At 66.7% G+C, this 57671-nt stretch carries 48 protein-coding genes and 1 tRNA gene; 33 read left to right on the forward strand and 16 right to left on the reverse strand.

Translation table 11 applies throughout. The features are described from left to right. Window positions 1-49 precede the first annotated feature (49 nt). Window positions 50-2485: a TonB-dependent receptor gene (locus V3B25_RS15945; RefSeq protein ID WP_329810983.1), complete on the reverse strand. Its 2436-nt coding sequence runs from the start codon at window positions 2483-2485 to the stop codon at window positions 50-52. Window positions 2486-2699: 214 nt separating this feature from the next. On the opposite strand from V3B25_RS15945, the gene V3B25_RS15950 reads away from it, so the two are divergent. From V3B25_RS15950 to V3B25_RS15965, 4 genes are all read left to right on the forward strand, one after another. Beyond that, window positions 2700-3182 carry a DUF3574 domain-containing protein gene (locus tag V3B25_RS15950; protein ID WP_071229653.1) on the forward strand — a complete coding sequence of 161 codons (483 nt, stop codon included), beginning with the start codon at window positions 2700-2702 and terminating at the stop codon, window positions 3180-3182. A gap of 36 nt (window positions 3183-3218) precedes the next feature. After that, the gene (locus V3B25_RS15955) at window positions 3219-4076 is read left to right on the forward strand and encodes an SH3 domain-containing protein (RefSeq protein ID WP_329810984.1); all 858 of its coding nucleotides are present in this window, start codon (window positions 3219-3221) and stop codon (window positions 4074-4076) included. 132 nt (window positions 4077-4208) lie between these two features. Continuing rightward, complete coding sequence (locus V3B25_RS15960; RefSeq protein ID WP_329810985.1) at window positions 4209-5927, forward strand: thiamine pyrophosphate-dependent enzyme; 1719 nt, start codon at window positions 4209-4211, stop codon at window positions 5925-5927. 674 nt (window positions 5928-6601) lie between these two features. Next, window positions 6602-8206 (forward strand): membrane protein, encoded by a 1605-nt coding sequence (locus V3B25_RS15965; protein WP_049422959.1) that lies wholly within the window; start codon window positions 6602-6604, stop codon window positions 8204-8206. A gap of 79 nt (window positions 8207-8285) precedes the next feature. Here the strand turns inward: V3B25_RS15965 and V3B25_RS15970 are convergent, their stop codons facing one another. Both V3B25_RS15970 and V3B25_RS15975 read right to left on the reverse strand, forming a co-directional pair. Next, window positions 8286-8996, reverse strand: a complete 711-nt coding sequence (locus V3B25_RS15970) for a glutathione S-transferase (RefSeq protein WP_049422958.1) — start codon at window positions 8994-8996, stop codon at window positions 8286-8288. Between the two features lie 95 nt (window positions 8997-9091). Next, complete coding sequence (locus V3B25_RS15975; RefSeq protein WP_049422957.1) at window positions 9092-9583, reverse strand: hypothetical protein; 492 nt, start codon at window positions 9581-9583, stop codon at window positions 9092-9094. A 154-nt stretch (window positions 9584-9737) separates the two neighbouring features. On the opposite strand from V3B25_RS15975, the gene V3B25_RS15980 reads away from it, so the two are divergent. Together V3B25_RS15980 and V3B25_RS15985 are read left to right on the forward strand one after the other, a co-directional pair. Then, a complete protein-coding gene (locus V3B25_RS15980) occupies window positions 9738-10562 on the forward strand; it encodes a DUF3014 domain-containing protein (protein WP_329810986.1) in 825 nt (274 codons plus the stop codon). A 67-nt stretch (window positions 10563-10629) separates the two neighbouring features. Then, window positions 10630-11982, forward strand: coding sequence for a retropepsin-like aspartic protease (locus V3B25_RS15985; protein ID WP_329810987.1), 1353 nt, complete (start codon window positions 10630-10632; stop codon window positions 11980-11982). Window positions 11983-11988: 6 nt separating this feature from the next. On the opposite strand, the gene V3B25_RS15990 is transcribed toward V3B25_RS15985, so the two are convergent. From V3B25_RS15990 to V3B25_RS16005, 4 genes are read right to left on the reverse strand one after another with little or no spacing between them, the layout of a single operon-like run. Beyond that, on the reverse strand, window positions 11989-13086 hold the full coding sequence (locus V3B25_RS15990; RefSeq protein WP_329810988.1) for a cytochrome c peroxidase: 1098 nt from the start codon (window positions 13084-13086) through the stop codon (window positions 11989-11991). Between the two features lie 35 nt (window positions 13087-13121). Further along, window positions 13122-15911 carry a secretin and TonB N-terminal domain-containing protein gene (locus V3B25_RS15995; protein WP_329810989.1) on the reverse strand — a complete coding sequence of 930 codons (2790 nt, stop codon included), beginning with the start codon at window positions 15909-15911 and terminating at the stop codon, window positions 13122-13124. 53 nt (window positions 15912-15964) lie between these two features. Continuing rightward, window positions 15965-16933, reverse strand: a complete 969-nt coding sequence (locus tag V3B25_RS16000) for a FecR domain-containing protein (protein ID WP_329810990.1) — start codon at window positions 16931-16933, stop codon at window positions 15965-15967. Further along, window positions 16923-17417 (reverse strand): sigma-70 family RNA polymerase sigma factor, encoded by a 495-nt coding sequence (locus tag V3B25_RS16005; protein WP_329810991.1) that lies wholly within the window; start codon window positions 17415-17417, stop codon window positions 16923-16925. The genes V3B25_RS16000 and V3B25_RS16005 overlap by 11 nt, the downstream gene beginning before the upstream one ends. Window positions 17418-17670: 253 nt before the next feature. On the opposite strand from V3B25_RS16005, the gene clpB reads away from it, so the two are divergent. Next, a complete protein-coding gene (gene clpB / locus V3B25_RS16010; RefSeq protein WP_329810992.1) occupies window positions 17671-20256 on the forward strand; it encodes an ATP-dependent chaperone ClpB in 2586 nt (861 codons plus the stop codon). Window positions 20257-20328: 72 nt separating this feature from the next. Here clpB and V3B25_RS16015 read toward each other — a convergent pair whose 3' ends face one another. From V3B25_RS16015 to V3B25_RS16025, 3 genes are all read right to left on the reverse strand, one after another. Next, window positions 20329-21129, reverse strand: coding sequence for a MipA/OmpV family protein (locus V3B25_RS16015; protein WP_049422954.1), 801 nt, complete (start codon window positions 21127-21129; stop codon window positions 20329-20331). A gap of 140 nt (window positions 21130-21269) precedes the next feature. Further along, window positions 21270-22565, reverse strand: a complete 1296-nt coding sequence (locus tag V3B25_RS16020) for an ATP-binding protein (RefSeq protein WP_329810993.1) — start codon at window positions 22563-22565, stop codon at window positions 21270-21272. Beyond that, entirely contained in the window at window positions 22562-23299 is a 738-nt protein-coding gene (locus V3B25_RS16025) for a response regulator transcription factor (protein WP_329810994.1), read from the reverse strand. The genes V3B25_RS16020 and V3B25_RS16025 overlap by 4 nt, the downstream gene beginning before the upstream one ends. Before the next feature lie 181 nt (window positions 23300-23480). On the opposite strand from V3B25_RS16025, the gene V3B25_RS16030 reads away from it, so the two are divergent. Continuing rightward, on the forward strand, window positions 23481-24767 hold the full coding sequence (locus V3B25_RS16030; protein WP_329810995.1) for an aminotransferase class V-fold PLP-dependent enzyme: 1287 nt from the start codon (window positions 23481-23483) through the stop codon (window positions 24765-24767). 422 nt (window positions 24768-25189) lie between these two features. Here the strand turns inward: V3B25_RS16030 and ybaL are convergent, their stop codons facing one another. Then, window positions 25190-26887 (reverse strand): YbaL family putative K(+) efflux transporter, encoded by a 1698-nt coding sequence (gene ybaL / locus V3B25_RS16035; protein ID WP_329810996.1) that lies wholly within the window; start codon window positions 26885-26887, stop codon window positions 25190-25192. Between the two features lie 256 nt (window positions 26888-27143). Further along, complete coding sequence (locus tag V3B25_RS16040) at window positions 27144-29531, reverse strand: TonB-dependent receptor (protein ID WP_329810997.1); 2388 nt, start codon at window positions 29529-29531, stop codon at window positions 27144-27146. A 336-nt stretch (window positions 29532-29867) separates the two neighbouring features. On the opposite strand from V3B25_RS16040, the gene V3B25_RS16045 reads away from it, so the two are divergent. Beyond that, window positions 29868-31733, forward strand: a complete 1866-nt coding sequence (locus V3B25_RS16045; RefSeq protein WP_043400521.1) for an ABC-F family ATP-binding cassette domain-containing protein — start codon at window positions 29868-29870, stop codon at window positions 31731-31733. A 73-nt stretch (window positions 31734-31806) separates the two neighbouring features. Here the strand turns inward: V3B25_RS16045 and ampR are convergent, their stop codons facing one another. Beyond that, window positions 31807-32670 (reverse strand): LysR family transcriptional regulator AmpR, encoded by an 864-nt coding sequence (ampR, locus tag V3B25_RS16050; protein ID WP_201117150.1) that lies wholly within the window; start codon window positions 32668-32670, stop codon window positions 31807-31809. 176 nt (window positions 32671-32846) lie between these two features. On the opposite strand from ampR, the gene blaL2 reads away from it, so the two are divergent. The 3 genes from blaL2 (at window position 32847) to V3B25_RS16065 (ending at window position 35759) form a co-directional block, all read left to right on the forward strand. Beyond that, the gene (gene blaL2, locus V3B25_RS16055; protein WP_049422903.1) at window positions 32847-33761 is read left to right on the forward strand and encodes a L2 family extended-spectrum class A beta-lactamase; all 915 of its coding nucleotides are present in this window, start codon (window positions 32847-32849) and stop codon (window positions 33759-33761) included. An 86-nt stretch (window positions 33762-33847) separates the two neighbouring features. After that, window positions 33848-35062, forward strand: coding sequence for a cation:proton antiporter (locus V3B25_RS16060; protein WP_049422904.1), 1215 nt, complete (start codon window positions 33848-33850; stop codon window positions 35060-35062). 55 nt (window positions 35063-35117) lie between these two features. Beyond that, window positions 35118-35759 carry a hypothetical protein gene (locus V3B25_RS16065; RefSeq protein ID WP_049422905.1) on the forward strand — a complete coding sequence of 214 codons (642 nt, stop codon included), beginning with the start codon at window positions 35118-35120 and terminating at the stop codon, window positions 35757-35759. Between the two features lie 133 nt (window positions 35760-35892). On the opposite strand, the gene V3B25_RS16070 is transcribed toward V3B25_RS16065, so the two are convergent. Then, window positions 35893-36636 carry a DUF3011 domain-containing protein gene (locus V3B25_RS16070; RefSeq protein ID WP_049422906.1) on the reverse strand — a complete coding sequence of 248 codons (744 nt, stop codon included), beginning with the start codon at window positions 36634-36636 and terminating at the stop codon, window positions 35893-35895. Between the two features lie 158 nt (window positions 36637-36794). Between V3B25_RS16070 and aspS the strand changes: the two genes are divergently transcribed. From aspS to queC, 18 genes are all read left to right on the forward strand, one after another. Continuing rightward, the gene (gene aspS, locus V3B25_RS16075) at window positions 36795-38546 is read left to right on the forward strand and encodes an aspartate--tRNA ligase (RefSeq protein ID WP_201117145.1); all 1752 of its coding nucleotides are present in this window, start codon (window positions 36795-36797) and stop codon (window positions 38544-38546) included. A 16-nt stretch (window positions 38547-38562) separates the two neighbouring features. Continuing rightward, complete coding sequence (locus V3B25_RS16080; RefSeq protein ID WP_032128534.1) at window positions 38563-38880, forward strand: hypothetical protein; 318 nt, start codon at window positions 38563-38565, stop codon at window positions 38878-38880. Between the two features lie 31 nt (window positions 38881-38911). After that, window positions 38912-39433, forward strand: coding sequence for a GNAT family N-acetyltransferase (locus V3B25_RS16085; protein WP_014038229.1), 522 nt, complete (start codon window positions 38912-38914; stop codon window positions 39431-39433). Window positions 39434-39508: 75 nt separating this feature from the next. Then, on the forward strand, window positions 39509-40141 hold the full coding sequence (locus tag V3B25_RS16090) for an alpha/beta fold hydrolase (protein WP_049422908.1): 633 nt from the start codon (window positions 39509-39511) through the stop codon (window positions 40139-40141). Window positions 40142-40303: 162 nt separating this feature from the next. Continuing rightward, the gene (locus V3B25_RS16095) at window positions 40304-41035 is read left to right on the forward strand and encodes a YebC/PmpR family DNA-binding transcriptional regulator (protein WP_032128531.1); all 732 of its coding nucleotides are present in this window, start codon (window positions 40304-40306) and stop codon (window positions 41033-41035) included. 105 nt (window positions 41036-41140) lie between these two features. After that, window positions 41141-41662 carry a crossover junction endodeoxyribonuclease RuvC gene (gene ruvC / locus V3B25_RS16100; protein ID WP_032128530.1) on the forward strand — a complete coding sequence of 174 codons (522 nt, stop codon included), beginning with the start codon at window positions 41141-41143 and terminating at the stop codon, window positions 41660-41662. A gap of 13 nt (window positions 41663-41675) precedes the next feature. Further along, the gene (gene ruvA / locus V3B25_RS16105; RefSeq protein ID WP_005410756.1) at window positions 41676-42269 is read left to right on the forward strand and encodes a Holliday junction branch migration protein RuvA; all 594 of its coding nucleotides are present in this window, start codon (window positions 41676-41678) and stop codon (window positions 42267-42269) included. Window positions 42270-42318: 49 nt separating this feature from the next. After that, window positions 42319-44238 (forward strand): potassium transporter Kup, encoded by a 1920-nt coding sequence (locus tag V3B25_RS16110; protein ID WP_021203145.1) that lies wholly within the window; start codon window positions 42319-42321, stop codon window positions 44236-44238. 698 nt (window positions 44239-44936) lie between these two features. Then, on the forward strand, window positions 44937-45977 hold the full coding sequence (gene ruvB / locus V3B25_RS16115; RefSeq protein WP_010481595.1) for a Holliday junction branch migration DNA helicase RuvB: 1041 nt from the start codon (window positions 44937-44939) through the stop codon (window positions 45975-45977). Continuing rightward, window positions 45967-46398, forward strand: coding sequence for a tol-pal system-associated acyl-CoA thioesterase (gene ybgC / locus V3B25_RS16120; protein WP_049422909.1), 432 nt, complete (start codon window positions 45967-45969; stop codon window positions 46396-46398). Before ruvB ends, ybgC begins: the two co-directional genes overlap by 11 nt. 10 nt (window positions 46399-46408) lie before the next feature. Continuing rightward, a complete protein-coding gene (tolQ, locus tag V3B25_RS16125; protein WP_006438802.1) occupies window positions 46409-47188 on the forward strand; it encodes a protein TolQ in 780 nt (259 codons plus the stop codon). 24 nt (window positions 47189-47212) lie between these two features. Further along, the gene (gene tolR, locus V3B25_RS16130; protein WP_049422910.1) at window positions 47213-47641 is read left to right on the forward strand and encodes a protein TolR; all 429 of its coding nucleotides are present in this window, start codon (window positions 47213-47215) and stop codon (window positions 47639-47641) included. Then, window positions 47631-48686 (forward strand): cell envelope integrity protein TolA, encoded by a 1056-nt coding sequence (gene tolA, locus V3B25_RS16135; protein ID WP_005410750.1) that lies wholly within the window; start codon window positions 47631-47633, stop codon window positions 48684-48686. The genes tolR and tolA overlap by 11 nt, the downstream gene beginning before the upstream one ends. 284 nt (window positions 48687-48970) lie before the next feature. After that, on the forward strand, window positions 48971-50290 hold the full coding sequence (gene tolB, locus V3B25_RS16140) for a Tol-Pal system beta propeller repeat protein TolB (RefSeq protein ID WP_032128528.1): 1320 nt from the start codon (window positions 48971-48973) through the stop codon (window positions 50288-50290). Between the two features lie 64 nt (window positions 50291-50354). Then, window positions 50355-50873 (forward strand): peptidoglycan-associated lipoprotein Pal, encoded by a 519-nt coding sequence (gene pal, locus V3B25_RS16145; RefSeq protein ID WP_005410748.1) that lies wholly within the window; start codon window positions 50355-50357, stop codon window positions 50871-50873. Between the two features lie 3 nt (window positions 50874-50876). After that, window positions 50877-51695, forward strand: a complete 819-nt coding sequence (gene ybgF, locus V3B25_RS16150; RefSeq protein ID WP_329810998.1) for a tol-pal system protein YbgF — start codon at window positions 50877-50879, stop codon at window positions 51693-51695. A 237-nt stretch (window positions 51696-51932) separates the two neighbouring features. Continuing rightward, on the forward strand, window positions 51933-52634 hold the full coding sequence (queE, locus tag V3B25_RS16155) for a 7-carboxy-7-deazaguanine synthase QueE (protein ID WP_049463254.1): 702 nt from the start codon (window positions 51933-51935) through the stop codon (window positions 52632-52634). A 78-nt stretch (window positions 52635-52712) separates the two neighbouring features. Then, entirely contained in the window at window positions 52713-53378 is a 666-nt protein-coding gene (gene queC, locus V3B25_RS16160; protein WP_201117141.1) for a 7-cyano-7-deazaguanine synthase QueC, read from the forward strand. A 122-nt stretch (window positions 53379-53500) separates the two neighbouring features. Here the strand turns inward: queC and V3B25_RS16165 are convergent, their stop codons facing one another. Continuing rightward, entirely contained in the window at window positions 53501-54457 is a 957-nt protein-coding gene (locus tag V3B25_RS16165; protein WP_201117132.1) for a DUF2268 domain-containing putative Zn-dependent protease, read from the reverse strand. A gap of 179 nt (window positions 54458-54636) precedes the next feature. Between V3B25_RS16165 and V3B25_RS16170 the strand changes: the two genes are divergently transcribed. After that, window positions 54637-54712: transfer RNA gene (locus V3B25_RS16170), tRNA-Lys, on the forward strand. A 75-nt stretch (window positions 54713-54787) separates the two neighbouring features. On the opposite strand, the gene V3B25_RS16175 is transcribed toward V3B25_RS16170, so the two are convergent. Next, the gene (locus tag V3B25_RS16175) at window positions 54788-55105 is read right to left on the reverse strand and encodes a hypothetical protein (RefSeq protein WP_201117130.1); all 318 of its coding nucleotides are present in this window, start codon (window positions 55103-55105) and stop codon (window positions 54788-54790) included. 585 nt (window positions 55106-55690) lie between these two features. Between V3B25_RS16175 and V3B25_RS16180 the strand changes: the two genes are divergently transcribed. After that, on the forward strand, window positions 55691-56542 hold the full coding sequence (locus tag V3B25_RS16180; RefSeq protein WP_049422915.1) for an alpha/beta hydrolase-fold protein: 852 nt from the start codon (window positions 55691-55693) through the stop codon (window positions 56540-56542). Between the two features lie 84 nt (window positions 56543-56626). Continuing rightward, window positions 56627-57565 (forward strand): alpha/beta hydrolase-fold protein, encoded by a 939-nt coding sequence (locus V3B25_RS16185; protein WP_049422916.1) that lies wholly within the window; start codon window positions 56627-56629, stop codon window positions 57563-57565. Window positions 57566-57671 lie beyond the last annotated feature (106 nt).

The following is a 57671-nucleotide window of genomic DNA, read 5'->3' on the forward strand; positions in this document are numbered from 1 at the left end:
CGTGCGGACCAACGGTCCGCACCCACCGGGAGTCATTGGTCCAATGCAATCAGAACGTATAGCGGACGCGGCCGTAGTAATACGCGCCATTGCTGCCGATCGGCGACAGCACGTCATACGGCAGGTTGCCGAAGTAGTGGATATCGCTGTTGGATCGATCCGGGTAGTTGTCGGTCAGGTTCTGGCCGCCGATGGCCACGCTCCATTGCGGGGTGATGCGGTACTCCACTTCCGCATCCAGCTGCCATTCGGCCTGGTAGGTCTGGCGCGGGATGTAGCCATCACCGAAGTTGAACACGCGGGTGGCGCTGCCATAGCGGTTCACGCGGGTGCTCAGCGACCAGTGGTCGTTGCTCCATGCGGCCGAGAAACTGCCACGCGTACGCGGCGTAGCATCGGTGAGCGTGTTGGTTTCTTCGATGCCGAACAGCACGTAGTCCGGGTTCAGTGCACGCAGCTGCGCCGGCGTGGCCAGCACGTTCTTCAGCGTGGTCTTGGTGTACGCATAGGTGCCGGTCAGCAGCAGCTGGCCATCGCCCAGCGACTGGCGCCAGTTGGTGACAAGCTCGGCGCCGCGGGTGCGGGTATCGGCGGCGTTGACGAAGAAGCTGGCGCTCTGCAGGCCGCTGACGCCGTAGTTGGCGGCGACGTAGTCGGTCAGCGCATCACCGGTGATGCTCTCCGACAGCGCGATGCGGTCGTCGATGTCGATCTGGAAGAAGTCCAGCGACAGGTCGAAGTGCTCGCCGATGCGGCTGGTGAAGCCCAGCGAGGTATTGATCGACTTTTCCGGCTTCAGGTTCTGCGCACCCAGGCCACGGGCGATCGGATTGTTGACCGACAACAGGCGGCCCTGTACCAGCTGGCCGCCAGCGTTGTAGCCGGTCGAGGTGGATTCGTAGCCGATCTGCGCCAGCGACGGTGCGCGGAAGTTGTTGGAGATCGCGCCGCGCAGCGCGAACGCCGGGGTGAATTCATAGCGCAGGCCAAGTTTGCCGGTCAGTTCACCGCCGAAATCGTCGTTGTGCTCGTAGCGCGCGGCCAGATCGGAGGAGAACTTCTCGCCGAACTGGCTGGACAGGCTGGCGTAGGCGCTGGCCACGTCGCGCGACAGGCGCGCCGCATCCTGCGGGGTCAGGCCGCCACCGGCCTGCGAGCCGGTAGGGCGATCGGTGTAGGGGCCGGCGGCGTAGCTGGCCGGGTCGCCGGGACGGGTCTGGTAGCGCTCGTGGCGTGCTTCCACGCCCAGGCCCAGGGTGTGGCTGATGCTGTCGCTCTGGGTGAACACACGACTCAGATCGAGGTTTCCCACGGTCTGTGCGTATTCGTAGTCGGCGGTCTTGAAGCGGGTCGGGCTGGTCGGGCCCAGCGACGCGTTGAGCGAATCACGCAGGCGGTAGGTGAAGTCGTTCTGGCCGTAATCCAGGCTGCCGTCGTAGCTCCATTCACCCCACTGGCCGCGCACGCCGGCCACAGCCTGCACGTCGCGGTTCTCGCCTTCGGAGATTGGCCGGTAACCGTTCGGATAGACCTGCTTCCAGTTGGCGTCGCCATCGGGGTAGCGGAAGTAGTTCGCACCTTCGGTATCACGCTGGTTGAAGGTGCCGAACGCATAGAACGTAGACGTCTGGCCCACCGGAATCTCGGTGTTCAGCCACAGGTTGATGTCCTTGCTCTTGCCATCGCCCAGCACGTAGTTGCGCTTGCCCTGCAGCGCCAGGTTGTCCGGCGTCTGGTCCCACGGCGGAATCTGGTCGAAGCCGGCGCGGTTGGTGCCGTTGCGGTGCTTGTACTCCAGGCCGACACGCAGGAAGCCGCCGTCCTCACCCAGCGAGGTGCCGACCTTGGCGCTGATGTTGCCGGTCTGGCCGTCGGTGAGGGTACGGCCGATCGGCTTGAGGTCGGTGTGGTTGGCACCGTAGCTGGCCTCGATCTCGCCGCCGTCACCGCCGTTGTCGAGGATCACGTTGATCACGCCGGCCACCGCATCGGAGCCGTACAGCGCACCGGCGCCGTCGCGCAGCACTTCGATGCGCTTGATCGCGCTGACCGGGATCGAATTGAAGTCGACCGGCGTGGTGCCCTTGCCGATCTTGCTGTCGGTGTTCACCAGCGCGGTGTGGTGGCGGCGCTTGCCATTGACCAGCACCAGCACCTGGTCCGGCGACAGGCCACGCAGCTGTGCGGCGCGCACGTGGTCGGCGCCGCCGGAGTTGGACTGGCGCGGGAAGTTGAACGACGGCAGCAGGGCCTGCAGCGCACTGCCCAGCTCACCATTGACCACGCCGGCCTTGCGGATGTCCTCGGCGGTGAGCACATCCACCGGCGAGGTGGATTCGAGCACGGTGCGGTCGGCGGCACGGGTGCCGGTGACGATCACGGTGTCGAGGTTGGTAGCGTCCTGGGCCAGAGCCGGGACGGCGGTGGAGGAAAGCGCGAGGGCGATGGCGAGGCCGAGCGGCGACGCGGGCAGGCGGATGGACATGGGGGCTCCAGCAACAACGACGACGGGGAAGGGGGAGATGGTTTCACTTACATCCATCCGGATGAAGCGATATATTATCTTCGCGTGATGGCCGGTGCCGATGCAAGTCCCTGCCGGTCCGGCATGAGTTGATGCCCCGTTGGCATCAGCACGCCGGACCGGTGGCGCTGTACGCTGCCGGCTCGCCTTGTCCCCCTTCCCCGGAGCTGTACCGATGAAACACCTTGGCCTCGTCTTCGCCGTGCTGCTGGCCACCAGTGGCTGCGCCAGCCTGTCCTCTCAGGCGCCCAGCGCCTATGCCACGGCCACCACCGCCGAACTGAAGGGTGATGCCGCACGCCCGTCCGCCGGCCACGGTTGGGTGCGCAGCGAGCTGTACTTCGGCGTGGGTGAAGAGCAGGGCGCTGGCAATCGCCCGCAGGCCGACACCATCAGCGATGCGCAGTGGCGCGCTTTCCTGGACAAGGAAGTGACCCCGCGCTTCCCGGATGGACTGACCGTGTTCGATGCGTATGGCCAGTGGCTGTTCCGCGGTGATGCCGCGCCCAACCGCCTGCGCACCAAGGTGCTGGTGGTGCTGCACGAGGACACCCCGCAGCGCCGTGCTGATATCGAAGCGATCCGCCTGGCGTGGAAGCAGCAGACCAAGCATCAATCGGTGCTGTGGTCGCGGCAAGCGGTCGAGGTATCGTTCTGAGTTGAAGGTGCCGCCGCGGTGCCGCAGGGAGCGATGATGAACTACAGGGAATGCCTGCTGGGCCTGGTATTGGCAGGTGTGCTGGCACCGACGGCGCAGGCGCGTGGGGACGATAGCGAAACGCTACGCTTCCAGGTGGCCGCGCATGTGCAGGCGCATGCCGATCCCCAGCAGGACGGCAGCATCGCAGTGCAGCTGTCACCGTCAGGCAAGCGCCAGACGCTGGCGGGTGCGGCGGATGCCGATGGCAATTCGCGCTGGTCGCTGGAAGACGTCGATTTCGATGGATACCCGGAACTGGTCGCGCGTGCATCGGTGGGCATGGTCAACGAAGCGGTGACGGTGTACCACTTCGATCCGTCCAGTGCCGGGTTCCGCGCGCTGCAGGCCGACACCCACGGCAACGACAGCTGCGGTGACCTGATGGGGTTGAGCGTGGATGCTGCCACTCGAACCCTGACCAGCAGCTGCCGCAGTGGCCCGATGTGGTACGCCGACCAGTACCGGTTTGCAGGTGCGAAGCTCTATCTCTACCGCAGCGAGAGCGTGCTGATGCTGGGCGACACGGTGAACGCCGCGTTGCAATGGGAACAGAGCGACGAGCAGGGTCCGCTGGCGGTCTGGCGCACCTATGATCCCGCCGGTCGTGTGCTGGAGACCGCCATCGCCGATGGCCTGGGCGCACCGCCGGATGGGCCACTGCGTGGCGAGCAGGCCACCGTGGTGCCAGCGCGCCTGTTCCTGTTCGACCGGCCCGGTGCATCCAGCACCAAGCGTTATCTGGTGCAGGGCGACCGTGTGGAAATGCTGGATGAACAGGATGGCTGGATGAAGCTGCGCTACCGCAATCCGAAGCTGGGCGCGGTGGAAGGTTGGATCAACGTCAACGATTGAAGAAAAAAGGGGACGGAGGGAATTAAGTCGTTTGTGCCGTTAACGACTTAATTCCCTCCGTCCCCTTTTTTTGCGGTGGCATCACTTCATCGGGTCTAGCCTCGGATGTTCCCCCGTTCGAGGATGTATCCGATGAGCAAGCGCGTGGCAGAAATCGTGGTGGACGCCCTGCAGCAGGCTGGTGTCCGCCGTTGCTACGGCATCGTGGGCGATACGCTCAATCATGTGACCGATGCGATGCATGGCAGTGACATCGCCTGGGTGCACGTACGACATGAGGAAGTGGCCGCATTCGCCGCCGGTGCCGATTCGCTGGTGAGTGGCGAACTGACCGCCTGCGCCGGTTCCTGTGGGCCCGGTGGCCTGCATTTCATCAATGGCATCTTCGAGAGCAACCGCAACCGCGCGCCCATGGTGCTGATCGCCAGCCAGATCGTTACCAGCGAGCTGGGCATGGAGTTCCCGCAGGAAGTGGACTTCAAGGCGGTGTATGGCAGCTGCACGGTGTTCTGCGAGCAGGTGCACAGTGCCGAACAGGCGCGACGCGTGGTGGCGCTGGCCTGCCAGGCCGCGATCAGCCGTCGCGGCGTCGCCGTAGTGATCCTGCCGGCCGACATCAGCGAGGCCGAGGTGAAGCACGATGTGCCGTTCTCGGTGCACTACACCCAGCCGGTGCTGCGTCCCTCCGACGCGGAACTGCAGCGTATCGCCGAGTTATTGGGGCAGGGCAAGCGCATTGGTGTCTACGCTGGTGCCGGTTGCCAGGGCGCGCACGCGCAGTTGTTGGAACTGGCGCGCAGGTTGCAGGCGCCGGTGGCGCACACCTCGCGCGCCAAGGACTTCGTCGAGCCGGACAACCCGTACAACATGGGCATGACCGGCATCTTCGGCATCGAATCCGGCTTCCACACGCTGATGGAGTGCGACACGCTGTTGCTGCTCGGCGCCGACTTCGCCTGGGGCCAGTTCTACCCGGACAAGGCCACGATCATCCAGGTCGACCGCGATGGCAGCCACCTGGGTCGCCGCCATCCGGTGAATCTGGGTGTGGTCGGTGACATCGCACCGACGCTGGATGCATTGCTGCCGATGCTGCCGCCGCGCGAGGACAGCAGTTTCCTGGACGAGTGCATCGAGCGCCGTGACAAGGCACTGAAGAAGCGCGAGAAGGAAGAGCAGCCCGGCGAGGGCGAGCTGATCCATCCGCAGCACCTGACCGCGCTGCTGTCGAAATATGCCACCGATGATGCGCTGTTCACTGCCGACGGTGGCTCGCCGATGGTGTGGGTGTTGCGCCACATCCGCGTCAACGGACGCCGCCGCACGCTGACCAGCCTGCTTCACGGCACGATGGCCAATGCGATGCCACAGGCACTGGGCCTGCAGAAGGCGTTCCCGGGCCGGCAGGTGATCTCGCTGTCCGGCGATGGTGGCCTGGCCATGCTGCTGGGCGACCTGCTGACGGCGGTACAGGAGAATCTGCCGATCAAGGTGGTGGTGTTCAACAACGGTTCGCTGAATTTCGTCGAGCTGGAGCAGAAGGTGGAGGGGCTGCTGGACAACTACACCGACCTGAAGAACCCGGACTTCGGCCGCCTGGCCGAGGTGATCGGCTTCCACGGACGCACGGTGACCCGCAGCGAGGATCTGGAGGAGGCGGTGCAGGACTTCCTGGCGCAGCGCGGCCCGGCGCTGTTGGATGTGCATACCAGCCGCGCTGAACTGGTGATGCCGCCGCAGATCGAGGCCAAGCAGGTGGCCGGTACCGCGCTGTATGCGGCCAAGGCGGTGTTGAACGGACGCTTCGACGACGTGAAGCATCTGCTGGTGGACAACTTCCTGAAGAAGTAGGGGGGTGGTTGATGCAGGGCTGCGCCCTGCACCCGCGGTAGTGCCGGCCGCTGGCCGGCAACACCAACAGCAGGAGCAGGTTTCTGAGGGATGGCGGGGTGGGTCCGGTTGCGGGTGACGCTGCAAGTACATCCATGTAAGCTCGGTCGCGCCATCCATGGCGCTCACGCCCCCGCAACCGGACCCACCCCGCCTTCGACAGATCATCGCTGCTGTTGGTAGGTGTCGACCTTGGTCGACACAGTAGATCCACGCCATGCGTGGATAGCGTGGAAATGATCGAATTGTTCTTGTAGAGCCGAGCCATGCTCGGCTGAGAGGCTTCGCGTACAGCAGCCGAGCATGGGCTCGGCGCAACAACGAGAGCCTGCCTTTGCTTTTGATCTTTTGATTCTCTTCCGTGGCTGGCACGCGCAGGAAACTGTCAGGGGCCGTTCGGGATGGGCTGCGCAGGACCGTTGGCGCCATGGATGGCGCCATCGAGCCCCAGGGATGGGTTTACGGCGTGTCCTGCGCAGCCCATCCTGACCGGCCCAACCCAGAAATCGCTGTCCGCGACCAACCCAGCCACGAGGGGCCCCGCCGTTGGCTGGAACCCATCATTCCACGACGGAATTGGCGCCCGGGCCCCGCTGGGCCTACCATCGGCGGTCCCCACCCCCACCGCCCCTTCCATGTCCGCTCCCGCTTCCGCCGCACCGCGTCGCTGGTTCGTCTCCGGCGACTTCAACGGCTTCTTCGGCCTGGTCGTCGACAACCTCTCCATCCTCGGTTTCATCGCCATGGCCCTGGTCGGGATCTTCCAGTTCCCCGCCGACGTGGTGTTCGGCCGCATGTTCCCCGGCACCGCCTTCGGCGTGCTGGTCGGCAACCTGCTGTACACCCTGATGGCACGCCGGTTGGCCGCGCGTACCGGCCGCGATGATGTCACCGCCATGCCGCTCGGCCTGGATGCACCGACCAGCATCGGCATGGCGTTGCTGGTGCTCGGCCCGGCCTTCATCGCCTTCAAGCAGCAGGGCATGGACCCGCATGCCGCGGGTATCGCGACCTGGCAGCTGGGCATGGCCGCGCTGGTCATCATGGGCGTGCTCAAGTTCGTGCTGTCATTCTTCGGTGAAGCGGTCACCCGCGCGCTGCCGCGTGCTGCGCTGCTGGGTTCCATCGCCGGCATCGCGCTGGTGCTGATGGGCCTGCTGCCGCTGCTGGAAACGCTGCGCTCGCCGCTGGTCGGCTTCACCACGCTGGGCCTGCTGCTGTACGTGCTGATCGCCAAGGGCAAGCTGCCGGTGCGTGGCCCCGGCGTGTTGCTGGCCTTCGTGTTCGGCACCGTGCTGTATTACGGCCTTGGCCTGGCCGGGCTGGGCGCACCGGGCTTCCACGTGCCGGCGTGGGTGCCGCCGCAGGTGGTGCTGCCGCTGCCGACGCTGGGTTTCCTCGATGGCCTGCCTGCCGCGATGACCTACCTGCCGCTCCTGCTGCCGTTCGGCCTGCTGATGGTGGTCGGCGGCATCAATGTGTCTGAAAGCGCGCGCGCGGCCGGTGACGACTACCGCACCCGCGACATCCTGCTGGTGGAAGCGGTGGCCACACTGGTGGCCGGTGTCTGTGGTGGCGTGGCACAGACCACGCCGTACATCGGCCAGCCGGCCTACAAGCACATGGGCGCGCGCAGCGGCTACACGCTGCTGACCGGCCTGTTCGTCGGCATCGGCGGCATGCTTGGCATCATCTCGGGGCTGGTGCAGTGGCTGCCGCTGGCGGTGCTGGCACCGATCATCGTGTACGTGGCCATCGACATCACCACCCAGGCCTTCCAGGCCACGCCGCGCCACCATACCGGTGCGATGGTGTTCGGTTTCCTGCCGTCGGTGGCCTACCTGCTGGCGATCAAGGCGCCGGGTTGGATCGCCCCGGACCAGCTGCCGCAGCTGCTGACCAAGCTCGACGGCCATGGCCTGCCTGAGCTGGCGGTGATCTTCACGCTTGGCAATGGCTTCATCATCACCTCGATGCTGTGGATCTCGGCGGTGGCGGCGATGGTCGATGGTCGCCTGCGCCGCGCCTGCGGTTTCCTGCTGGTGGCGGCGGTGCTGACCCTGTTCGGCCTGATCCATTCGGTGGACCCGCGCGGTGGCATCTACCTGCCGTGGGATCTGGACGGCCTGGCGCGCATGATCAGCTGGCAGTTCGCCGGCGCCTATGTGGCATTGGCGCTGCTGCTGGGCCTGCTGTCACTGCAGAAGCAGGCGGTGAAGCCGCTGGGTGAGAACAGCTGACCCCAGGGTAGTGCCGGCCGCCGGCCGGCATCCTCATGGACCTCGGACGTAGTGTGCAGCTGCCGGCCAGCGGCCGGCACTACCGCTCTCCATCCAGTTCCGGGTAGTGGCGGAAGATGCCGTTGGTGTTGAACGGCAATCGCCGTTCCGAGTCCAGATAGGAGGCAATGTTGGGTCGTTTCGCCACCCGCTCCTGCAGCGCGCGCAGCAGGGGCAGGGTAGGTTCCAGTGCCTGCATGCGGCGTGGGAACATGTAGTTCAGCCCGCTCAGCAGCTGGAACAGCGACAGATCCACATACGAGTGCTCGCGCAGTGCATGGCGGCCACCGTTGGCGGCCAGCACCTGCTCGAAGTAGCCGAGGAACTTCGGCAGCCTCTCGCTGCGCAGTGACGCGGCGCGTGCCTTGGCTTCGGTCTTCTGCTCTTCGTAGTACCTCGATGCAGCGATCGGATGGTGGGTGTCATGCACCTCGGCCACCAGGTCGGCGATGGTCAGCTGCAACTGCAGTGCCTGCGTCCGCCGCGAGGCCGCCTGCGGCACCAGGTCCAGCGTCGGGCCCAGGAAATCCAGGATTGCCGCGACCTGCGCGATGACCTGGCGACCGGCCTTCAGGAACGGCGGCGCGAAGGGCTGCGCACCTTCATTGCTGCCATCGAGAAACGGCTGCATCACTGCATCGCCGTGCGCCCGCGCCATGTCGATGTAGTCGGCACCGGCATCCTCCAGCGCCAGGCGCACGAACTCGCCACGGCCCTGGATGCCGGTCCAGTAATACAGCGCGTACTGCATGGCTGTGTCTCCACGGGACAGGATGCATAGCGTCGCGCTGCTCGCGCAAAGCGGGCGTGAGTGCAATGCCTACCTGGCGTTGGATGTCGGAGTGTTCAGGCCGATGGCGCGACGGTGATGATGTCGTGTTCATTGACGCTGCCAGCCAGCGTGTAGCGATATCCCTTGGCCAGCACTTCAACGTAGCTGTCATGTGCGGCAAGGATGAAAAGCTGCAGGTCGTGGACATTGCGGGGATCGTAGTGCGCGAGCAGTGCCGCCAGGCCAGGATCGTGGATGACCCGGTAGAAGCCGGGGAAAGGGCAGAGACCGGTTTGCCGCCAGTGCGCGGTTTCATCGGCTGGTCCGGTTTCCTCGAAGATCTCGCCGTGGCGCATCTCGTGAAAATTTCCGCCCCGGCAACGCGCTTCATGGACAAGTTCGAAATCCACCTGCAGTGAGCGGTAACGCATGCCCGGCTGCGCTGCATAGTCCTCCAGCGTCTGTGCCTCCACGTTCACCTGTGCGCTCGCGTTCTGCTCTCGATACACCAGTGTCAGGTCGAGCGTGCTGATGCGGAAAGGCACCGGTTCCGGGCGAAGCTCCATGGGTCGTTCGTCGAAGGGGCTGGACTGCTCATTGGGCCGCCCGTCGCACTGCGCTGTCAACGCGTTTCCCGAACCTTACCGGAACGGGTGGGGAACCCACGGAAATCAGCCGGGTCACACCTTCTCCATGCGTGTGAGAACGAGGTGCTGCATCATGCAGAGTGGAAAAGCAGTTTGGCCCTGGGTGTTGGGCGTGGTGGTGATCGGTGGCGCGGGCGGTTGGCTGTTCCGCGACCAGCTGAAGAGCCTGGCGGACGGAGTTTCGGTGCCGGTGCAATCAACCCCGGCCAGTACCGGCGCACCGCCACAACCGAAGGCGGCCGCAGAACCCGCCCCAACACCACCCCCGATCAAGCATCCGCTGGATGCCGAGGCTGCGGCCGACCCTGCGTTGCCCAAGCTGGCTGACAGCGATGCGGCGGCCTGGGGCGCGCTGAGCCAGTTGTTCCAGGGCGAGGGCCCGCTGACCCTGCTGCTGCGCGACCACCTGATCCAACGCCTGGTCACCCAGGTCGACAACCTGGACAAGCCCAGCGTGCCGCCGACCGCGCTGGCCGCGCGCCCGCTGCCGGGCAACCTGCAGGTCGAGCCGGGCGAAGGCGGTGAACGCATCGCCGCCAGCAACGCGGCGCGCTATGCGCCCTACGTGCAGGCGTTCACCGCGCTGGATCCGGCGGCGACGGCCACCGCGTACAAGCGTTTCTATCCGTTGATCCAGCAGGCTTACGTGGACCTTGGCCGGCCCGAGGGCTATTTCAACGACCGTCTGGTCACGGTGATCGACCACCTGCTGGAGACCCCGGAACTGGCCCAGGCGCCGTTGGTGGAACGCGATGAGCGTGGCCGCTACCGCTTTGTCGATCACGATCTGCAGTCGCGTTCAGTGGGGCAGAAGGCACTGCTGCGCATGGATGCCACGCAGGAGCGTGCGGTGAAACAGCAACTGCGCGCGATCCGAAGTTCAATCACACGTGGCTGAAGGCTGCAGCGGCAGATGTCATCGCCACCGTGATACGGTCGGCGTCGGGTAGACAGGAGTAACCTCGATGCATCGAGTGTGGTTGGGAGTGAGTGCGTTGGTTGCCACGGCAGTGGCTTCGGCTGCCGCCGTGGAGACGCCGGACGGCGAACTGAGCGATCCCTATCGCTACACCCGCAGCGTGCGCCTCGCGGAACTGGGAAGGCTGCAGGCGCTGGGCAAGGCCCAGGGGGCAAAGGGACTGCTTGGCCAGGCGGGCTTCTACCGGGTGCGTGGGGAGCTGGAACGCTCCAGCAAAGCCGCCCAGCAATGCCTGCAGGCCGTGGCCAGTGAACCGGCCGACAGCGTGAAGGGAGTTGAGTACCTGTGCTCGGCCACCCTGGCCGGAAATCTGCTGCTGCAGGGCGATATCGCCGGATGGGCAACGCAGATGCTGCAGGTCCGCACGCTGCTGGAGCGCGATATCCGGCCGTTGCTGAAACGTCAGATGGGCGACATCCATCTCGCCGGCATCAGTGAGCCGCATTTCGAGCGTTTCACCGCCTGGCCGCGCAATGCGCTGGCAGTGCCGGCGCCTGCCCGCGATGTCAGCGTTCCCCTGCAGATGAACAACGAACTGCCGACGCTCGCCTTGAAGGTCCATACTGCCACCGGCGAACGCGAGGTGCGCGTGCATCTGGACAGCGGCGCGGCGCGTTCGCGCATCGGGCGCACACTGGCGGCCGAACTCGGGCTGGAGCTGACCGAAGGTTTCATGCTGGCCGATGGCAAGCCCGGGCAGTTGTATGCGCTGGCGGCGCCGGCCGATCTCGAGATCGGCGGTCTGGCAGTGCGCGGCGTTTCCTTCGCGGTGCTGGGTCAGGACGATCTGCCCCGCATCGGCCTGGACGTGCTGCGCGCGCTGGGCCGGGTACGCGTCAACAAGGATGCGCTGGTGATCCAGGCCGCGGCCACCCCAGTGCCGTGCACGCGGCGGATGGCCACGCTGTCGACGCTGTGGGGGGATGCGTATGACGTCCGCTATCCGATCCGCGCCGGCAAGCAGAACGTCTTGGTCAAGGTGGATACCGGCTTCAATGGCGCCTTCCAGGCCCGTGGAACGCTGCCGGCAGCGCCGCCCGCGTCTGCGATCCGGCGCAAGAACGTGATCACCACTGCGGGCAGCGAAGACATCCAGTACGTAGAGGCGACCACGCCGGTGATGATCGGCGAGGAAGTGCTGAACCTGCCGGTGGACATCGGCCTGACACCGGGGCCTGACCCCCTGTTCAACCCGGACTGGCGGGTGGGTTTCGCCGCGACCCAGCGCTACAGCCTGTACATGGACGTTGCCGGCACCTATGGCTGCCCGGTTGCCATTGCTGCCGCGCCGCCGCTGTTGCCACCGAAACCGGCTGCAGCGCCGCCTGCCGGCGGCTGATCGCAGCTACAGGGTCTGCAGGAACGCCTCGATATCCTGCAGGTCCTGGCGGCTGAGCCCGCGCGGCCGCAGCAGTGGATCAGGCGCAGGAAAGGGCGCCGCATCGGCCGGAGGCGAGGCCGGTGCGCGCGGGCGCGCGCCGCCGACGTTGTAGAACACCAGTACGCCGGACAGCGTCGGGATCATGCCGTTGTGCATGTACGGTGCAGTGGCGGCAACGCCGCGTAGCGAGGGCGTCCGGAACCGGCCGCTGTCGGCGGGATCGCCGGTGAACTCATAACGCCCCAGATCCTGCCGCGCGCGCCCATGAAAATGCAGGCCCAGGTTGTGGAAGCCGTTGTCGGTGAGCGCCGCCCCGCTGTGGCAGTTCATGCAACCGGCCTGCGTGCGGAACAGGTGCAGGCCACGCAGCTGGGCATCGTCCAGCGCTCGCGCATTGCCGCGCAGAAAGCGATCAAAGCGGCTGCTGCGCGGTGACAGGCTGCGCTCGAAGACGGCGATGGCCTGGCCAAGCTGCGCGGCATCGATGCGCGGTTGCGCGAACACCGCGGCGAAGTCAGCGCGATAGGACGCATCGCGGCGCAGGCGACGCACGGCGCCCTGCGTGGTGAAGCCCATTTCGATGGGATCGGCGATGGGATGCAGCGCCTGCGCTTCCAGCGTGGCCGCGCGTCCATCCCAGAACAGCGGTGCCACGTGCGCGCTGGTGGCCACGCTGGGCGCATTGCGGCGGCCGGACTGGCGTCCGTGCCCGAAGGACACGTGACGACCGTCGGCCCAGCCCAGGTCCGGATCGTGGCAGCTGGCACAGGCCAACTGCCGCGACTTCGACAGGATCGGGTCGAAGAACAGCCGCCGGCCAAGCGCCACCTTGGCTGGCGTGGAAGGATTGTCCGGTGGATCTACGGGCGACGGCAGTGGGGCCAGTTCCTTCCACGCCACGCCGGGTTCGACCTCCGGCGCGGGCCAGCGCGTACTGGGGCTGCTGTAGAGCGCACGCAGGCAGGCGCCATCCCAGCGTTCCGCCTTGCCCGGAGCAGGCGCGCAGACCGGCTGGGAAGGACGTGGCTGTGCAGCGCTGGCCAGCACGGCGCTGACCAGCACTGCAATCCAGCCAAGCCTGCGGCGGCGCGCGGGCCTCAGAACCGGTAGCCCACTTCGAGCCAGAACGAGCGTCCCATTTCGTAGTACGGCGCGCGGCTGACGCTGCTGGATACGTCATTCACCGCGCGCCGATCCAGCACGTTGAACACATCCACGTTGGCAAAAACCGTGCCCATCGTCGACAACGGCTGCTCCCAGCCAATGCGCATGTCCCAGATCAACGAAGGGGCAAACCGCCGTCTTTCCCAGACCGCAACACTCTGGCCGTCATGGACATCCTTCAGTCCGGTGTCCCGTATCGCGCGATAGCCGGCCCGGTAGCGCAGCGTATTGCCCCAGGTCAGCCGGGCTGCCGGGATATGCGTGGTGGTGGCCAGTCGCGCGGTCCATGGGCGAGTGAAGTTGTCTGCCGGACGATCGCGGTAGCGGATGTAGCTGCCGTCGTAGCGGATGATCGGATTCTCGTAGTACGCGGTGCTGAAGTCGTCCTCGTAGTCGGGCGCAGAAGAGCGGCTATCGGTCCAGTCCAGCGCCAGCAGGCCCGTGGTGCTGGTTCCGCCGAACTGCAGGCGGCGCAGGGGGCGCACGGTAAGGCTGATGATCTGCGTCTCGCTGCGGCCGTCGTTGCTCCAGGTTTCGTAGTGGGTGGCCAGTGAAGGGTCATCCGCGCGTTCGTCCTGTACCCGGCTGCTGGAACGCACGACCTGGTCACGCCCCTTGCGGCTGACGACCTTGCCGAGGAACTCCCAGCCCTTCCATTGCTGCTTGACGCCCAGCATCAGCTCATCGTCGTAGGCGATTCTCAGGCGATCGAAATGCAGGCCGTTGGCGGTCTGCGTGCCTGCGGTCCACTCGCTGTCGAGGGTGGGGCGGCGCTGGTTCCTGTATTGCAGCCGATCAAGGCCATCGCGCAGCCGCCACGTGGCCGCGTTGCGGCCGTAATAGCGGTTGGCGCCCGCGATCAGCTGGGTGTCGCCGGCGGCGTCGAGATCCAGTGACATCGCCAGGCGGGGTGCGACCGTGGTGTGCCGCATGTAGCTGTCATGGTCGATGCGCAGGCCGGGGCGCAACGACAGGCGTCCCGCGCGGATGCTGTCTTCGGCGTAGGCGCTCCAGCTGTCGATCTGGAAGTCCAGCCGGCCGCGCGTGTAATAAGTGCGGCTGGTGAAGAACTGTCCGGGCCAGTTGCTGGTGTTGGCGCGGCCGGTGCGGGTCAGGCCCATCCAGCAGGTCTGCGTGTCGGTGATGCCGGCCTTGTTGGTACAGCTGGTGGTGCGTGCCGGCGAGACATAGATGTAAGTGTCGTCCAGGCGCTCGTAGTCGACATCCTGGTGCTGGTACTGGACGCCTGCCGCGAAACGATGCTCCATGCCCAGCCAGCGCTGCGGTGCCAGTATCAGATCGGCACGGTACTGGAGCGTCTTCTGTGCCTGGTCAATATCGCCGAATTCACCTTCCAGCGAGCTGCCCGAGGTTCCCCAGTCCTTGCCCTCGGCCCAGTGCCAGCTCATGTAGTCCGCAGACTGTGGATGGCGGGACTGCTCGGTAGAACTCCAGCCCACCTGCTGGGTCAGAGTGCCCCATTGCGGCGACCACGTCGCCTTGAGCATCGCCTGGCGGCCACCGCCAATGATGTCGATGCCGGCACCGGGGACGTTAGAGCGGAAGTAGTGGGATTCCTCCGGCGCACGGGTAAAGCTTGCCTCGATGTCGAGGGTGTCGCTCGCTTCCCAGACCGCCTTGACGAACAGATTGTCGATGCTGCGCCGCTGGATCTGTTTCTCCGGATGCGCATCGTCGACCAGGTGCGACTGCAGGTTGTAGGTGGGAATGGTCGAGCGCTTGCGGGTGAAACTGGCCAGGACGCCGATGCGGTCGGTCAGATAGCCTTCCAGATCAGCGCGCGTGGTGGTCTTCTTGAAGTCCGGCTGCCCGTCATTCGCGCCGGACGCCTTCTGGTAGCTGTCTGCGACGGTGGAGTCCAGGTGGTAGCGTGTCCACGAAGATCGCGAGGACTGGGTGGACAGGCGGCCGCTGAAGGCGCGCGATGGTCGTCGGGTGCTGGCTTCGACCACGCCGCCGTTGAATCCACCATAGGCGGCCGAAACGTTGCTGTCATGCACGGTGACGTCTTCCAGCAGGCTGCTGTCCAGTGCCAGCGCCTGCGAGCCGCCTGGAACGGAGAACAGCCGGTACACCTCCGGATCCGCGCCCGGGTCGATGTCGTTGTTGAAGTTCATGCCATCGACGATGAACGCGTTCTGATAGAACTTCGCACCATTGATGCTGATCTCCGCAGGGCGGATTTCGCCGGGGCTGAAGCTGCCCTGGTCGGCATTGTCGAACTGCACGGCGGGATGGATGCGCAGCAGCCGGGTGATGTCACCGTTGCCGGCGGCCTGCGCCGCAACGTAGCTGCGGTCCAGTTGCAGGCTGCCTCCGAAGGTCGAGCCGGCGTCCTGCCCCGGCACGTGCAGGGTACTGGTGCGTCGTGCGCCTGCCGACACCTGCGCACGCTGCAAGGTGTAGCTGCCATCGGCGCGCCGCACCGCGCGCAGCCCGCTGCCGTGCAGCAGTGCGTCGAACCCTGCGTCCACGTCCAGGCCTGTGGCAATCGATGGAGCCTGGCGGCCACGGGTCAGCGCGGGGTCGAAGGACAGGGCCACGCCATGCTCGGCGGCGAACGCGCCAAGTGCACTGCCCAGCGAGACGGTGCTGCGCTGGACGTGCAGGGATTCATCGGGCGGTGATTGAGCCAGCGCGGGTGTGGCGGTGAGCGCGGTGGCGAGGAGGCTCAGTCGAAGCCGGGGCAGGTTTACGGTCATGGGGAGGAAAATGAGGGGTTCATACCCTCTGCCACGCGACGCTCGGAAAAGTGTCAGCCGCGATGTCCCGCAGCCGACACGTGGATCCACAGCCCCTGCTCGATCCGCAGCGCATGGGTGGCGGCAAGCATCGACAGGCTGCGTTGCAGGTCGTCCAGCGGGAATGCGCCGGACACCGGCAGGCCGGCGACGTGCGGATCCACGCGCAGCCAGCGGTGCTGGTAGCGCCCCAGCTCCTGCAAGACCTGTTGCAGCGGCATTGCATCGGCGACCAGCATGCCCCGGACCCACGCGTCAGCGCCGGGTAACGCAGGTACGGGCAGTGGCAGCCGGGCCAGGTTCCAGCGCAGCTGCTGCCCGGCGTCGACCTGGCGCTTTTGACCCTGTGTGGAGATCCGCACCGCGCCGTGCTGGACCACCAGCAGGGCGTCGTCCCCGAACAGGCGCACGCTGAAACGGGTGCCAAGTGCCTGCAGCGTGCCGTAGGGGGTTGTAACCCGGAACGGCCTCGCCGGGCGTTGTGGATCAGCGGCTGTCTCCACCAGCATCTGCCCATGCCGCAGCCGCAGAAGGCGCGCATGCGCATCGAATGCGACGTCGACCGCAGTGCCGGTATCCAGCTGCAGCACGCTGCCATCGTCCAGCACCCGCTGTGATCGTTCGCCCACGGCGGTACGGACGCTGGCATCCCACGCCGCGTCATCCCACAACCTCCATGCCAGCCAACCGCCGAGTGGTGCCACCAGCAGTGCGGCAACGCTGCGCAGCACGGCGCGCCGGCCCGGCGAGGGCGCGCGTTGCAGTGCGCTGTGGGCCAATGGCGGTGGCACCTGCCCGCTCAGCGCCAGTAGACGCTCGGCGCGCTGCCACGCACGTGCATGGTCGGGATCGGCATCGTGCCAGCGCTGCCACCGCGCCCGCTGCGCCGCGCTGCCGTCTTCGTGCAGGCGCATCAGCCAGTCGGCGGCCTGCTCCAGCACACGTGGCGGTAGGGCCGGTGCGGCGGTGGTCTCAGCCGGCATGCGCCAAGCAGCCCAGCAGTGCCCGTTTCATGTGCCGCTTCACCGTGGACAGCGACAACCCCAGCTGTTCGCTGATGGCTTCATAGCGGAGCCCATCGAACTGCGCCAGCAGGAACACCCGGCGCGCCATTGCCGGCAACCCGTCCAGCATCGCATCGATCTGCTGCAGGGCCTCACGTACCAGGGCCTGTTCTTCCAGCGAGGGCAGCACCGGCTCTGGGAACTGCGCCAGGTATTCCAGGTAGGCGCGCTCCAGCGCCTGGCGGCGGAACCAGTTGGCGGCCAGCCCACGCGCCACGGTGGTCAGGAACGCACGCGGCTCACGCAGCGCAGCGAGATCGCGTCCCTGCAGCAGCCGCGCGAAGGTGTCCTGGGTGAGTTCGTCGGCCACATCGCGATTGCCCACGCGCCCGCTCAGCCAGCCGTGCAGCCAGACGCGATGATCGCGGTACAGCATGCCCAGTTGTTCGTGTCGGGGGCCCATGAAAGGGGATGCGTGGTCTTGATCGAAATGAGAATGATTCGCAAGTATCGCATCCGCGATGCCCGGATTCCAGTGCCAGGCGCGCAGTGGCTTGCGCAGGATCAACGCGCCGACCACACCCGTTCCGGCATGCTGGCCGCAGGCTGACTGGCCTCGGGGTGCAGTCGCAGTCACCCTTGAAACGGGGTGGGGCAACCGCATTTTTCCAGCATCGCCGGCGCGGGCCGGCCCTGATGACCGATGAGGATTCGCAATGCGGATGGACAAGCTCACCTCGCGTTTCCAGCAGGCGCTGGCAGACGCACAGTCGCTGGCCGTGGGCCGCGACAACAGCATCATCGAACCGGTTCACCTGTTCAGCGCGCTGCTGGACCAGCAGGGCGGCAGCACGCGCCCGCTGCTGGCCCAGGCCGGGGTGAACGTGCCGGTGCTGCGCGAGCGCCTGAACGAGGCGCTGGATGCACTGCCGAAGGTGTCCGGCCAGGCCGGCAACGTCTCGATGGGCAATGACCTGGGGCGCCTGCTGAACCAGACCGACAAGCTGGCCCAGCAGAACGGCGATGCCTTCATTGCCAGCGAGTGGTTCGTGCTGGCGGCGCTGGACGACGGCGGCACGCTGGGCATGGCGCTGCGCGCCGCCGGTGCCGACAAGACCCGCCTGCAGGCTGCGATCGACAAGCTGCGTGGCGGCGAGAACGTGCAGTCGGAGAACGCCGAGGAACAGCGGCAGGCGCTGGAGAAGTACACCATCGACCTGACCGCGCGCGCCGAGAGCGGCAAGCTCGATCCGGTGATCGGCCGTGACGAGGAAATCCGCCGCACCATCCAGGTGCTGCAGCGCCGGACCAAGAACAACCCGGTGCTGATCGGCGAACCTGGCGTTGGCAAGACCGCGATCGTCGAAGGCCTGGCCCAGCGCATCATCAACGACGAAGTGCCCGAGGGCCTGCGCGGCAAGCGCGTGCTGTCGCTGGACATGGGCGCGCTGATCGCCGGTGCCAAGTTCCGTGGTGAGTTCGAGGAGCGATTGAAGGGCGTGCTCAACGACCTGGCCAAGAGCGAAGGGCAGATCATCCTGTTCATCGATGAGCTGCACACCATGGTCGGTGCGGGTAAGGCCGATGGCGCGATGGATGCCGGCAACATGCTCAAGCCGGCGCTGGCACGCGGCGAGCTGCACTGCGTCGGTGCCACCACGCTGGATGAGTACCGCAAGTACATCGAAAAGGATGCCGCGCTGGAGCGCCGCTTCCAGAAGGTCTTCGTGGGTGAGCCGTCGGTGGAAGACACCATTGCCATCCTGCGCGGGCTGAAGGAAAAGTACGCGGTGCACCACGGCGTGGAGATCACCGACCCGGCCATCGTCGCCGCTGCGACGCTGTCCAACCGCTACATCACCGACCGCCAGCTGCCGGACAAGGCCATCGATCTGATGGACGAGGCGGCCTCGCGCCTGCGCATGGAAATCGACTCCAAGCCGGAGGAGCTGGACCGCCTGGAACGCCGGGTGATCCAGCTGAAGATCCAGCGCGAGATGCTGAAGAAGGAAAAGGACGAGGCGTCGCGGCAGCGCCTGGCCGATCTGGAGAACGACATCGATGCGCTGGAGCGTGAGTTCTCCGACCTCAATGAAATCTGGAAGTCGGAGAAGGCCGCGCTGCAGGGTGCGACCAAGATCAAGGAGCAGGTCGAGCAGGCCAAGCTGGAGCTGGAAGCCGCGCAGCGCCGCCAGGATTTCGCCAAGATGAGCGAGATCCAGTACGGCCTGCTGCCGCAGCTGGAAAAGCAGCTGGCCGCTGCGCAGGAAGCCGAACACAGGGACTTCAAGCTGGTGCAGGACCGGGTCACCGACGAGGAGATCGCCGAGGTCGTGTCGCGCTGGACCGGCATTCCGGTCAACAAGATGCTCGAAGGTGAGCGCGACAAGCTGCTGCGGATGGAAGAGGTGCTGCACAACCGCGTGGTCGGCCAGGAGGAAGCGATCAAGGTCGTCTCCGATGCCGTGCGCCGTTCGCGTGCGGGCCTGTCCGATCCGAATCGCCCGGCCGGTTCGTTCCTGTTCCTCGGCCCGACCGGCGTCGGCAAGACCGAGCTGTGCAAGTCGCTGGCCGAGTTCCTGTTCGACAGTGCCGACGCGATGATCCGCATCGACATGAGCGAGTTCATGGAGAAGCACAGCGTCGCCCGCCTGATCGGTGCGCCCCCGGGCTACGTTGGTTACGAGGAGGGTGGCTACCTGACCGAGGCCGTGCGTCGCCGTCCGTACTCGCTGATCCTGCTGGACGAAGTGGAGAAGGCGCATCCGGATGTGTTCAACATCCTGCTGCAGGTGCTGGACGATGGCCGCCTGACCGATGGCCAGGGCCGCACCGTGGACTTCCGCAACACCGTCATCGTGATGACCTCGAACCTGGGCTCGCACCAGATCCAGGACATGAGCGCTGATGACAGCCCGGAGGCCTACACGCAGATGAAGGCGGCGGTAATGGGCGTGGTGCAGGCGCACTTCCGCCCGGAGTTCATCAACCGCCTGGACGACATCGTGGTGTTCCACCCGCTGGACAAGCAGCAGATCAAGCAGATCGCGCGCATCCAGATGCGTGGGCTGGAAAAGCGCCTGGCCGAACGTGGTTTGAAGCTGCTGGTGTCCGATGCAGCGTTCGACCTGCTTGGCAACGTTGGTTTCGATCCGGTGTACGGCGCACGTCCGTTGAAGCGTGCGATCCAGGCGCAGCTGGAGAACCCGCTGGCGCAGAAGATCCTGTCCGGCGCCTTCGTCAACGGCGACACCATCGAAGTCGGCAACGACGGCGGCCACCTGGTGTTCGCCAAGGCGTGATTCACACGGGGCGCTGCCTGATCGCGGCGCCCCGTTTCCTGCGGAGTACGCCGGGCCATGCCCGGCGCTCACTCAGAAGCGGTGCGTATAGCCGCTCATCAAGCCGAACTGGTTCGCCTTCTGCACGATCGGGCTGTCGGCCGCATCGCCGAGCAGGCGCGTGCCTTCGGCCGAGATGTACCAGTTGCCATTGCGGCCCACGCGGTGGCTCCATTTCAGGCCAAGACCGGCGCTGACCAGCCCAGCCTTCGGCGTGTGCTGGGCAAAGCCGGTGCGCGTCGCCTGTTCCGGGCTGACTCCGTACCAGGTCTGCATGTAACCGCGATTGCCGTAGTCGGTGGAAACACTGCCGCTGACCACGCCACCGGCCAGGTCGAATAGCGGCATGCTCAGATTCAGATGGATCTGCTGGGTAGCCAGGCCGTTCTCGGCCTTGTCCTCGTCCTTGCGGGTGAACTGCCAGGAGCCGCTCAGCACGGCTTCGCCCAGCGTATAACCAGCGGTGAGACCGACCAGGGGACGGGTATCGATATCACCCATGCCGCGCAGGAAGTCCGAACCGCCGAGCAGGGAGTCCTTGTCGCGGCGGATGCCGCTGGCGCCGATGTAGGCACGCACGCGGGTGTGCTCGCCGATGGACGTGCCCCAACCGATGCCACTGGTGCCCAGAAACCATCCCCCCGGCGAGGTGACATCGAACGACAGCGACGGCGTCGCGCGGTATTCCTCGCTGCCGCTGTAGCGCGGCGTCACGCCACCACCAGCGGCGAGCTCGAAGGTCCAGTGGTCATCCTTGGCGTGGGCGATCGGCGCGGCGAACAGCGGCAGCAGGGCCAGGCAGAGCAGGGTGGGGGAACGGCGAAGCTGGGACATGGAATCTCTCGACAATGGGAGGAAAGCAGCGCGCGCATCCGGCGAGTGCTGCAGGGTCGCCAGCGTGGCGATATGCCGGCGACCGATCCCTCCGCAGTTGTGCGGGAGTTGTAATCAACTGTAATGGCGCCCGTGGGCGTTCAGCTGGCAGCCAGCGGCCAGTGCATTTCCAGGCGCGCGCCACCCAGCGTGGCGCGGCTGACGCGCAGCTCGCCACCGTGGCGGGCTGCAATGCGGTTGACGATGGCCAGGCCCAGCCCGAAGCCGCCGGTATCGCGGCTGCGGCTGTCATCCAGGCGGGTGAACGGGCGCATCACTTTTTCGTGGTCGGCCTCGGCGATGCCCGGGCCGTCGTCATCCACGCGCAGGCACGCGCGGCCGCCGACACCGACCAGCGACACTTCCACCTGCGAACGCGCGTGGCGCAGCGCATTGCCTACCAGATTGCTCAGCGCCAGCTGCAGCAGCCGCGGTTCGGCATCCACCCGCGGCAACGCACTGGGCTGCACGCGCAGGACCACGCCGGCTCGTTCGGCATCACGGCGTGCATCGGCCAGGCAGGCCTGCAGCCAGTCGTTGGCTTCAATGCGCTGCATCGGCTCGCCTTCGCCGGGATGCTCCAGACGCTCATAGGCCAGCAGTTCGCTGACCAGCCGGTTGAGTTCGGCCAGGTCGCCGTGCAGCCCCTGTGCCAGCCGTGTACGGCGTTCGTGATCGTCGCTGTCCTGCATCAGGTCCAGGCCGAAGGCCACGCGCGCGATGGGCGTGCGCAGTTCGTGCGATATGGCATGGGTGAGGTCGCGCTGGCGCTGGACCAGTTCGGCCACGCGTGCGGCCATGCGGTTGGAATGGTCGACGATGACGCGTATCTGCGAGCGTGGCGAAACCTGCGCGCGCGCCTGCAGATCGCCGGCACCGATGCGATCGGCGTGCACGCGCAGCGCGTCCAGATCGCGCCAGAGCAGGCGCACCCAGGCGTACAGGCACAGCCCGAACAGGGCCAGCATTACCGAATAGGCGATCAGGGTGAGATAGAGGGTCATCGACGGCTCGCCTGGCAGATGCAGGCGCAGCCAGGGGCCATCGGGATGCAGTGGATCAAGCGGCGCCAGTACGATCTCGAACTTCTGCCGGGAAATGAGCCCGTTGCGCTGCAGCTGTTCCTGTTCGCCGGCCGCGAGGGCCGGTGCTGACGGCAGCAGAGCCAATGCGATGCCATAGTGGGGTTGCCATTGCGCCAGTTGATCCTGCTGGGCGGCGGAGTCCTTTCCGTCCAACCCCTGCCGCAATGCATACAACTGGCCGCGCACCTGCTCTGCGAACACACGCTGCTGGAACGGCAGGTAGATGCGATCGAAGATCACGTTGATCAGCAGCAGGGTGATCAGGAAGCTCGCGCCGACCACCAGCCACAGGCGCAGGAACAGCCGCTTCATGCCGACCAAGACGAAGGATTGAACTGGTAGCCGCGGCCCCACACCGTCTTGATCCGCCGCGGTTCGCGCGCGTCATCGCCCAGCTTGCGGCGAAGCTTGCCGATGCTGACATCGACACTGCGGTCCAGCCCGTCGAAGCCGATGCCGCGCACCGCCTGCAGGATCTGGTCACGCGAGAGAATCTGCCCCGGCTGGCTGGCCAGCAGCCACAGGATCTCGAATTCGGTGGTGCCCATGTCCACCGGCTGGCCGTGCAGATGCACCTCGCGCTGCATGCGGTCGATCAGCAGCTCGCCGTGCATCAGGCGGCAGGGGGTTCCGGTGTTGCTGCTGCAATGGCGGCGGCGCAGCAAGGCGCGCAGGCGGGCCAGCAGCAGGCGCGGCTCGATCGGCTTGTGCACATAGTCGTCGGCGCCTGATTCCAGGCCGAGCACCTGCTCGATGTCGTCCTCGCAGGCCGTCAGCATCAGGATCGGCACATCGGAGAAGCTGCGGATCTGCCGGCACACATCGATGCCGCCAAGGCCGGGCAGCATCAGGTCCAGCACCACCAGTTCCGGCGCGTGCTGGCGGCAGGCCGCACCGGCGAGGTCGCCACGGGCCACATGCTGCACGGCGAAACCATGTTCGTGGAGATAGTCGCTGACCAGTTCGGCCAGGCGACGGTCGTCCTCCACCAGCAGCACCGGGGTCGGCGAGCCGCTGGCGGCGGGTGTCCAGGGGGATGACTGCATGCGCTTGGGCCTCCGTGCCCGGGCAGGAGCGCCCGGCGGCGAAGCCTAGCAACGGCCCATGACGGCTGCCTGAATCGCGGCCAACCTGATAACCGGTGGTACTGGCGTCATCGCCAGCAGCTTTCAGCGCGTGGTTCTGACTGGCCTATGGTGGCGGTTTCCCCGGATGGAGCCTGGCGCAATGAGCGACCCGCAGTGGCAACTGGAAACCCTGGCCGTGCATGGCGGCTACCGTCCCGACCCGACCACCCGCGCGGTGGCGGTGCCGATCTACCAGACGGTGGCGTATGCCTTCGATGACACCCAGCACGGCGCCGATCTGTTCGACCTGAAGGTGCCCGGCAACATCTACACCCGCATCATGAACCCCACCACCGACGTGCTGGAACAGCGCCTGGCCGCACTGGAGGGTGGCATCGGCGCGCTGGCGCTGGCCTCGGGGCAGGCGGCGATCACCTATGCCATCCAGACCATTGCCGAGGCCGGTGACAACATCGTTGCCTCCAGTGCGCTGTATGGCGGCAGCCTGAACCTGCTGGCGCACACGCTGCCGCAGTACGGCATCCAGGCGCGCTTCGCCGACCCGGCCGATCCGTCCGCCTTCGCCGCGCTGATCGACGAACGCACCAAGGCGGTGTTCGTCGAATCGATCGGCAACCCGCGTGGCAACGTCACCGACATCGCGGCGATTGCAGAGGTCGCGCATGCCGCCGGCGTGCCGCTGATTGTCGACAACACCGTGGCCACGCCGTTCCTGCTGCGCCCGTTCGAGCACGGCGCCGACATCGTGGTGCATTCGCTGACCAAGTACCTCGGCGGCCACGGCAACAGCCTCGGCGGCGCGATCGTCGATTCCGGCCGCTTCGACTGGGCTGCACAACCCCAGCGCTTCGCGCGGCTCAACCAGCCCGACCCCAGCTACCACGGCGTGGTCTATACCGAAGCGCTGGGGCCGGCGGCCTACATCGGCCGCGCGCGGGTGGTGCCGCTACGCAATACCGGCGCGGCGCTGTCGCCGTTCAATGCGTTCCTGATCCTGCAGGGCATTGAAACCCTGGCGCTGCGCATGGAGCGCATCAACGCCAACGCGCTGGCTGTCGCGCAGTTTCTGAAGTCACACGCAAAGGTGGCCTGGGTGCGCTACGCCGGGCTGGCCGACGACCCCGAGCATGCCGCCGCGCAACGTTACCTGGGTGGGCACGGCTCGGGCGTACTGACCTTCGGCCTGCCGGGCGGCCGTGAAGCCGGCGCACGTTTCCTCGATGCGCTGAAGCTGTTTACCCGCCTGGTCAACCTGGGCGACGCGAAGTCACTGGCCACCCATCCCGCCTCGACTACCCATCGCCAGCTGGACGCCGCCGAACTGGCCAAGGCCGGCGTCAGCGAAGACACCGTACGGCTGTCGATCGGCATCGAGCATATCGGGGACCTGCGTGCCGACCTGGAGCAGGCCCTGGTCGGCGCCTGATAGCCGCACGCTTGGTGTATATCGCCACAGGCGATCACCACCCGCGCCGTGATGCGCTACGGTGGAACTGCCTCTCCAAGGCAGTGGCAACGTGGCGATCCAGATCCCCGGTCGAAGCGGGTCGACCGGGGATTTTTTTGTTTCCGGGGTCAGATGCACGGCCGTGTCGACCAAGGTCGACACCTACCAGAGCAGGACGCCGTTCCGACAGATCGCAGGAATCTGTCGAAGGCGGGGGGGGGCCGGTGGTGGGAGTGTCCGCGGCATGGATGCCGCGGCCAAGCCCCCATGGAAGGGTTTACGGCGTCTCCCGCCACCGGACCCGCCCCGCCATCCCACGGAATGCCAGCTTTTGCTTTTGTCGTTGCAGTTGAAGTTGATTCGGCAGGTGCAGGGCTGCAAGCCCTGCCGCACACACACTCTCACACCACCGGAATACTGTGCTGTCCCAGCCCGCGATACGGCGGCGTGGACATCACCATCTCCGCCAGCGAGTACGCCAGCTCACGCTCGGCCATCACCGTACCATCGGCACCATGCTCCAGCAGGTGCTTCACCTCTGCATCGCTGTGTGCTCGCGCCAGCAGGGTCAGATCCGGATTGATCGCACGCAGCTTGGCCAGCGCCTCACCGGCTTCCAGCGGCTGAGGAATCGCCAGCACCGCAATCTTCGCGCGTTCCGGATGCGCTTCGGCCAGCACGCGGTCGGCAGCAGCACTACCACGGATCGCCGACAGGCCCTTGGCGTGCGCCTGTTCGACGTGCTCCTTGTTGTCATCGATCACCAGCACCGGCACGCCACGATCGCGCAGCACCTGCGCCAGCTCGCTGCCGACCCGGCCGTAACCAATGACGATGGCATGGTCATGCAGGTCACGCGAGGGACCGGTGGCCTCTTCCGGCTCGGCGGCCTGGGGCGACTGCTCCTGCTTGGCCTGCCAACGGTCAAGCAGCCCGAACACCAGCGGGTTGAGCATGATCGACACCAGCGCACCGGCCAGCACCAGCGACTGGCCTTCCTTCGGCAGGATCTGCAGCGCGACGCCGAGGCCGGCGATGATGAAGGCGAATTCGCCGATCTGCGCCAGGCTGGCCGAGATGGTCAGCGCAGTGCTGGTCGGGTGGCCGAACGCGCGCACGATGAAGAATGCGGCGGCCGACTTGCCGAACATGATGATCAGCACCGTGGCCAGCACCTGCCACGGGTGCTGGACGAGGATGTTGGGGTCGAACAGCATGCCGACCGAAACAAAGAACAGCACCGCGAACGCATCGCGCAGCGGCAGCGAATCATGCGCGGCCTTGTGGCTCAGCTCCGATTCGTTGAGCAGCATGCCGGCGAAGAACGCGCCCAGCGCGAACGAGACGCCGAACAGCATCGCCGAGCCGAACGCCACGCCCAGCGCGATCGCCAGCACCGACAGGGTGAACAGTTCGCGCGAACCGGTGCCGGCGATACGTTCGAGGATCCACGGGATGACCCGGCGCCCGACCACCAGCATCACCGCCACGAACAGGCCCAGCTGCACGAAGGTCCAGCCGATGTCGGCCAGCACGCTGCCCAGCGAGTGCGATTCCTTGGCCGCATCGGGGCCGAACACACCGGCCATCACCGGCATCATCACCAGCGCCAGCACACAGGCCAGATCTTCCACGATCAGCCAGCCGACCGCGATCTTGCCGCGCATGGTTTCCAGCAGGCGGCGCTCCTCCATCGCCCGCAACAGCACCACGGTACTGGCGGTGGCCAGCGAGAAACCGAAGATGACGCCATGCAGGGCTGGCCAGCCCATCAGCGAGGCCACGCCCCAGCCGAGCAGGGTAGCGACCGCGATCTGGCCGATGGCACCGGGGATGGCGATGGCCTTGACCGCCATCAGGTCCTTCAGCGAGAAGTGCAGGCCGACGCCGAACATCAGCAGCATCACGCCCAGCTCGGCCAGCTGGTTGGCCAGCGCCTGGTCGGCGACGAAGCCGGGGGTGAACGGGCCTACGCAGATGCCAGCAACCAGGTAACCGACCAAGGGAGACAAGCGGAGCTTGTTGGCCAGCGCGCCGAAGATGAAGGCGAGCCCGAGGCCAACGGCAACGATGTTGATCAGGTCGGTGTCATGGTGCATCGGCACTCGCAGGAAATCGGGGGGATGCCCCGATTTTCACCTAATGCGCCAAATGCGGCAAACCCAGGGGGCAAATCCCTTCCCGCAGGGAAGGCACCTGCCCCCTGGGTTTGCCTGCGCATTTCTCCTCTACCCCCGCCTTCGGCGCGCCCCTTCAACAAGAAGGGGCTCTCCTCCAGATGCGGCGAGGGGATGCCGGCCAGCGGCCGGCACTACCAGAGCGGCGCTGGGTATGGCCCGGCGCTACCAATACCGCTTACCAGGTGTACTTGACCCGGCCGTACACGTACGCGCCGTTGAAGCCGAACGGCGAGTAGTTGCTGTACGGCAGCATGCCGAAGGTGGAGTTCTGCAGGTCTTCGGTGCGGTCCGGGTACTTGTCCAGCAGGTTGTCGGCGCCCACGGTCAGGGTCCAGTTGCTGCTCGGCTTGTAGCTGGCCGAGGCATCCACCACCCAGGCGTCGCCATAGGTCTGGTCGCGCAGTGCGGTGGCCGAGTTGCGCACGGTGAATTTGCCGTAGCGGGTCGCGGCCAGGCCCAGTTCCCAGTGGTCCGAACGCCAGGTGCCGCTCAGGATCGCCTTGTCGCGCGGATAGCTGTCCTCGATGCGGCCGATCTCATCGCGGCCGATCAGCGACTGGGTCAGGCCCAGCGTGCCGAACACCGCCGGGGTGCCGCCGACGCGGCGCACTTCGGTGTCGTTGTAGCTGTACGCGGCGGTCAGTTCCAGGCTGCTGGCGCTGAAGGGCACCGTGTAGCTGGACACGAAATCGACACCGCGGGTGCGCGTATCCAGGCCGTTGGTGAAGTACGAGAACGCGGTCACCTGCGGCAGGCCCAGCGTGCCCAGCAGCGCGCTGGTGGCGGCGTTGGTGGTGATGCTGGACGACAATGCGATGCGGTCATCGATGTCGATCTGGTAGGCGTCGACGGTGATGTACAGGCGGTCGACCGGCTGCAGCACCAGGCCCAGGCTGTAGGAGGTGGAGGTCTCGGCCTTCAGCGGCGAGGCGCCCAGCGCCTGCGCAGCCGGGCTGGTGGTGGGGAAGGTGCCGCGCTCGACGAACACGCCGTTGAGGAACTGGCTGGTGACCGCCTGGTAGCCCTGCTGCGCCAGCGACGGTGCACGGAAGCCGCTGGACGCGGTGGCCCGCAGCGCGACCTTGTCGGTGAACGCGTAGCGCGCCGACAGCTTGCCGGAGAAGCGGTCGCCGAAGTCCGAGTAATCCTCGTAGCGGCCGGTGATGCCGGCCGAGAACTTCTCGGTCAGGTCCGCTTCCAGACCCGCATAGACCGCGTAGTTGTGGCGGTCGGCATGCACTTCATTGGTCGGGGTGAAGCCACCGAAGCCCTGCGCGCCACTGCCGGTGTACGAGTTCAGCTCGCCCGGCTTCTGGTCCCACTTCTCCTTGCGGTATTCACCACCGAAGGACAGCGTGACCGGGTAGGCCAGGCCCCAGTCCAGCGACTTGGTCAGGTCGGCATTGAAGATGTCCTGCTGGTACTTCAGCGTGCCGTCGTAGAACGAGCGCGGGCTGGTTGCGCCGAGGCTGTAGTTGATGCTGTTGCGGGTGTGGAAGTCGAGGGTGTTCTCGCCGTGGTTCAGGCTCAGGTCCCAGGTCCAGCCGTTGTCGGTGTTGCCCTTGACCCCGGCCACCAGCGAGCGGTCCTTGGAGTACTGGTTGATCTCCGGCACGAAGCCGTCCGGGTAGGTCTGCGCCAGCAGCGCGCTCTGCCCGCTGTGGTTGCGCGAGCGGTAGAACGCGAACGAGGTGATGTCGCGGTTGCTGAGCAGCGCGCTGGCGTAGCCGGTCACGCGGTCGCTGAAATCGAAGCTGGCGTTGACCGAAGCCGCAGTCGCATCCACGTGCGGGTCGCCGACGATGAAAGTCTTCTGGCCGATGCTCGGGAAGTTGCCGGTGTTCGGGGTGGTGCCGCGGTACGGGCCGGCGCGGTTGCTTTCGTCCTGCTGGCTGATCTGGCCAGCCACGTGCACGCGGCCACGGCCGTTGCCGAACTCGACGCCGGTATCGCCGGAGAGCTGGTACTTGTTGCCGTCACCGGCAGAGTACTGGCCGTAGTCCACCGCCAGGCTGCCGCCACTGCCGCTGCCCTTGAGCACGATGTTGATGACGCCGGCGATGGCGTCCGAGCCGTACTGCGCCGACGCACCGTCGCGCAGCACTTCCACGCGCTCGATGGCGGCGATCGGGATCGCATTGATGTCCACCGCCGACGAACCACGGCCGATGCTGCCGTTGACGTTGATCATCGCCGAGGTGTGGCGGCGCTTGCCGTCGACCAGCACCAGCACCTGGTCCGGTGACAGGCCGCGCAGCTGCGCCGGGCGCACACCGCTGGTGCCATCGGTCAGCGCCGGGCGCGGGAAGTTCAGCGAGGGCAGGGCGCGCGACAGGGCGGTGGCCAGCTCGCTGGTGCCGGTGGACTGCAGGGCTTCGGGGGTGATGATGTCGATCGGCGACTGCGATTCGGCCACCGTGCGGTCGGCCACGCGGGTGCCGGTGACGATCACCGTGTCCAGGGTGTTGGCGGCGGTGCCGGCCTGCTGGGCAGCGGCAACGAACGGAGAGCCACCGAGTGCGACAGCGACGGCGGCGGCGATCAGGCTGGTCTTGCGGGTCATCGGGACGGAGCTCCGGTTGGCGGGGGCGGCACCGGAATCGACATCACGGGGGTGAGGCGGACGGCGGTTGTTGCGGTGCGCAAAGCAGGAATTAACGGGATATTCAGTGCGTGTCAAATGCCAGTCATCGGAAAAAACGTTGCAGCAGCAACCATTTAGCCCGGATCGGCACTGGCGGGGGAGGGAGCCCGGGACGCGCGCGGCAAGGACGTGGGAGAGAGGAACGCCGGCCGCCGCGCATCCCGGGACGCGTCAAGTATTCGTTAACGCTAGAATTGCGTCGCAGGAACAGTGCTCACCAGCACATTCCATCTGGTTATATGGACGCCTCCCCCGATGATTTCCCTTCGTAATTTCGCCTTGCGCCGCGGCGAGCGGCTGCTGTTGTCCAATGTCGACCTGACCCTGCACGCCGGTTACCGGGTGGGTGTGGTCGGCCGCAACGGTGCTGGCAAGTCCAGCCTGTTCGCGGCGGTGAAGGGCGAGCTGGAGGCGGACAAGGGCGATGTTGATCTGCCCGGCAAGGTGCGCATCGCCAGCGTCGCCCAGGAAACCCCGTCGCTGCCCGACCCGGCGCTGAGCTTCGTTCTGGGCGGTGACATCGAGGTGGCCGCAGTGCTGGCCGCCGAGGCCGAGGCGACCGCCCGTGAAGACTGGGAAGCGGTGGCCGAGGCGCACACGAAGATGGCCGAGCTCAATGCCTACGACGCCGAAGCGCGCGCCGGCAAGCTGCTGCACGGCCTCGGTTTCCCGGCAGAGACCCACCACCGCGCGGTGTCCTCGTTCTCCGGCGGCTGGCGCGTGCGCCTGAACCTGGCCCGCGCGCTGATGATGCCAAGCGACCTGCTGCTGCTGGACGAACCGACCAACCACCTGGATCTGGACGCGGTGTACTGGCTGGAGCAGTGGCTGCTGAAATATCCGGGCACCCTGCTGCTGATCTCGCATGACCGCGAGTTCCTCGACAACGTGGCCACCCACACCCTGCACCTGCACGGTGGCGGCGCCAAGCTCTACCCGGGCGGTTACACCGATTTCGAGCGCCAGCGCGCCGAACAGCTGCGCCAGCAGCAGATCGCGCACGAGAAGGAACAGGCCGAGCGTGCCCACCTGCAGAGCTTCATCGACCGCTTCAAGGCGCAGGCCAGCAAGGCCGCGCAGGCGCAGAGCCGCATGAAGCGCCTGGCCAAGCTGGCCGGCACCGAAGCGGTGCGCGCCGAGCGCGAGTTCCGCATCGAGTTCGCGCCGCCGGCCAAGCTGCCGTTCTCGCTGATCCGCCTGAACCACGTCGAGGCCGGCTACGGCAAGGACGCGGTGATCCTGCACAACGTCGGCTTCGGCCTGGAAGCGGGCCAGCGTATCGGCCTGCTTGGCCCCAACGGTGCCGGTAAGACCACCCTGGTGAAGACCCTGGTAGGCGAGCTGGCGCCGATCGTCGGCGAGCGCATGGCGCACCCGGACCTGAAGATCGGCTACTTCGCCCAGCATACGGTGGAGTCGCTGCACGAAGGCCAGTCGCCGATGGAGCACTTCCGCGAGATCGCCCCGGACGCACCGAACCAGTCGTTCCGCGATTTTCTCGGCAAGTGGAACTTCCCCGGCGACCGTGCATTCGAGCCGGTCGATGGTTTCTCCGGCGGCGAGCGCGCGCGCCTGGCGCTGGCGCTGATCGCCTGGCAGCAGCCGAACGTGCTGTTGCTGGACGAACCGACCAACCACCTTGACCTGGAAATGCGCGAAGCGCTGGCCGAAGCACTGGCCACCTTCGAAGGCGCGATCGTGATGGTCTCGCATGACCGCCACCTGATCGGCCTGGTCTGTGATACCTACTGGCGCGTGGCCGATGGCGTGGTCGAGCCGTTCGATGGCGACCTGGATGCGTATGCCGCGTGGCTGCGCACCCGTCCGCAGGCGCAGGGCACCAAGGCGCGCATGGAGCAGGTGGAAGAGCCGGTGGTGGTCAAGACCGCCCCGGTGGCGCAGGTGGTGCAGAAGAAGCCGGTGAATCCGCACAAGCTGGCCGCCGCCGAGGCCAAGGTGGCCGAGCTGGAAGGCGCGCTGGCCGAGCTGGACCGCCAGTTGGCCGATCCGGCCAACTACGCCGATGCCACCCGCATGGCGGTGATTGGTCGTGACCGCGAAACCGCCGCCGCCCAGCTGGAAAAGGCCGAAGCGGCGTGGATGGAGCTGCTCGAGTCCTGACTCCGCGAAAAAGGGGACGGAGGGGATTAAGTCGTATGTGCACATACGACTTAATCCCCTCCGTCCCCTTTTTTCAACCCTGCGCCTGCAGCCACTCGCGGAAGCGCTTGGCCGGCTCGCGCTCGGCGCGCGAGCGCAGCCGCGTCAGCCAGTAGCGACCCAGCTCCAGCGTGGTGCCGAAGGGCTGCAGCAAGCGGCCTTCGGCCAATTCCTGCTCGAACATGCGCAGTGGCAGCAGTGCCACGCCGGCACCGCCGATCGCGGCCATCGCCAGCGTCAACGACGAATCGAACACTGGCCCGCGGGCTTCCACGCCACTGACCCCGGCCGCCTGCAGCCAACGCGGCCATTCGTCGCTTCGGTAAGAGCGCAGCAGCGGTAGCGTGCCCAGGTCGCGCGGCTGCTTCAGCCGCCGCGCCAACGCCGGGGCGCACAGCGGTGCGAAGGGTGCATCGAGGATTGCCGTGCAGGCCTGCCCCTGCCAGTCGCCATCACCGAAGCGGATCGCCAGGTCCAGGCCCTCGCCGGCCAGATCGATGCGGTTGTTGTGGGTCTGCAGTCGCAGCTCGATGTCCGGGTGTGCGGCCTCGAACGCCGCCAGCCGTGGCAGCAGCCAACCGGTGGCGAAGGTGCCGACCACGCCCAACGTAAGTACTTCACGGGCCGGGCCACCGGTGTAGCGCGCGATGCTGGCCGAGATGCGCTCGAACGATTCGTTGAGCACCGGATACAGCGCCGCGCCCTCCTCGGTGAGCGCCACGCCGCGCGGCAGGCGATGGAACAGACGGATGCCGAGCCGGTCCTCCAGCCCGCGGATCTGGTGGCTCAGCGCGGCCTGGCTGACGCACAGCTCCAGCGCGGCACGGGTGAAGTTCTGGTGGCGTGCGGCCGCCTCGAAGGCACGCAGGGCGTTCAGCGGCAGGGTAGGGTGCAGCATCAGAGTAGTCGTGAGCCAGGATGATGGCTGATCCTACCTTCCCAGTAGCCAGTTCAGGAGAATTAAAGGGTTGATTGCGACAGGCATTAATCCAGCTAATGCCTTCCGCTGATTTTTCGCGCTGGTCGCCGGCGTGCGAGGCTTCAATAATCGGGCGGTCCCCAGGAGAACCCCGCATGCTCGCCCGTCGTCGATTCCTGCAGTTCAGTGGTGCTGCCGTTGCTTCCTCGCTGCTTGCCCCTGCGCTGGCGCGGGCGGTTGCCCCTTCGTCCGGCACACCCACCGCGAACGCCGCCATTGCTGGCGCCGCCGATTTCGCCGCGCTGGAAAAAGCCAGCGGTGGCCGCCTGGGCGTCACCGTGCTGAACACCGGTAATGGCCGTCGCATCGGCGGGCATCGGCAGGACGAGCGCTTCCCGATGTGCAGCACGTTCAAGTCGATGCTGGTTGCCCATGTGCTGAGCCTTGCCGATGCAGGCCGCGTTTCGCTCGACACCCGTGTGCCCATCGCCGGGAAGGATCTGCAGTCCTACGCCCCGGTGGCGCGCCGCCATGTGGGCAAGGACCTGACGGTGCGCGACCTGTGCCGGGGCACGCTGACCACCAGCGACAATACGGCGGCCAACCTGCTGCTGGAGGTGGTGGGCGGGCCGTCGGCGCTGACGGCATTCCTGCGCGGGCAGGGCGACAGCGTTACCCGCAATGACCGCAACGAGCCGGACGTGAATCTGTTCGCGCAGGGAGACCCGCGCGATACCACCAGCCCGGCCGCGATGGCCACCAGCCTGGCCCGCTTCGCGGTGGGCAATGGCCTGCAGCCGGCATCGCGCCAGCAGTTCGCCGATTGGCTCATCGACAACCAGACCGGCGATGCCTGCCTGCGCGCCGGGCTGGGAAAGCGCTGGCGGGTGGGGGACAAAACCGGCAGCAACGGTGATGACACGCGCAACGACATCGCCGTGCTGTGGCCGCATGCGGGAGGCGCAGCGTGGGTGGTCACCGCCTATCTGCAGGGCGCGTCGGTCGATGACGACCAGCGCGCAGCGGTGCTTGCACGGGTGGGGGCGCTGGCCGATGCGATGATCGGATGAGGTAACCGGGGTCATTCGGAAATGGCTTGCCGGATCGGTCGGGCACGCGCATCCTGCGCGCGTTCGAACCCCACGGAAGACCCCCGATGAGCCATGAGTTGATCTACCTGCTGCTGATCTTCGCGCTGCTGGTGATCCCGCGCGCGCTGCAGCGTTTCAGCCTGCCCGCGCCGCTGACCTGCCTGCTGTTCGGCATCATCGGCATGCTCTGGCTGGGCGACCAGGCGCACGACGCGGTGATCGGTCTGTTGGCCACGCTGGGCATTTCCTCGCTGTTCCTGTTCGCCGGCCTGGAAGTGGATCTGCAGGCGCTGCGCCGTGGCATGTGGCCGCTGCTGGCGCATCTGGTGATCCGTACCGGCACGCTGTTCGGCGTGGGCTGGCTGGCCTGGCGATATGCGGGATTGCCGTGGCAGGCCGCTGGCCTGCTGGCGCTGGCCCTGCTGACGCCCTCCACCGGCTTCATCATGGACTCGCTGTCGCGGCTGGGCCTGAGCGAGGACGAGCGGTTCTGGGTGACCAGCAAGGCCATCGCTGGCGAACTGCTGGCGCTGGCGGCGTTGTTCATCGTGCTGCAGGCCGGCGACCCGGGCCACATGGCGCTGTCCAGCCTGGCGCTGCTGGCGATGATGATCGGCCTGCCGCTGCTGTTCATCGCGCTGGGCCGCTGGGTGGCGCCGCATGCGCCGGGCTCGGAGTTCTCGCTGCTGGTGATGGTGGGCATGGTCGCGGCCTACATCACCTATCTGCTGGGCGTGTACTACCTGGTCGGTGCGTTCATCGCCGGTCTGGTCGCCCGCCTGCTGCATCAGCGCATGCCGCTGCTGGCTTCGCACGAGAACCTGCACGCGCTGCGCCTGTTCGCCTCGTTCTTCGTGCCGTTCTATTTCTTCAATGCCGGCACCAAGGTGCCCAGCGAAGCACTCAGTTTCGAGGCGCTGGGGCTGGGCATCGTGATCACCCTGGTGGTGCTGCCGCTGCGTATCGGCGTGGTCTGGCTGCAGCGCCGGGTGATGTTCGGCGAGAGCTTCCGCAGCAGCCTGAGGGTCTCGCTGGCGCTGGCGCCGACGCTGATCTTCACCCTGGTGCTGGCCGCGATCATGCGCGAGCGCTTCCAGATCCCGGCGGTGCTGTTCGGTGCGCTGCTGCTGTATGCGGCGCTGACCACGCTGCTGCCGTCGCTGGTGTTCCGCACGCCGTTCGATGTCGATCCGGTTGAACAGGAACCTGCGGGTGAAGGCGAGGCCGCGCCGGTGGCGGCCACCGAAACGCTGCCAGCGGCATCTGCAGTCGATCGCTGAGCGGATGCTGCGCGTGCGGTTTGCGCACTTCGGCCATGGCCGTTAGGGTTGGGGCATGAAACTGCCTGCCGTTGTCACCGCTTCCGCCCTCCTGCTCAGCCTTGCTGCGTGTTCGCAGCGCTCCGATACGGTCGCCCATGATCTGGCGACCGCACCGGCCGATGCCTTCATGGCAGCCATCGCCGCGCACTGCGGCCAGGCTTACGCCGGCAAGGTGGTGGAGGACACGCCGGCACCGACCGGCAAGGATCCGTTCGCCGGGCAGCGCCTGGTCATGCATGTGCGCGGCTGTGCCGATCCGGCGCACGAGCTGCGCATCCCGTTCCATGTCGGCGATGACCACTCGCGGACCTGGGTGCTGACCCGTACGGAAACCGGCCTGCGCCTGAAGCACGACCATCGCCACGAAGACGGCAGCCCCGACGCGATCACCCTCTACGGTGGCGACAGCACGCCGCCGGGCACCGCCGAGCGCCAGCAGTTCCCCGCCGACGCCGATTCGGTGGCGATGTTCCGCCGCGCCGACATGCTGGCCTCCACGCACAACACCTGGGCGATGGAGATTGATCCCGACCAGACCTTCGTCTACGAGCTGACCCGCCCGGAGGGCCGCCGCTTCCGCGTGCAGTTCGACCTGAGCAAGCCGGTTGCCCTGCCGCCTGCACCGTGGGGCGACGACAAAGCGTCCGCCCCGTGATCCCAGGGTCGGATCCCTCATGCGGAGGGCCCCGACCCCAGAAGGACCCTCAGTAGTTCCACGCCATGTGTGGATGCGGGATACCGGACCGGGGCCAGAGCCCTGGCCGTCGGCCAGGGATCCGACCGTGTACTTACCGCGTACCGAAACGCGCGCGGCAGCCATTGCTCACCCACACCTGGCCACGTGAGTAGCCCCAGCTGCGGCCTTCCTGGCAGGCACTGCCGGACAGCTGCTGCTGCAGCACCGGGCGGCCCTGACGCTCATCCCAGTCGCAGGTCTGCGAGCGGTTGTTGTTGCTGCTGCAGGTAACTGAGTAATTGCTGTTGCCGCCCCCCCAGCCACCGCCACCACCGCCCCAGCCGCGGGCTTCGGCGAATTCGGCACGGCAGCCGCCACTGACCCAGACCGCGCCGTTGCGCACGCCCCAGGTACGCCCTTCGTTGCAGGGGCTGCCGGACAGCTGGCGGACCAGGCGGGCATTGCGCCAGCCGACCGGGCAGCTGCGCTCGCGGTTGTTCTGGCTCTCGCAGCGGATGGTCTCGCGGGGCCGGCCGTTGTTGCCGCCCCAGCCACCGCCATTGCCGCCGCCCCAGCCACCGCGGGCCTCGACGAATTCCGCGCGGCAACCGTTGGTGACCCAGATGCTGCCGTTACGGCTGCCCCAGGTGCGTCCTTCATCGCAGTCCGAGCCGGACAGCTGGCGCACCAGCTGCGCATTGCGCCAGCCGGTGTTGCAGACCCGTTCGCGGTTGTTCTGGCTTTCGCAGCGGACCACGCCGCTCTGCGCATGCGCGGAAGGGGCGGGCAGGGCAAGGGTGCCCGCGGCACCCAGGCTGAGGGTTACGGCCAGGCTGGCCAGGGACAGCGGTTTCATGGCGGCATCCCATACGGTGACAGGTGCCCGACTATAGGGAGGGGGGCGATCAAGCCGGTGTGACTGGCCGGATTTGCCCCGGCCGGGGCCTCGGCCGCAGAATACGAGGCTTTCCGGCCCCCATCCGGTGCCGGCGTTCTCCAGCGGAGCTTCCCCCCATGCGTACCCACTTCTGCGGCCTGGTCGATGAGACCCTGATTGGCCAGACTGTCACCCTCGCCGGCTGGACCGACGTGGCCCGTAACCAGGGCGGCGTCTGCTTCATCGATCTTCGAGATCATGAAGGCATCGTGCAGGTGACCGTGGAAGTCGACAACGCCGACGTGTTCGCCGTGGCCGCGTCGCTGGGCTACGAGGATGTGCTGCAGGTGGAAGGCGTGGTGCGTGCCCGCCACGCGGTGAACGACAAGATGCGCACCGGCAAGGTGGAAGTGATCGCCACCGCCATCACCGTGCTGAACAAGGCCGCGCCGCTGCCGTTCCACGCCCACGAGAATCCGGGCGAGGAAACCCGCCTGAAGTACCGCTACCTGGACCTGCGCCGCCCGGAAATGCAGCGCATGCAGCGCACCCGCATCAAGCTGGTGCAGGCCCTGCGCCGCCATCTGGACGAAAAGGGCTTCCAGGACATCGAGACCCCGATCCTTACCAAGGCCACCCCGGAAGGCGCGCGCGACTTCCTGGTGCCGGCGCGCATGCACCCGGGCGAGTTCTACGCCCTGCCGCAGAGCCCGCAGCTGTTCAAGCAGATCCTGATGGTGGCCGGCTTCGACCGCTACTACCAGATCGCGCGCTGCTTCCGCGACGAGGCCCTGCGTGCCGACCGCCAGCTGGAATTCACCCAGCTGGACATGGAATTCGCCTTCGTCCGCGAGCGCGACGTGCAGGATTTCGTCGAGGACATGATCCGCGCCATCTTCAAGGAAGTGGTCGACGTGCAGCTGGACGCCAGCTTCCCGCGCATGACCTGGGCCGAGGCCATGCGCCGCTACGGCTCGGACAAGCCGGACCTGCGCATCGCGCTGGAGCTGGTGGACGTGGCCGAACTGGTCAAGGACAGCGAGTTCCCGGTGTTCACCGGCCCGGCCAATGATGCTGAGGGCCGCGTTGCCGCGCTGCGCATCCCGGGCGGTGCGTCGCTGTCGCGCAAGCAGATCGACGAATACTCCGCGCATGCCGCCAAGTACGGCGCCAAGGGCCTGGCCTACATCAAGATCGCCGACAACGGCGAGATCAGCTCGCCGATCCAGAAGTTCTTCAGCGAGGAATCCTTCGCCGCGCTGGTCGCCCACGTCGGCGCCGGTAACGGTGACATCGTGTTCTTCGGCGCCGGTGGCTACAACAAGGTCTCCGATTTCATGGGCGCGCTGCGCCTGAAGGCCGGCAAGGACTTCGGCCTGGTCGCCGACGGCTGGGCACCGCTGTGGGTCACCGACTTCCCGATGTTCGAGTGGGACGAGGAAGAACAGCGCTATGTCGCCCTGCATCACCCCTTCACCGCACCGGCCGTGGACGACATCGCCGACCTGCGCGCCAATGCCCGTACCGCCGTTTCGCGCGGCTACGACATGGTGCTCAATGGCAATGAAATCGGCGGCGGTTCGATCCGTATCCATCGTCCGGACATGCAGAGCGCGGTGTTCGAACTGCTCGGCATCGGCGCCGAGGAAGCCCGCGCCAAGTTCGGCTTCCTGCTCGACGCGCTGAACTACGGCGCGCCGCCGCACGGTGGCATCGCCTTCGGCATCGACCGCATCGCCGCGCTGATGGCCGGCACCGAGTCGATCCGCGACGTCATCCCGTTCCCGAAGACCACCGGTGCACAGGATCTGATGACCGACGCGCCGTCGCCGATCGTCGACGCGCAGCTGGCCGAAGTGCACATCCAGGTTCGCCCCAAGACCAACTGATCAGGAGATCCAGGCAATGACCGAGTTTGCGTTTTCGCTGGAGTGGGAAAAGCTGGGCAATGAAGGCTCCGAGGCCACCCTGGTCACCGAGCGTGCGCGCGTGTTCGGTGGTTGGCTGGTCCGCGTCGGTACCAATCCGGCGGCGATGGCCCTGACCTTCGTCGCCGACGGCGAGGGCCGTTGGGACGGTGAAGACTTCGGCGTCGAGGATTACGAGGACGACGAAGAGGAAGAGTACGACGAGGACGAGGAAGGCGAAGAAGAGGACGAGGACGAAGAGGAATACGAGGAAGAGGATGAGGAAGAAGAAGCGGAATCGCCTGAAAAGGCTTGACCCGCGCTTCGCCCTGACGTCAACTTCCTGCATGTATTCGATCCGCCGCGCCACCGTGGACGACGCGCCGACCCTGTCGGCGCTGGCTGCCCGCACGTTCACCGAAACCTTCGGCCATCTGTATCCGCCGCAGGACCTGCAGGCCTTCCTCGAGGAGGCCTACACGGTCGAGCGCCAGCGCGTGATCCTGGCCCACCCGGATTACGCGGTGTGGCTGCTGGAGCTGGACGGGGAGGCGGTCGGCCATGCCGCCGCCGGCCCCTGTGGCCTGCCGCACCCGGACGTGAAGCCCGGTGACGGCGAACTCAAGCGGCTGTACCTGATCAAGACGCAGCAGAGCTGCGGCTGGGGCAGCCGCCTGCTGGAAACCGCGCTGGCCTGGCTGGAACACGAAGGCCCGCGCACGCTGTGGCTGGGCGTGTGGTCTGAGAACTTCGGCGCACAGCGTTTCTACGCCCGCTATGGATTCGAGAAGGCCGGCGAGTACCTGTTCCCGGTCGGTGACACCCAGGACCTCGAGTTCATCCTGCGCCGCGCACCGCGCGCGGCCTGATGTTCACTGCCGCTTGCTGCGCGCGCGTGTTCAATCACCGTACGTTCCTGCCCCGCTGACCGCCAGGCTGTTTGCATGACTCCCCCCGTATTGCTGCTGCATGGCATCTGGAATGCCCGCGCCTGGGTCGGGCCGCTGGCCTGGCGCCTGCGCGCGCGCGGCTTCCAGGTGCACGCGTTTGGTTATTCCTCGGTGTTCGGTGGCCCGGACGTGGCCGTACCGCAGCTGCTGGAGCGGCTGGCCGACGCCGGCCCACTGAGTTTGGTCGGCCACAGCCTGGGCGGGCTGCTGGCGCTGGAAGCGCTGCGGCGCAATCCGCAGCTGCCGGTGCAGCGCGTGGTCTGCCTGGGCTCGCCGCTGCGCGGCAGTGGCACTGCGCGTTCGCTGTCCGAGCACGGCTGGGGCCTGGCGTTGGGGCGCAGCAGCGATCTGCTGCTCGATGGCCTGCCGGACTGGCAGGGCAGGGCCGAGGTTGGCCTGATCGCCGGTTCGGTGCCGCACGGCCTGGGCAGCCTGCTGGGCGCCATCGACGACGCCTCCGACGGTACCGTGGCCCTGGCCGAGACACGCCTGCCGGGCCTGGCCGACCATTGCGTGGTACGTACCAGCCACAGTGGCCTGGTGGTATCGCCCGATGCCGCGCGGCAGACCGCGCATTTCCTGCGCCACGGCCAGTTCGATCACAGCCGCGACGCCGCCGCTGCATGATTGAGTGGGTGCGACGGGCCTGCCTCGGTGGGTGCGAACCGTTGGTTCGCACGCTCTCCGCCGGGCATGACCTGGCGGCATCCCTCCGCCCTAGACACGGTTGCCGCCCCCGATCAGGTAGAATCCGCGCCTTGATCCTGAAGCAGCCAGACGGTAGCACCCATGGGTAGAGGCCCCTCCATCGAAGCCCGCAAGAACGCGTCCGACGCGAAGCGCGGCAAGATTTTCACCAAGATCATCCGCGAGATCGGCGTTGCCGCGCGCGGCGGTGGAGGCGACCCCAACAACAATCCGCGCCTGCGTGTGGCCGTGGACAAGGGCCTGGCCGTGAACATGTCCAAGGACGTGATCGAGCGCGCCATCAAGAAGGCTACCGGTGAACTGGAAGGCGTCGATTACGAGGAAATCCGCTACGAGGGCTACGCCCCGGGTGGCGTGGCCGTGATCGTCGACTGCCTGACCGACAACCGCGTGCGCACGGTGGCCGATGTCCGCCATGCGTTCAGCAAGTGCGGCGGCAACATGGGCACCGAAGGCTCGGTCGCCTTCATGTTCAAGCGCCTGGGCGTGCTCAGCTTCGCCCCGGGTGCCGACGAGGAAGCCATCACCGAAGCGGCCATCGAGGCCGGCGCCGATGACATCGTGGTCTACCCGGACGACGGCTCGATCGACGTGGTCACCAGCCCTGACGCGTTCAACGCGGTCAAGGATGCGATGGCCGCCGCTGGCCATGTCGCCGACCACGCCGAAATCACCTTCCGCGCGGACAACGACATCAAGGTCGAGGGCGAGGTTGCCCTGCAGGTCAAGAAGCTGCTGGACATGCTTGAAGACCTGGACGACGTGCAGGACGTGTACTCCAACGCCGAACTCGGCGCCGACGCCTACGCCTGAGCCGTCTTTGACGGCCTGGGCGCGGGCCGTTGAACGGTCACCGCGGACAGTCATGAGCCCATACGCCTGCCAGCGCCTCCCGTTCCGCCCCGCCAGGAGTGCAGCATGACCCGCATCCTCGGCATCGACCCCGGTTCGCAGCGGACCGGGGTCGGCATCATTGATGTCGACGCCACCGGCCGCGTCAGCCACGTGCACCACCAGCCGCTGGTGCTGCTCGGCGCCGACGATTTCCCGCAGCGCATGAAGCTGCTGGTGCTGGGCCTGGCTGACCTGTGCCGCGAGTACCAGCCGCAGGAAGTGGCCATCGAACGCGTGTTCATGGCCCGCAACCCCGATTCGGCGCTGAAGCTGGGCCAGGCCCGTGGCGCGGCGATTTCCGCCGTGGTGCTGCGTGACCTGCCGGTGCACGAATACGCCGCCAGCGAGATCAAGCTGGCGGTGGTCGGGCGCGGTGGCGCCGAAAAGCAACAGGTTCAACACATGGTCGGGCTCATGCTCAACCTGAAAACCAAGCTGCAGGCCGACGCGGCCGACGCGTTGGCAGTGGCGATCACCCATGCCCACGTAAGGGCAACGGCCAACCGCCTGGGGCTCAGTGCCCGCCAGGCGTGGGGCCGCAAATGAGGAGCTGCACGCAATGATCGGTCGACTGCGCGGCATCGTCGCCTACAAGGCGCCGCCGTGGCTGGTGGTGGACGTGAACGGAGTGGGCTACGAGCTGGAGGCGCCGATGAGCACCTTCTACGACCTGCCCGAGCTCGGCCGCGAGGTCACCCTGTACACCCATTACTCGCAGAAGGAAGACAGCGTCTCGCTGTACGGCTTCCTGCGCGAAGGTGAGCGGCGCCTGTTCCGCGACGTGCAGAAGGTCAGTGGCATCGGCGCGAAGATCGCGCTGGCCGTGCTGTCCGGCGTCACCGTCGAGGAATTCGCGCGCATGGTCCAGGCCGGTGACATCACCGCGCTGACCCGCATTCCGGGCATCGGCAAGAAGACCGCCGAGCGCATGGTGCTGGAGCTGCGCGACCGCGCTGCCCAGTTCGGTGCCGGTGGCGCACTGCCGACCGGCAGTGGTCCGGCCCCGGCCGATCCGCTGTCCGATGCCACCGTGGCCCTGCAGCAGCTGGGCTACAAGCCGGCCGAAGCGGCGCGGATGGCCCGCGATGCCTTCAATGAAGGTGATGAAGTGGCCACCGTGATCCGCAAGGCGCTGCAGTCGGCGCTGCGCTGACCCGCTTTCCTTTCCTCCAACGAACCGCCTGAGCCCCGCCAGGAGTCCCATGTCCAGCAGTCAAACCCCGCACGCAGCTGCCCCCGGCGGCCACGGTCACGCTCCTCCAGCCGGAGGCCTGGCGCTGATCATCGGTGCGATCGGCGTGGTCTTCGGCGATATCGGCACCAGCCCGCTGTACACCCTGAAGGAGGCGTTCTCGCCGCACTACGGGCTCAACAGCGACCATGACACCGTGCTGGGCGTGCTGTCGCTGGCGTTCTGGGCGTTGAACATCGTGGTCACCCTGAAGTACGTGACCATCATCATGCGCGCCGACAACGACGGCGAGGGCGGCATCATGGCGCTGATGGCGCTGACCCAGCGCACGCTGCGCAACGGGTCGCGCTCGGCCTATGTGGTCGGCATCCTCGGCATCTTCGGTGCCTCGCTGTTCTTCGGCGATGGCGTGATCACCCCCGCGATATCGGTGCTGGGTGCGGTGGAAGGCCTGGAAGTTGCCGCGCCAGGCCTGCATGCCTTCATCGTGCCGATCACGGTGGTGGTGCTGTTGATGGTGTTCGCCGCGCAGCGCTTCGGCACCGAGAAGATCGGCAAGGCGTTCGGCCCGATCACGTCGGTCTGGTTCATTTCGCTGGCGGCGATCGGCATCTACAACATCGTCGACGCGCCGGAAGTGCTGAAAGCCTTCAACCCGTGGTGGGCGATCCGCTTCTTCATGGAGCACAGCTGGCACGGCATCTTCATCCTCGGTGCGGTGGTACTGGCGGTGACCGGCGGCGAAGCGCTGTACGCCGATATGGGCCATTTCGGCGCCAAGCCGATCCGCCACGCCTGGTACTTCTTCGTGCTGCCGTGCCTGGTGCTGAACTATCTGGGGCAGGGCGCACTGGTGCTCAACCACCCCGAGGCGCTGAAGAACCCGTTCTTCGAGGCCGTGCCGTCGTGGGCGCTGTACCCGATGATCATCCTGGCCACGATGGCGGCGGTGATCGCCTCGCAGTCGGTCATCACCGGCGCGTTCTCGGTATCGCGCCAGGCCATGCAGCTGGGCTACATCCCGCGCATGCGCATCAAGCACACCTCGCACGACACCATCGGCCAGATCTACATCCCGGGCATCAACTGGGGCATCGCGGTGATGGTGATCGGCCTGGTGCTGGCGTTCCGCAGCTCGTCCAACCTGGCCGTGGCCTACGGCATCTCGGTGTCGGCCACCATGCTGATCGATACCCTGCTGCTGGCCTTGGTCGCCCGCTCGCTGTGGCCGAAGGCGCGCGCCTGGCTGCTGCCGCTGTGCGTGGTGTTCTTCATCATCGACCTCGGCTTCGTCATCGCCAACGGCGCCAAGCTGCTGCAGGGTGCATGGTTCCCGGTGGTGCTGGGCATCTTCCTGTTCACCATGATGCGCACCTGGCGCCGTGGCCGCGAGCTGCTGCGCGATGAGATCCGCAAGGACGGCATCCGCCTGGACACCTTCCTGCCAGGCCTGATGCTGGCGCCGCCGGTACGCGTGCCGGGCACCGCGGTATTCCTCACCGCCGACCCGACCGTGGCTCCGCATGCGCTGATGCACAACCTCAAGCACAACAAGGTGCTGCACGAGCGCAACGTGTTCCTGCACGTGGAAACCCTGCCCATTCCCTATGCGATGGAAGGGCAGCGGCTGAAGATCGAATCGGTGGGCGACGAGTTCTACCGCGTCTACGTGCGCTTCGGTTTCATGGAGACCCCGGACGTGCCGCTGGCGCTGATGCGCTCGTGCGACCACGGCGGCATCTACTTCGACCCGATGGACACCACCTTCTTCGCCAGCCGCGAAACCATCGTCGCCACCGCCAACCGTGGCATGCCGATCTGGCGCGACAAGCTGTTCGCGCTGATGCACAGGAACGCCGCTCCGGCGACCGGGTTCTTCCGGATTCCGGGCAACAGATTGGTGGAACTGGGCGCGCAGGTGGAGATCTAATCTCCACCTGCGCTACGTCCCACGATTTGCTGCGCAAACCGTGGGCCCCGCGCGCATTCCACCTTATCCCCCCGCCTGTCGGCGCGCCCCCTTGAAACGCAGGCGCCTTGGGCGCCGGCGTTCCGCGCATTCCACCTTATCCCCCCGCCTGTCGGCGCGCCCCCTTGAACAACAAGGGGGCTCCACTTGCGGAGATGCCGCGCGCTTGAAGCTTGGTCCACTCTGCTCTCCAGTTTCCTCCACGCCTGGATCTACCGTGCCGACCAACGGTCGGCACCCACCAAAGCAGAACGCCGTTCCGACAGACCGCAGGAAACTGTCGAAGGCGGGGTGGGTCCGCTTGCGGGGGCGTGAGCCGCATGGGCCCGAGGCATGCCTCGGGCGGGTTGGGCAGGACGCCCAACCCCGGTCTTGCCGTGTGCGCAGGATTGCGCACACGAGCAAGCGGCGACCGAGCTTACATGGGTGAGGGCGCTTTGCTTGCGAAGCACTGCTTCGCAAGCGCCCGAACGCACAGCCGCCAGCGGCTGGGCCGGGCCCCGGAGGGGTACTTGCAGCGTCCCCCGCAAGCGGACCCACCCCGCCATTCCCCAGGACGCCCGCTTCGGCTGTTGCTCTGGATGTTGCCGTTGCCGTTGCCTCTGCGGGTGCCGGGCGCAGCCCGGCCGAAGCCCGCGCTTTTGCCGCATAATCAGCACATGACCGACGACCGCATCATCGGCGCCGGCGCCACCCGCGAGGATGACGCCGCCGACGCCAGCATCCGCCCCAAGCGCCTTGCCGACTACCTCGGCCAGGTGCCGGTGCGCGAGCAGATGGAGATCTACATCCAGGCGGCCAAGGGGCGCGGCGACGCGCTCGACCATGTGCTGATCTTCGGGCCGCCCGGCCTGGGCAAGACCACCCTCAGCCATGTCATCGCCAACGAACTGGGCGTGGCCCTGCGGGTCACCTCCGGCCCGGTGATCGAGAAGGCCGGCGACCTCGCCGCGCTGCTGACCAACCTGCAGCCGCACGATGTGCTGTTCATCGACGAGATCCATCGCCTGTCGCCGGTGGTGGAGGAAGTGCTGTACCCGGCGATGGAAGATTTCCAGATCGACATCATGATCGGTGAGGGCCCCGCCGCCCGCTCGATCAAGATCGACCTGCCGCCGTTCACCCTGATCGGTGCCACCACCCGTGCTGGCCTGCTGACCGCGCCGTTGCGCGACCGCTTCGGCATCGTCCAGCGCCTGGAGTTCTACAGCGTCGAGGAGCTGACCCGGATCGTGCGCCGCTCGGCAGCCATCCTGGCCATCGACTGCACCGCCGATGGCGCCGGCGAGATCGCACGCCGCGCGCGTGGCACCCCGCGTATCGCCAACCGCCTGCTGCGCCGCGTGCGCGACTATGCGCAGGTGAAGGCCGGCGGCCACATCGACGAGGCCGTGGCCCAGGCTGCGATGAAGATGCTCAAGGTTGACCCGGAAGGCTTCGACGAGCTTGACCGGCGCCTGCTCAAGACCATGGTCGACTACTTCGATGGCGGCCCGGTCGGCATCGAATCGCTGGCCGCGGCGCTGTCTGAAGAGCGTGGCACGCTGGAAGACGTGGTCGAGCCATACCTGATCCAGCAGGGCTTCCTGGTGCGCACCGCGCGTGGCCGCATGGCCACCCACAAGGCCTACCGGCACATGGGCCTGAAGCCGAAGAACCCGCCGCAGGACCTGTTCGCGGAGGTCCCCGATGTCGGTTGAGCCCCGATTCAGTTGGCCGACACGCATTTACTGGGAAGATACCGACGCAGGTGGCGTGGTCTACCACGCCCGCTACGTGGCCTTCATGGAACGGGCCCGGACCGAATGGATGCGTGCGCTGGGCTACGGCCAGGAGCGCATGCGCGCCGAGCACGGGATGGTCTTTGCGGTGCGCTCGATGCAGATGGATTTCATCAAGCCGGCACGGCTGGATGACACCCTGCAGGTGAGTGCCCGCCTGGTCCAGCTGAAGAGGGCCAGCATGGTCTTCGACCAGCAGATCCTGCGCGACGGCGAGCTGCTGCTGTCGGCGCAGGTCCGCATCGCCGCACTGGAAGCGGCCAGTTTCCGCCCGCGTGGCATGGACGAGGCCGTCCTTGCCGTGCTGCAACCCCACCTCCACCCCGAATCCGAACACTGAGGAACAACGGATGATCGCAACGCTCCTGGCCCTGCAGGCCACGGTCACCGAGGCACTGCCGGCCGATGTCAGCAACGCCGCGACACAGACCCTTGCCCAGGCCACCACTGGCGGCGGCATCAACTACCTCGAACTGATGGCCAAGGCCAGCCTGCCGGTGAAGATCATCGTGCTGCTGCTGCTGGTCGGCTCGTTCGTCAGCTGGGTGATCATTTTCCGCAAGGCCCGCGTGTTCAAGCAGGCCACCCGCGAAGCCGACGAGTTCGAGAACCGCTTCTGGTCCGGTGCGGACCTGGGCAAGCTGTACAGCTCGGCCACCGACCGCAGCCGCAATGTCGGCGGCCTGGAAGCCATCTTCGAAGCCGGCTTCCGCGAGTACACCCGCCTGCGCGACAAGCGCCGCCTGGACGGTCGTGCCCAGCTGGAAGGCGCACAGCGTGCCATGCGCACCACCTACACCCGCGAAGTGGACCAGCTTGAGCGCAACCTGGAACTGCTGGCCAACATCGGCTCGACCGCGCCTTACGTGGGCCTGGTCGGTACCGTGTTCGGCATCATGGTGACCATGCACGACATGATCAGCAGCGGTGCGCAGGCCGGCATCGCCGCCGTCGCGCCGGGCATCTCCGAGGCACTGTTCGCCACCGCCATCGGCCTGTTCGTGGCGATCCCGGCGGTGTGGGCCTACAACCGCTTCACCACGCGCGTGGAGCGCATGTCGGTGCGGTTCGAGACCTTCGCCGAAGAGTTCAGCTCCATCCTGCAGCGCCAGAGCGCTGGCGACGAGTAAGCGCCTGACCCGGGAGTCCAAGCCATGTCCGCTGCCATCGGTCGCCGCAAGCGCCGCAAGCTGAAATCGGAAATCAACGTCGTTCCCTACATCGACGTCATGCTGGTGCTGCTGATCATCTTCATGGTCACCGCGCCGCTGCTCACCCTGAGCTTCGACGTCGACCTGCCGCAGTCCAACGCCAAGGCGCTGGAGAGCAAGCAGGATCCGGTGATCGTCTCGGTGCGCCAGGACGGCCAGCTCAGCCTGAAGCTGCCCGACGCCAAGGACCCGACCGCCGTGTCGGCCGAGGAACTGGAAGGCCGTCTGGCCGGCATCGCCGCCCAGGACAAGGGCGTGCGCGTGATCGTCGCCGCCGACCGCGCCGTGGCCTATGAAAAGGTCATTGGTGCAATGGATGTGATCAAGCGCGCCAAGGTAGACAAGGTAGGCCTGGCCACCGATGCACGCTGACGCCCTGCCACCCCCGCATCAGCGCGAACCCGGCTGGGGCCTGCCCCTGGCGCTGGCGTTGCTGGTGCACCTGCTGGTCGCGCTGGTGTTCATCGTGGCCTGGTTCTGGTCGCCCGAGCGCAACACCGATGCCGCCGCCGGCGACCCCTCGGTCGAGGCCAGCCTGGCGCTGTCCGCGTCCGAGGCCTCCGCCGCGCGCCAGGCCCTGCGCCAGTCGGAGAAGCTGGAGGACCTGCCGCCGCCGGTGGCCGAGCCGATCCCGGTGCCTGAAGACACCATCCCGCCGCCGCAGCCGATTCCCGAACCGCGCCCGCAGGACGCCCCCACGCCGCAGCAGCAACAGGCGCAGGAGCGTGTCGCGCAGCCAGACACCAAGGACCAGGAAGCGGTGAGCGCGCTGGCCATCTCGCAGGAGAAGGCCAAGCAGGAACAGGAAGCCAAGCGCCGCCAGGAACAGATCGACCTGACCGAACGCAAGCGCCAGGAAGAAGCGGAGCAGAAGCTGCGCCTGGCCAAGCAGCAGGAAGCGGACGAAAAGAAGAAGCAGGCCGAGCAGGAGCGCGTGGCGGCTGACAAGGCCGAGGCCGAGAAGCAGAAGAAGATCGCCGAGATCCGTGCCCGCCGCGAGCAGGCCGAGAAGGAAGCCAAGCTGGCCGAGCAGAAGCTGCGCCAGGTGGCAGCCGCTCGTAATGCTGCCGGCAGTGCCGCTGCCGGTTCCAGCGGTGCCTCCCAGCCGGCCGCCGGTGGCGGTGGCAACAGCGATGATCTTTCGGCCAAGTACGCGGCCGCGATCCAGGCCAAGGTGCTGTCGCAGTGGGTGCGCCCGGATACGGTGCCGCTCGGCCAGCGTTGCCAGATCACCATCACCCAGATTCCGGGGGGCACGGTGATGCAGGCCAAGGTCAGCCCGAACTGCCCGTACGACGAGGCCGGCAAGCGTTCGATCGAGGCCGCCGTGCTCAACGCGCAGCCGCTGCCGTACCGCGGCTTCGAGTCGGTGTTCGCACGCACGCTCAACTTCACCTTTACTGCCCAGGATCGCTGAGGCGGGCAGGGCAAGGTGGCTCTCGGGTCACCTGCGCCCAAGGATGTCGCGCTTGCCTCTGGCGGGCCCGGTTTCAGCCGGGCAGGCTGGGGGCTGCTGTGGAATACCACCCTGCGGGGCGGTGTGGCCGGGGCAGGCGGTGCGATGTTAGCCACGACGTTAACGGTGCGTGAGAGGACGGGCTGGAACTGACCCGGAATTCACGTACCCTTGGTTCATGATTGCGAAGCGGTTCACTCCCGCTTTGTTATCCCTCGTTCCGGTTTCCCCCTATTGAGCGCTCCATGAAAAAGATGCCTCGCTGGCTTGCCGTGTTTGCGGCCCTGTTGCTGCCCTTTGCTGCCGTCGCGCAGCAGAAGGGGCTGGATATCGACATCATCGGCGGCAATGCCTCCGCGCTGCCGATCACCATCGTGCCGATGCCCTACCAGGGTTCGGCGGCTGCACCGCAGACCGACGTCGCCGGCGTGGTCCGCGCCGACCTCGAGCGTTCGGGCCAGTTCCGCACGCTGCCGGAAGCACAGATCGTCGAAAAGCCCGTGCGGGGCGGCGACATCCAGTTCGCCACCTGGCGCGCGCTGAAGCAGAACTACATCGTGGTCGGCCGCGTGCTCGACGCCGGTGCCGGCGCCTACCGTGTCGAGTACGAACTGTTCGACGTACCGAAGGGCGAGCGCCTGCTGGGCCTGGCGATGACCGCCCGTGGCAACGCCATGCGTGACGTCGCCCACCAGATGGCCGACGCCATCTACGAGAAGATCACCGGTGTGCGCGGCGCCTTCTGGACCCGCATCGCCTACGTGACCGCCAGCGGCAAGGGCGACGCCATGCGCTACGCGCTGATGGTGGCCGACTCCGATGGCTACAACCCGCAGACCATCGTGCGTTCGGCCGAGCCGCTGCTGTCGCCGTCGTGGAGCCCGGATGGCAGCAAGCTGGCCTACGTCAGCTTCGAGCGTGGCAATTCGGCCATCTACATCCAGAACATCGGCACCGGTGCGCGTGAGCTGGTCACCAGCTTCCGCGGCATCAACAGCGCCCCGGCGTTCTCGCCGGACGGCCGCAAGCTGGCCCTGACCCTGTCGCGTTCGGGTAACCCGGAAATCTACGTGATGGATCTGGGCAGCAAGCAGCTGACCCAGCTGACCAACCACTTCGCCATCGATACCGAGCCGACCTGGGCACCGGACGGCAGCGCGGTGTACTTCACCTCCGACCGCGGCGGCCGTCCGCAGGTCTACAAGGTCGGTGCGGGCGGCGGCAGCGCCGAGCGCGTGACCTTCCAGGGCAACTACAATGCCAAGCCCTCGGTGTCCTACGATGGCAAGAAGATCGCCGTCGCCCAGGGCTCGGGCAACAGCTACAAGATCGCGATGATGGACAGCTCGCTGGGTTCGCCCCGCTGGAGCACGCTGTCCCCGGGTTCGCTGGATGAATCTCCGAGCTTTGCGCCCAACGCAAGCATGGTGTTGTACGCCGCCCGCGAGGGTGGCCGTGGTGTGCTGTACGCCGTTTCTGCCGATGCGCGCGTGCGCCAGCGGTTGGTTCTGGCTGACGGAGATGTGCGCGAACCGGCATGGTCCCCATACCGTACCCAGCGCTAAAAGAGTGTTAATATTTTCGCTGTCTTGAACCCCTCATCGGCCTAGGAGCCACAAAGGTATCGCCATGAACAAGTCCACCCGCGTTCTGCTTGTTTCCCTGCTGTCTGTGGCCGTCCTGGCCGGTTGCTCGAAGAAGGTGAAGGAAGAGCCGGCAGCCCCGGTTGACACCGGCACCTCGACCACCACCCCGACCGGTCCGTCGACCTCCGGCCTGTACGGCCCGGGCGACCTGGACACCGACGCTTGCCTGCGCCAGCGCGTTGTCTACTTCGACCTGGACAAGGAAGACGTGAAGCCGGAATTCCAGGCCATCATGGCGTGCCACGCCAAGTACCTGCGTGACCGTCCGTCCTCGCGCATCACCCTGCAGGGCCACACCGACGAGCGCGGTTCGCGCGCGTACAACCAGGCCCTGGGCGAGCGTCGTGGCAACGGCGTCAACTCGGCCCTGCAGGCCAACGGTGGCTCGGCTTCGCAGCTGACCGTCGTGTCCTACGGTGAAGAGCGTCCGGTCTGCACCGAGTCGAACGAGTCCTGCTGGTCGCAGAACCGTCGCGTCGAAATCGTCTACACCGCGCAGTAATCCATGCGTATTGGCATCAAACTGATGCTGGTCGTTGCGGCAGCCCTCCTGGGTGGCGCACCCGCGCCAGCACAGCGACAGAGCCGGGCCGGCCGCGTTGGCGCGATCGAGCAGCAGATGTACAACAACAGTGCCAACCAGGACCTGTTGAACCAGATCAATCAGCTGCGGCAGCAGGTCACCAGCCTGCAGGCCTCGATCGAGCAGTTGCAGCACGACAACGCCCAGCTCAAGCAGTCCGCCCAGGACCAGTACCTGGATCTGGACAGCCGCCTGAACCGGTTGGAAGGGGGCAATGCCGCCCCGGCCCTGCCGCCCGTTCCGGCGAGCGCGCCGAAGGCCGCCCCGGCCCCGGCAAAACCCGCAGCGGCGGCCACTTCCGAGCGGCCGCCTTCCGTCCATGGTGATGCCGGCAGCCTTGCCGCCACCGGCGACGAGCGCACCTCCTACAACGTCGCCTTCGATTCGCTGAAGGCCGGCAAGTACGATGATTCGGCGCAGCTGTTCCTGAGCTTCCTGCAGCTGTACCCGAACGGCGTCTACGCGCCGAACGCGCTGTACTGGCTGGGCGAGAGCTACTACGCCACACGCAATTTCCCGATGGCGGAGACCCAGTTCCGTGAACTGCTCTCGCGCTATCCGACCCACGACAAGGCCGCTGGCGGCCTGCTCAAGGTCGGCCTCTCGCAGTATGGCGAGGGCAAGGTCGACCAGGCCCAGCAGACGCTGGAGACCGTCGTGGCGCAGTACCCTGGCTCGGACGCCGCGCGCACCGCGCAGGACCGCCTGCAGTCGATCCGCCTCGGCAAGCAGATTCGCTGATCCGCTGACCGGGCGTACAATACGTGTCCTGTAGAGCCGAGCCCACGCTCGGCTGCTTTCGTTTCCGGACCGGCAAACCCGCCCGGATCCGGTAGCGCCGGGCCATGCCCGGCGGCCTGCATTACCGACTGGGCCAGACCCGACCGGCTGCAGTTGTAGAGCCGAGCCATGCTCGGCTGCTTTCGTTACCGGCCACGGTAGCCCACCCGCCACGTGTCCCACCAAGAAGTCCCCGCCATGACCGCCGTTACCTCGTCCAGCGCCGCCGCCACGCCCAGTGAGATCGTGCAGTCGCCCCTGCCACGCCTGAAGATCACCGAGATCTTCACCTCGCTGCAGGGCGAAGCCGATACCGCCGGCTGGCCGACCGTGTTCGTGCGCCTGACCGGCTGCCCGCTGCGTTGCCAGTACTGCGACACCGCCTATGCCTTCCATGGCGGTACCTGGTGGGACATCGACGACATCGTGGCCGAGGTACTGGCCCAGGGCGTGCGCCACGTCTGCGTGACCGGTGGCGAGCCGCTGGCACAGAAGCGCTGCCTGGTACTGCTGCAGAAGCTGTGCGACGCCGGCATGGATGTCTCGCTGGAAACCTCCGGTGCGCTGGACGTCAGCGCTGTGGACCCCCGGGTATCGCGCGTGGTCGACATCAAGACCCCGGGTTCGGCCGAAGTGGCGCGCAACCGCTGGGACAACCTGCCGTTGCTGACCGCCCGCGACCAGATCAAGTTCGTCATCTGCAGCCGCGAGGATTACGACTGGGCCAAGTCCCTGTTGGCCGAGCACGATCTGGTGAAGCGTTGCACCGTGTTCTTCTCGCCGAGCAAGGGTGAGATCACCGCGCGCCAGCTGGCCGACTGGATCGTCGAGGACCGGCTGCCGGTGCGCTTCCAGATGCAGTTGCATAAAATCCTGTGGAACGACGAGCCGGGCCGATGAGCCCAGGCAGCGTTCCCTGATGTAGCTCCGGCGCGGGACAGCGTGCTGGCTTTCCCCTCCCAACCGGATGTTTTACCCATGAAGAAGGCAGTCGTGCTTCTCTCCGGCGGCATGGATTCAGCCGCCGTCATCGCCATGGCCCAGGAACAGGGCTTCGCCGTGCATGCCCTGAGCGTGCGCTACGGCCAGCGCCATACTTCCGAACTGGATGCCGCCGCCCGCGTGGCCAAGGCCCTGGGCGTTATCGCGCACAAGACCGTGGACGTGGACCTGCGCAGCATCGGCGGCTCGGCGTTGACCGACGACATCGACGTGCCCGAGGCCGGCGGTGCCGGCATTCCGGTCACCTACGTGCCGGCGCGCAACACCATCATGCTGTCGCTGGCGTTGGGCTGGGCCGAAGTGCTCGGCGCCAACGACATCTTCTGCGGCGTCAACGCCGTGGACTACTCCGGCTACCCGGACTGCCGTCCCGAGTTCGTGGCCGCGTTCCAGGCGCTGGCCAACCTGGCCACCAAGTCGGGCGTGGAAGGCGCGGGCATCAAGGTGCACGCACCGCTGCAGTTCCTCAGCAAGGGCCAGATCGTCAGCGAAGGCGTGCGCCTGGGCGTGGACTTCGGCCTGACCGTGTCCTGCTACAACGCCGACGCCAACGGCGCCGCTTGCGGCCACTGCGATGCCTGCCGCCTGCGCGCGCAGGGCTTCACCGAGGCCGGCGTAGCCGACCCGACGCTGTACGCCTGAAATACGGGTGCCGGGCATGGCCCGGCGCCGCCGGGGTCTGGAATCTGGTAGTGCCGGCCGCTGGCCGGCATTCCCGTGGGTGCCAACCTTGGTTGGCACTGTCCGCAGGGCATGGCCCGGCGCTACCGCTGCCGTAACCACCCCGACGCGTCAATAAACGCCCGCACTGCCTCCGGATCGGCATAGTCCAGTTCGATCATCCGCGCGATCGCCGCCTTCTCATCGGCCTGCTGCCGCATGTACCCCTGCGCGATGCGATACCCGGCGTAGTACCCCACATCACTCACCCCGAACGGATTGCGGGCGCTGTTGTAGAGCCAGTTGTCGAGATTTTCCCCGTTCATCTCAGCAATGAAGCGTGCGCGGATTTCCGCCTCGTGTGTTGCGCCGTAGTCGTAGAAGGATAATGCCGGCCGGCGCCCGCTCAGCCGCTCCGCCACATACTCGGCCACACCCTCGCGCACCGCGTACTGGGCCAGGCTGCCGGTGGTCTCGCGCTGCTGCGTATGCACGTACTCGTGCAGGTTGTTCTGCGCGTTGTTCGCCCCCGGGCGGCTGTCGTAGAAGATCCGCAGGCGGCTGCGCATCGGCTCCGGCAGCTCGCTCACGTCCACGCGCTCATCGCCCAGCGCCATCTCCGCTCCGATCAGCACCTTGTCACCCAGCGTCGTGCCGCCGGTACGCAGAACACCGACCGCATAGGTGATGTTGGCGGGGCGCAGGGCGGGGTAAAGCTCCCGGAACGCAGCCAGGTCCCGTTCCAGGGTGGCGCTGGCCTGCTGCGCGTTGGCGGTCAATGGCCGTACCGACGTCCAGAAGCGCGGCCACGTACGCATGGCCGTGGCGTATTCGCGGGCGGTGTAGTTGCGCACCTGCATCAGCGCATGCAGGCCGGGGCTGCCCGGATCGATGTAGCGCTCCTGCACCAGTGCGACCTGGCGTTCAACGTCGGGCTCGGTGCGCACGGCGTCATAGGTAGCCCAGAAGCGGCCGATATCATCAGTGACGACCTGGGGCGGGGCGGCCAGTGCTGCGCAGGGCACCAGCAGGGCGGCAATGAGGCAGAAGGGCAGGCGCATCCGTGGCTCCGGGGAAGGATCACAGATGGGATGCGACGGAGGCCCGGAAGGTTTAAGCCGGCGGCCCAGATCGGGGTAGTGCCGGCCGCTGGCCGGCAACCTCGACGCACCAGGGTTTCACCCGGCCCGGCAAAGTAGGGTAGAATGCCCACCCCGCCGAAAGGCTGGGGCAGTGCAATGGGCCGTTAGCTCAGTCGGTAGAGCAGAAGACTTTTAATCTTTTGGTCGAAGGTTCGAATCCTTCACGGCCCACCATTGCATCCAATGACCCAGGTCATTCAGAAAGGCACCGCAATGCGGTGCCTTTTTTGTGGCGCTCGTCCAGGGCAACTACTTCGTCCGCGCATTCTTCGCTTTAGCCGCCGCCGCGTCGGCAGCCTCCTGTGCGGCCGTTGCTGCCGCATTCGCAGAACGTGCCGCCTCCGCTCTTGCCGCCTCGAAATAGGTGAGCCGCTGCAGGTTGGTTCTGCGTTCCAGTTCCATTGCTGCGGCGAAGCTCTCCGGATGCTTTGCAGCGCAGGCCTCCTGCACCAGTTGCACGGCACGATCAGACAGTCCGGGCTGGATGTTGCCGAGCAGGCAATCGGCATACGGTACGGGCGCGGCCGGGCTGGCGGCCAGCGCGGCGATGAGTACGGCACTCAACATGCAAACCTCCTTGTAGGTTTCGAAGGGACTGGCGACCAGCCCGTCCCAAGTATGGACCGGTTCTGGGTACAACGGCGGGTACGCCGGCCGGATATCCCGGCACACCCGTTCCGCCAGCCTGCGGCAGGCGAAGAACAACCCATCGCCCCCCCTTCATCCAGATGGCAGTCGGGCGTGGTCATCGACCGGCAGTGCTCAGCGGCGTGCAGCATTTCCGCCACGGTCAGCATGCCAACGGCGGCACGCTTCGCGCGTGCCATCGCGGATGCGCTTGAGGCATCCCCAGAATGCGCATCCACGCATGGCGTGGATCTACTTTCGCCTGAGAACAATCGCTGCGATGACGGCTGCGATGCCGACCGGGATCAGGACGACCGCCAGAAGAATGATCCAGTGCCAAATGCTGAAGCCTCCCATGTCCCAACTCCTTGTAGGAAACGACGAATGCTAGCAAACCCGATTGCAGTCATTTCCCGATACAGTTCAAGCATCGCGCAGCGCCGTAGCATACGTGCAGGCTTGCCGAATCGGCCGACGCCTTGGCCTTGGCGTTATGCTCGGCACTTTCCCAGGATGGGCCGCTCCATGCGCTTGATCGTGCTGTCGCTGTTGTTGTCCGCTGTCTCCGCCGCGCCGTTGATGGCCGCCGAGCCGGCGCCGTCCGCACAGGCCGCCGCCGCAACCCCGCTGGTCATCGGCGAGACCTTCACCATTGAATCGAAGGCGCTGGGCGAAACCCGCCGCATCAATGTCTACCGCCCGCAGCCGTGGGGCCTGGACCCGAAGGCGGCGTTGCCGGTGCTGTACATGGCCGATGGCGGCATCGGCGAGGACTTCCTGCATGTGGCCGGGCTGGTGCAGGTGCTGAGCGGCAACGGCAGCATGCGTCCGTTCCTGCTGGTAGGCATCGAGAACACCGAGCGCCGCCGCGACATGACGGGCCCCAGCAGCGACCCGCAAGACCAGAAGATCGCGCCCCGCATCGGCGGTTCAGCGGCCTACCGCAGCTTTCTGCGCGACGAACTGATGCCACAGGTGCGCCAACGCTACCCGACCACCGACGAGCGCGCGCTGATCGGCGAGTCGTTGGCTGGACTGTTCGTGGTCGAGACGTTGCTGCAGGAGCCGACACTGTTCAACAGCTACATCGCGCTGGACCCCAGCCTGTGGTGGAATCGGGGCACGATGTTGGCCGCTGCGGCCAAGCAGTTGCCGGCGGTGACGCGTGCGCAGCCGCGCGTGTTCCTGGCCAGCAGTGGGCAGCCGGAGCTGGCTGCGTCCGCCGCGCAGTTGGCCACGCTGCTGCAGCAGGCGTCGCCGTCGCCGCTGGTGAAGTACCTGCCGCTGCCGGAGGAAACCCACGCCACGATCTATCACCCAGCCGCCTTGCAGGCGCTGCGCACGCTGTTCCCGGCACCGCCGCCGGCGTCGCCCTGATCCGGCGTGGCACTGCACCGCATGACGTGTGAGGATGCGGTAGCGGCGCCACCTGAGGGCGCCGCCCGCAACGGGAGAGCGTGGATGCAGCGTGTGCGTGGATGGAGTGTGGCGGCCTGCCTGGCCGTGAGTGGCTGTGCGATGTCGGTGGCACCACCGGCAACGCAGAGTGACGCGAAGGAAAGCGCGGCAACGGCGGTGCCGGGCGTAGTGCTGCCGGATACCGAAGCGCTGCGCGTACATGACCCGGTGGGGCGCGACTACCCGATCTGGGTGGCGCTGCCGGCCGATTATGCGGCGCATCCGGAAAAGCACTATCCGGTCCTGTACGTGACCGATGCGCTGTACAGCTTCCCGCTGGTGCGCAGCGTGCGCAATCTGGTGGGGCAGCAGGGCGTCAACATCGAGAATTTCATCCTGGTCGGTTTGCCGCCGCAGGAAGGCCTGACTTCAAAGCAGAGCCGCTCGCGCGACTACACGCCCAGCAATCCGGCGCGCACGGTCGATGGCTATTACAGTGATGACGTCACCTACGGCGGTGCCGCGCACTACCGTGATTTCCTGGCCGCACAGGTGCTGCCGATGGTCGATGCGCGTTATCGCACCGATCCTGCCCGGCGCATGTTCGCTGGTCATTCCTATGGCGCGCTGTTCGGTGCCTATGTGCTGACCACACAACCGGACATGTTCAGCACCTACATCCTGTCCAGTCCTTCGCTGTGGTTCGACCAGCTTCTGCTGCCGCGCATGCAGGATGGCGCCGTCATCCCTGCGCAGCCTACGCGCGTGCTGCTGTCGGTGGGCAGTTACGAGACGGACAAGCCAGGGCCGCGTTATTCAACCGGCAACGACATGCTGAGGCAGACCGCGGACTTCACTGCCCAGCTGAAGCGCACGGGTCGCAAGTTGAATGTGGACAACGTGGTGATTGACGGTGAGGACCATCTCACGGTTTACCCGCGGGTGATCACTCGCGCACTGCTGGAGGTGATGCCGGGTGAAGGGCCGTACACCGGCGGTTGATGGGGAGGCTGCATCCACGCATGGCGTGGATCTACCGGTGGTGTTGACGTGGATCCATGCCGAAGAGAAACGGAATCAGTAGATCCACGCCAGGCGTGGATGATTG

This window comes from Stenotrophomonas sp. SMYL8 (genome assembly GCF_036320065.1).
GTDB lineage: Bacteria > Pseudomonadota > Gammaproteobacteria > Xanthomonadales > Xanthomonadaceae > Stenotrophomonas > Stenotrophomonas maltophilia_A.

Coding starts and splice junctions, on each gene's coding strand:
- V3B25_RS15945 (WP_329810983.1), bottom strand. CDS start 2,485: ATGTCCATCCGCCTGCCCGCGTCGCCGCTCGGCCTCGCCATCGCCCTC.
- V3B25_RS15950 (WP_071229653.1), top strand. CDS start 2,700: ATGAAACACCTTGGCCTCGTCTTCGCCGTGCTGCTGGCCACCAGTGGC.
- V3B25_RS15955 (WP_329810984.1), top strand. CDS start 3,219: ATGAACTACAGGGAATGCCTGCTGGGCCTGGTATTGGCAGGTGTGCTG.
- V3B25_RS15960 (WP_329810985.1), top strand. CDS start 4,209: ATGAGCAAGCGCGTGGCAGAAATCGTGGTGGACGCCCTGCAGCAGGCT.
- V3B25_RS15965 (WP_049422959.1), top strand. CDS start 6,602: ATGTCCGCTCCCGCTTCCGCCGCACCGCGTCGCTGGTTCGTCTCCGGC.
- V3B25_RS15970 (WP_049422958.1), bottom strand. CDS start 8,996: ATGCAGTACGCGCTGTATTACTGGACCGGCATCCAGGGCCGTGGCGAG.
- V3B25_RS15975 (WP_049422957.1), bottom strand. CDS start 9,583: ATGGAGCTTCGCCCGGAACCGGTGCCTTTCCGCATCAGCACGCTCGAC.
- V3B25_RS15980 (WP_329810986.1), top strand. CDS start 9,738: ATGCAGAGTGGAAAAGCAGTTTGGCCCTGGGTGTTGGGCGTGGTGGTG.
- V3B25_RS15985 (WP_329810987.1), top strand. CDS start 10,630: ATGCATCGAGTGTGGTTGGGAGTGAGTGCGTTGGTTGCCACGGCAGTG.
- V3B25_RS15995 (WP_329810989.1), bottom strand. CDS start 15,911: ATGACCGTAAACCTGCCCCGGCTTCGACTGAGCCTCCTCGCCACCGCG.
- V3B25_RS16000 (WP_329810990.1), bottom strand. CDS start 16,933: ATGCCGGCTGAGACCACCGCCGCACCGGCCCTACCGCCACGTGTGCTG.
- V3B25_RS16005 (WP_329810991.1), bottom strand. CDS start 17,417: ATGGGCCCCCGACACGAACAACTGGGCATGCTGTACCGCGATCATCGC.
- clpB (WP_329810992.1), top strand. CDS start 17,671: ATGCGGATGGACAAGCTCACCTCGCGTTTCCAGCAGGCGCTGGCAGAC.
- V3B25_RS16015 (WP_049422954.1), bottom strand. CDS start 21,129: ATGTCCCAGCTTCGCCGTTCCCCCACCCTGCTCTGCCTGGCCCTGCTG.
- V3B25_RS16020 (WP_329810993.1), bottom strand. CDS start 22,565: ATGAAGCGGCTGTTCCTGCGCCTGTGGCTGGTGGTCGGCGCGAGCTTC.
- V3B25_RS16025 (WP_329810994.1), bottom strand. CDS start 23,299: ATGCAGTCATCCCCCTGGACACCCGCCGCCAGCGGCTCGCCGACCCCG.
- V3B25_RS16030 (WP_329810995.1), top strand. CDS start 23,481: ATGAGCGACCCGCAGTGGCAACTGGAAACCCTGGCCGTGCATGGCGGC.
- ybaL (WP_329810996.1), bottom strand. CDS start 26,887: ATGCACCATGACACCGACCTGATCAACATCGTTGCCGTTGGCCTCGGG.
- V3B25_RS16040 (WP_329810997.1), bottom strand. CDS start 29,531: ATGACCCGCAAGACCAGCCTGATCGCCGCCGCCGTCGCTGTCGCACTC.
- V3B25_RS16045 (WP_043400521.1), top strand. CDS start 29,868: ATGATTTCCCTTCGTAATTTCGCCTTGCGCCGCGGCGAGCGGCTGCTG.
- ampR (WP_201117150.1), bottom strand. CDS start 32,670: ATGCTGCACCCTACCCTGCCGCTGAACGCCCTGCGTGCCTTCGAGGCG.
- blaL2 (WP_049422903.1), top strand. CDS start 32,847: ATGCTCGCCCGTCGTCGATTCCTGCAGTTCAGTGGTGCTGCCGTTGCT.
- V3B25_RS16060 (WP_049422904.1), top strand. CDS start 33,848: ATGAGCCATGAGTTGATCTACCTGCTGCTGATCTTCGCGCTGCTGGTG.
- V3B25_RS16065 (WP_049422905.1), top strand. CDS start 35,118: ATGAAACTGCCTGCCGTTGTCACCGCTTCCGCCCTCCTGCTCAGCCTT.
- V3B25_RS16070 (WP_049422906.1), bottom strand. CDS start 36,636: ATGAAACCGCTGTCCCTGGCCAGCCTGGCCGTAACCCTCAGCCTGGGT.
- aspS (WP_201117145.1), top strand. CDS start 36,795: ATGCGTACCCACTTCTGCGGCCTGGTCGATGAGACCCTGATTGGCCAG.
- V3B25_RS16080 (WP_032128534.1), top strand. CDS start 38,563: ATGACCGAGTTTGCGTTTTCGCTGGAGTGGGAAAAGCTGGGCAATGAA.
- V3B25_RS16085 (WP_014038229.1), top strand. CDS start 38,912: ATGTATTCGATCCGCCGCGCCACCGTGGACGACGCGCCGACCCTGTCG.
- V3B25_RS16090 (WP_049422908.1), top strand. CDS start 39,509: ATGACTCCCCCCGTATTGCTGCTGCATGGCATCTGGAATGCCCGCGCC.
- V3B25_RS16095 (WP_032128531.1), top strand. CDS start 40,304: ATGGGTAGAGGCCCCTCCATCGAAGCCCGCAAGAACGCGTCCGACGCG.
- ruvC (WP_032128530.1), top strand. CDS start 41,141: ATGACCCGCATCCTCGGCATCGACCCCGGTTCGCAGCGGACCGGGGTC.
- ruvA (WP_005410756.1), top strand. CDS start 41,676: ATGATCGGTCGACTGCGCGGCATCGTCGCCTACAAGGCGCCGCCGTGG.
- V3B25_RS16110 (WP_021203145.1), top strand. CDS start 42,319: ATGTCCAGCAGTCAAACCCCGCACGCAGCTGCCCCCGGCGGCCACGGT.
- ruvB (WP_010481595.1), top strand. CDS start 44,937: ATGACCGACGACCGCATCATCGGCGCCGGCGCCACCCGCGAGGATGAC.
- ybgC (WP_049422909.1), top strand. CDS start 45,967: ATGTCGGTTGAGCCCCGATTCAGTTGGCCGACACGCATTTACTGGGAA.
- tolQ (WP_006438802.1), top strand. CDS start 46,409: ATGATCGCAACGCTCCTGGCCCTGCAGGCCACGGTCACCGAGGCACTG.
- tolR (WP_049422910.1), top strand. CDS start 47,213: ATGTCCGCTGCCATCGGTCGCCGCAAGCGCCGCAAGCTGAAATCGGAA.
- tolA (WP_005410750.1), top strand. CDS start 47,631: ATGCACGCTGACGCCCTGCCACCCCCGCATCAGCGCGAACCCGGCTGG.
- tolB (WP_032128528.1), top strand. CDS start 48,971: ATGAAAAAGATGCCTCGCTGGCTTGCCGTGTTTGCGGCCCTGTTGCTG.
- pal (WP_005410748.1), top strand. CDS start 50,355: ATGAACAAGTCCACCCGCGTTCTGCTTGTTTCCCTGCTGTCTGTGGCC.
- ybgF (WP_329810998.1), top strand. CDS start 50,877: ATGCGTATTGGCATCAAACTGATGCTGGTCGTTGCGGCAGCCCTCCTG.
- queE (WP_049463254.1), top strand. CDS start 51,933: ATGACCGCCGTTACCTCGTCCAGCGCCGCCGCCACGCCCAGTGAGATC.
- queC (WP_201117141.1), top strand. CDS start 52,713: ATGAAGAAGGCAGTCGTGCTTCTCTCCGGCGGCATGGATTCAGCCGCC.
- V3B25_RS16165 (WP_201117132.1), bottom strand. CDS start 54,457: ATGCGCCTGCCCTTCTGCCTCATTGCCGCCCTGCTGGTGCCCTGCGCA.
- V3B25_RS16175 (WP_201117130.1), bottom strand. CDS start 55,105: ATGTTGAGTGCCGTACTCATCGCCGCGCTGGCCGCCAGCCCGGCCGCG.
- V3B25_RS16180 (WP_049422915.1), top strand. CDS start 55,691: ATGCGCTTGATCGTGCTGTCGCTGTTGTTGTCCGCTGTCTCCGCCGCG.
- V3B25_RS16185 (WP_049422916.1), top strand. CDS start 56,627: ATGCAGCGTGTGCGTGGATGGAGTGTGGCGGCCTGCCTGGCCGTGAGT.